Below are 57,671 nucleotides of genomic sequence, written 5' to 3' on the forward strand. Positions count from 1 at the left end.
GGCCCGAGTAGGCCAGCGGCGCAATCCCCGCCTTGCGCATGGCGTCGGCGGTGGCAAAGAACTCGTCCCAGGTGGTGGGCAATCTGGCTTTGACTTTTTTGAGGGCGTTCGCATTGACCCACAGCCAGTTTACGCGGTGCACGTTGAGCGGCGCCGCGACGTAGTGGCCGTTGAATTTCATGGTGTCGCTAGCGATCTGCGGGAGCAGGGCATCCCAATGTTCGGCGCGTGCCAACTGGTCAATATTGGCCAGCTTGCCTGCCTTGGCCCACTCCTGTATCGAAGCGCCCTTGATTTGCGCCGCGGTCGGCGGGTTGCCGGAAGCGACACGCGAACTCAGCAAGGTCAGGGCCAGGCCGCCGCCGCCATCGGCCACGGCAAAGTCCTTCCAGGTGTGCCCCTTGGCGCGGATCGTGGTTTTCAACTGGGCCAGCGCACCGGCTTCGCCGCCGCTGGTCCAGAAGTGCAGCACTTCCACCTCGCCGGCGTAACAAGGCAGGGCGAGCAGACAAAGCGCCGCGAGGGACGAGCGCCAGCCGCGTGCGGTTGTCATGTCGCGCCCCGCTGGGCCGCTTGTTCCGACATTAGCGGCAGGCTCATGACGACGCGCAGGCCGTGCGGCTCGATGCTTTCCAGTCGTACTGTTCCCTGGTGGCGCTCGACGATTTCCTTCACAATCGCGAGGCCAAGTCCGCAGCCGTTGCCGCTATATGTTGCGCGCACAAAACGCTCAAACACCTGAGCCTGCAGCTCGGCAGGAATGCCGGGGCCGTTGTCTTCGACGATCAGCAAGCCGGCACCGTCCTGTTGCTGCACCCGGACCGTGATTTCTGCTCGTACCCCCGCGTATTGAATCGCGTTGTCGATCATATTGCTGAGTGCTTCCCGCAACAGCATGGCATTCGCATTCACGGTCACAGCGCCTGCGCTTTCGTCCAGTCCCAGGTCTTGCCCGGCGCGCAGCGCGCGCGGCACGAGCTGCGCCACCAGATCGCGCGCCACCAAGCGCAAGTCGACCGGCTCGCGCGGCAATGTGGCATTGGCCTCGGGCTCGGCGTGCGCCAGCGAAAGCAGTTGCGATACCAGGTGGGCGCTGCGGGTTGCGCTCTGGTGCACCATTTCCAGTCGCTTGCGTTGCTCCTCGTCCGTTGTGGCGGCCAGTGCTAGCTTGGTCTGGCTTTGCAAGCCGGCGAGCGGGGTGCGTAGCTGATGCGCAGCGTCGCCGATGAAGCGCTTCTGGGCGCCGATCTGTCGTTGCACCGCCGCTAGCAGGTCGTTCAATGCCCTTGCCAGAGACCGCAGTTCGACCGGCGCCAGATCGAGTTTCAATGGCGTCAGGTCATCCGGTGCGCGGCTCTCGACTTCATCGCGCAGGCGCGCCAGCGGCGCCAGGCCGGCACGTATGCCATACCCCACGATCACGGTCATCAACAGCACCAGCACCGACAGTGGCAACAGGGTATCGGCCAGGATTGCACGGGCCAGCTCGTTGCGGTTAGCGCTGCTGCGCGCGACTTGCACCAGCATGGTTTGTTTGGCCGCGCTGCTGTCGCCAAAGGCCACGTACAAGGCGACGATGCGCATCGGCTTGGCCGGGCCACTGGCGCCGTCGGGCGGCGCCACCATGCTGTCATAGAAGTAGGGGGTATCGAGCAGCCGCTTGGCGACTGGCGATGGCGCCGGCAGGTTGTTGTTTCCAAGGATGAAGCTCCCCGGCGGCGTGCCGACGGTGTACATCAGTTTATCGTTCGGATCTGCTTCCAGGACGTCTTGAGCCGCGCGCGGGAAGTCGATCAGCAATCCCTGATCGATCGGCTTCAATTGGCGCAGCAGCGCGCGCGACGCCTGCACCAGGCTCGCATCGATTGCGCGGTTGGCATATTTCTCCGCCAGCCGATAAGTCGCCAGTCCTCCCGCCAGCCACAGCACTAACTGCGGCAGCACCAGCCACACCATCAGTTTGCGGGATAGCGAGACCATGCCGGCCTACGTGGCGGAAGACGATTCTTCGAGCAGGTAGCCCAGCCCGCGCACGGTGCGGATGTCGAGACCGGAACCGTCCAGGCGGCGGCGCAGGCGATGGATATACACCTCGATCGCATTGCCGGCGCCGATGCCACCGCCGTCGTTCGCCCACACCTGCGTAATCTGCTCCTTGGTGACCACGTTGTCGCGGTGGATCAGCAGCAGTTCCAGCAGCGAGTATTCGCGCGGACTCAGTTCCAGTGCCTGTCCATGCACGGCGGCGCGGCGGTTCTTGGCATCGAATACCAGATGAGCGCAGCTCAGTTCCGCGCTGGCGGTCGCTGCTTTGGCCCGGCGCAGCAACGCGCGCAGGCGCGCCTCCAGTTCAGGAAAGTCGAACGGCTTGGTGATGTAGTCATCCGCGCCGGCGTTCAGGCCCGCCACGCGGCTTTCCAGCGCATCCTGAGCCGTCAGCACCACCACCGGCATCTGCTGATTGCCCGAACGTAGTTCCCGTAACACCGACAAGCCGTCCACCATCGGCAAGCCGAGATCGAGGATGGCCAGGTCGAAGTGGTGGCGTTGTAACAGGTACTGGGCGACCGGGCCATTCGGGGCCAGTTCAACGGTGTAGCCGTGCTGGCGCAACTGCGCGCTCAGGGCGTCGGCCAGCAGGGTGTCGTCTTCGGCTAGGAGTATTTGCATGGCCAAAGTTTAACAATATATGAACCAGGAAACCACAAACTTCGATCAGAAATCTGATTGTATGCGCGCGCTATGGCACTAAAGATGTACACAACATTAATGCGATGCTATATTTTATTAACGATTGTTAATGTTTCGTTTCAGCAGGAGCAATCTGGAAAATAACGACGAAAAAATGGAGACCATGTTGAATAAAACGCCATACAAACAGAAGGCTTTGGTAGCGGCCATCAGCGCCATCCTGGCCGGCAGCGCCTACGCACAAGCACAGACCGACGCCGCCCCGGACGCCGTCGCCGAAGCGAAACCTGTACCGACCGATAACGTTGTCACCGTCACCGGCACCAGTATTCGCGGCATCGCGCCTGTGGGGGCGGGCCTGACCAAGATGAGCATTGCCGATATCGCCGCCACCGGCGCCACCACCGGCACCGAGATGCTGCGCGCGCTGCCGCAACTGAACAACTTCAACACCACCGGCAACAATACCGGCAGCAACCAGGCCAACTTTGTCGACCAGCCTGCGGTGCACGGCATTGGCGTCGGCAACGGCGGCGGCGGTTTGACCTTGTTGCTGCTGGACGGCCACCGCCTGCCGGGCGCCGGCATTAATCAAACCGCGCCGGACGCCGGCGGCATTCCGCTGTCGGCCTTGCAGCGGGTGGAAGTGATGGCCGACGGCGGCTCGTCGATCTACGGTTCCGACGCGATTGCGGGCGTGGTCAACTTCGTCACCCGCCGTAACTTCAACGGCGCCGAAACCGGCTTCAATACAGGCGCCAGCAGCGGCTACCGCACCACCAACTTCAGCCAGTTGTTCGGCAAGACCTGGGACAACGGCGGCTGGCTGCTGTCCTACGAGCATACGCATAATACTGCGCTGTCCGGTGCCAAGCGCGAGTACATCGTCAACGACCAGCGTCCATACGGCGGCGCGGATACCCGTTCGACCAACTGCTCGCCGGCCAACATCACGATGAATGGCACGGCCTACAAACTGAGCGCCGGCGGCGCCATCACCCCCGGCACCAACAGCTGCGAAGCCAATCGCGCCACCGATCTGTATCCGGCGCAGACCCGTGATTCGCTGTTCACCTCGGTGCGCCATCACACCAGCGAGGCAGTAGAGCTGTATGGCAGCGTGCTGGCTTCCGAGCGCGAGGTCAAAAGTGGTGTGGCCGGCGACGGCGTCACCAGCGGCGGTACCACTGTCAACGTGCCGTTCACCAGCCCGTTCTACCTGCCGATCAACGGCTCGACCGCGACGCAGTCGGTGACCTACAACCCGTCCGCCGATTTCGGCCCGGCCTTCACCAACAACATCAAAACCAAGACGCTGTCGGTGGTGGCAGGCGCCAACGTGGAGTTGTCCGGCGGTTGGAACGCCAAGGTCGAATTCAACTACGGCCTGGAACGCGACGACGTGCGCAACCACGGCATCGACCAGGCACTGGCCAGCACCAGCGCGGCGAACGGCAGCTTCAATCCATATGGCGTCGGCGCCAAGACCGATGCGGCACTGCTGGCACGCATCGGCAACTACGAAACCCGCTATTACGCCCGTCAGACGCTGAAGGAAGGGCAGGCCAAGCTGGATGGCGGCTTGTTCGCCATCCGTGGCGGCGAAGTGAAACTGGCGGTCGGCGTCGACGTTCGCCAGGAAGGGTTTGATGGTTTGGTGGTGACCGGCCAGCGCGACGCCGGTACGCCTTATACCACGGGCGGTACCCGCACCAGCCGCTCGGCCTTCGGCGAGTTGTTCTTCCCTCTGGTCGGCAGCGCCAACCGCCTGCCGGGCGTGCAAAAGCTGGACCTGTCGTTGGCCGCGCGTTACGACAACTACAGCGACGTCGGATCCACCACCAATCCCAAGGCAGGGATAACCTGGACCGTGGTCGACGGCGCGCAAATCCGCATGAGCTCCGGCCGTTCTTTCCACGCGCCTAGCCTGGCCGATGCCGGCACCGCCATCGACACCCGCGCCATCCGCTTCCCATGCGTGCCGGGCGCCTACATCGGCTGTAACAGCGCCGGTGCGTCCGACTACACGGTGGTGCTGGCCGGCGGCAATAGCAACCTGAAGCCGGAAAAAGCCAAGACCCTCAACGCCGGCTTTGACCTTAGCCCGTCGCTGTTGAACGGCGTGAAGCTGAGCATGTCGTACTTCCTGATTAACTACGACGACGTGATTACCTTCCCGACCTTCGGTCCGGTCGTGAATCCGCTGGCAGCCTACGACAAGTACCGCGTCACCCGCCCGGCCGGCACCACTGATGCGCAATGGCTGGCGATTGTCCAGCCGCTGCTGAACGGTTTCCGCCACGACGGCCAGGTGTACCCGGACGTGAGCAGCCTGCCGACGGCGGTGTATGACCTGCGTCGCCAGAACTTTGCCGACGAGCGTATTCATGGCATCGACTTCGATATCGGCTATGCCTTCCGTACCGACCTCGGCAAGTTTAACCTGAACCTGGCCGGCACCCGCCTGCTGAAGTTCGACCAGATCGTGCCGGGTGTGGCGGACAAGATCGACCTGCTGGGCACCAACTACGCGATCAAGACCAAGGCCCGCGCGCAACTGGGCTGGTCGAGCGGTAACGTGGCCGGCAGCGTGTTCCTGAATTACACCGGCGGCTACCGCAACGCGATCAGCACCGGCGTGCAGCAGGTGGCGTCGTTCAACACGGTCGACACCAACTGGGCGTGGACGCTGCCAAACAGCGATGGCTGGCTCAAGGGCCTGAAGCTGACCGTCAACGTCAGCAACATTTTCAACCGTAACCCGCCGGTGTTCTTCACCAGCGGCAGCAACGGCATCATCGGCTACGACGCCACCGCCGCCTCGGCGCTGGGCCGGGTGGTATCGGTCGGCCTGCATAAAGACTGGTAAGCAGCATCCACGGCGGGTGCCTGCTGCCCGCCGTGTTCCTTATTTTTGACTGATTGAGAGATAAAAACGTGATCCCATTTCCGAAGTGGAACGATGAAATTACCGCTGGCATGAGTGAGCCGGAGCTGCTGCTGTACCGCTCCAACTTGTTGGGCTCGGACCTGCGCATTACCAATTACGGCGGCGGCAATACGGCGGCCAAGGTGGAGCTGCCTGACCCGGTGACCAAGGAACTCACGCAAGTGCTGCTGGTGAAAGGTTCTGGCGGCGACCTGGGATCGATGAAAATGGATGGCTTCTCCACGCTGTATATGGATAAGCTGAATGGCCTCAAAAAATTGTACCGTGGCGCCGAGCATGAAGACGAGATGGTCGCTTATCTCCCGCATTGCACCTTCAACCTGAATCCACGCGCGGCCAGCATCGACACACCGCTGCACGCCTATCTGCCGTTCCGCCACACGGACCACATGCATCCAGACGCGCTGATCGCCGTCGCCGCCACCGTCAACAGCGAACAGCTGACGCGCGAGATCTTCGGCGGTGAACTGGGCTGGATGCCGTGGCGCCGTCCGGGCTATGAACTGGGCCTGCAGCTGGAAGCCTATTGCAAGGCCAATCCCGGCATCCGCGGTTTGATCCTGGCGGGCCACGGCCTGTTCACCTGGGGCGATACCGCCCGCAGCTGCTACGAAAACACTGTGGCCGTGATCGAAAAGGCGTCGGCATGGCTGGCGGCCAGGAGCGCGGGACGCTCGGCTTTCGGCGGCGAGAAGACGCGCAGCCTGAATGCGGAGGAAGCGGATGCCGTACTGGGGCGCCTGCTGCCCGTGCTGCGCGGCCTGGCTTCCGCCAACGGCGTCTACAAGCTGGCCCACGTGGACCGCAGCGCGGTGGTGCAGCAGTTCGTCAACTCGCAAGACCTGGAACCGCTGGCGGCGCTGGGCACCTCGTGCCCGGATCACTTCCTGCGCACCAAAATCCGTCCTGCTGTGGTGCCGCCATCGGTCTGGTCGCTGGATGAGGCGGAGTTGCGCCCGGCGCTGGAACAGTTGCTGGCCGACTATCGCGCCGACTACACCGCGTACTACGAACGCTGCAAGCGCGCCAACAGCCCGGTGGTGCGCGATGCCAACCCGGTGGTGTTCCTGCTGCCGCAAATTGGCATGGTCACCCTTGCCAAGGACAAGGCAACCGCGCGCATCGCCGGTGAATTCTATGTCAACGCCATCAATGTGATGCGTGATGCGAACCTGGCCGATAAATATGTCGGCCTGCCGGAGCAGGAAGCATTCGATATCGAATACTGGCTGCTGGAAGAGGCCAAGCTGCAGCGCATGCCTGCGCCGAAAGCACTGGCCGGCAAGATCGCGCTGGTGACCGGCGGTGCCGGCGGCATCGGCCGCGCCATCGCGGAGCGCTACCTGAAAGAGGGTGCTTGCGTGGCACTGGTCGATATCGACGCCAAGGCGTTGGAACAGACCCACGCCGAGCTGTCGAAAAAATACAGCAAGGACGTGGTGCACAGCGCCGTCTGCGACGTGACGCAGGAAGAATCGGTGCGCCTGGCGCTGCGCAGCACGGCGCTGGCCTTCGGCGGCGTCGACCTGCTGGTGTCGAACGCCGGCATCGCTTCCTCGGCGCCGATCGAGGACACCAGCCTGGAACTGTGGAACCGCAATCAGGCGATCCTGTCGACCGGTTACTTCCTGGTTGGCCGCGAAGCCTTCCGCACCATGAAGTCGCAGGGTGTGGGCGGTGCGATGGTCTTCATCGCCAGCAAAAACGGGCTGGTAGCCTCGAACCAGGCCGCCGCGTACTGCGCGGCCAAGGCGACCGAGATTCATTTGTCGCGCTGCTTTGCCCTGGAAGGTGCACCGCTGGGGATTCGCTCCAACGTGGTCAATCCGGATGCGGTGATACGTGGTTCGCGCATCTGGTCCGGTGACTGGAGCAAGGAGCGCGCGCAAGCGAACAAAATCGAAGAGGGCGACCTGGAAGATTTCTACCGTCAGCGCTCCATGTTGAAGCGCAGCGTGCTGCCGGAAGATATTGCTGAAGGTGCGTACTTCTTCGCAGCGGAACACCTGTCCGGCAAATCGACCGGCAACATCCTGAACGTGGATGGCGGCAACCTGATGGCATTCACCCGTTAAGGCAAGAGCATGACTTTAATTACGACTACCGCTGTAGAAGCCAGCAATGCAGCGCTGGCACAAGCCGTGCGTGAAGATTACGCGGCATTGGGCCAGCAACTGGCGCGACGCAACCTCGATATCGATGTGATCAAGGCGCAGGCGGGCACGTTTGCCGTCGCCTTGCCAAGTTGGGGCGTGGGCACGGGCGGCACGCGCTTCGCCCGCTTTGCCGGCATCGGCGAACCGCGCAATGTGTTCGACAAGATCGAGGACTGCGGTGTGGTGCACCAGTTGACACGCGCCACGCCAACTGTCTCGCCGCACCTGCCGTGGGACAAAGCCACCGACTACCGCCAGCTGCGCGAACATGCGGCCAGCTTCGGCCTGGGCTTCGACTGCGTCAATTCGAACACTTTCCAGGACCAGCCGGGCCAGCCGCTTTCCTATAAATTCGGCAGCTTGAGCCACGCCGACGCGGCCACGCGCCAGCAGGCCATCGAGCACAATATCGAATGCATCGAGATCGGCAAGCAGTTGGGCTCCAAGGCGCTGACGGTGTGGGTAGGCGACGGCTCCAACTTGCCGGGCCAGAGTAATTTCACGCGCAGCTTCGAGCGTTATCTGGAAAGCTGCCGCAAAATTTATGCGGCGCTACCGGACGACTGGAACGTCTTCCTCGAACATAAAATGTTCGAGCCGGCGTTCTATTCGACCGTGCTGCAGGACTGGGGTAGCAGCTACCTGGCCGCCACCACCTTGGGCGACAAGGCGCGCTGTCTGGTCGACCTTGGCCACCACGCACCTAACGTCAACATCGAGATGATCGTTGCGCGCCTGGTGCAGTTCGGGAAACTGGCCGGCTTCCACTTCAACGACAGCAAGTACGGTGATGACGATCTGGATAGCGGCTCGATCAACCCTTACCAGCTGTTCCTGATCTTTAACGAGCTGGTTGACGCGGCATCGCGCGGTGCTGCGAACTTTGAGCCCGCCTACATGCTGGACCAGTCGCACAACGTCACCGATCCTATCGAAAGCCTGATGAACAGCGCGATGGAAGTGCAGCGTGCCTACACGCAGGCGCTGTTGGTCGATCGCAAGTCCTTGCAGCAGTTCCAGGACGGGAACGACGCCTTGTCCGCCACGCGGACCCTGAAGCTGGCCTACACCACGGATGTGTCGCCGATCCTCGCCATGCTGCGGCTGGAGCGTGGCGGCGCTATCGATCCTGTCGCCGCCTATCGTGCCGACGGCTATCGCGCACGGGTAGGCGCCCAGCGCCCGGCGGTGAAAAGCTCCGGAGGCGGCATCGTTTGAACGATATGGTGGAAGTGTATATTGTTCTCGATATCGGCAAGACGAATGTCAAGCTGACTGCCCTTGATGGCGGCGCGCAAGTGCATGCGGAAGCGCGCCGGCCCAACTCGGCGGTCAGCCTGCTGCCGTACCGGCAGCACGACGTGGAGCGCATCTGGCACTGGATGCTGGATACGCTGCGCGAGTGGGCTGGGCGCTTTGATGTGCGGGCCATTGTGCCGGTCACGCATGGTGCAACGGCGGCCCTGGTCGATGACGATGGCCTGGTACTGCCGGTGCTGGATTACGAGGTGGAGCTGCTGCATGACGCGGGCTATGAAGCAGTGCGTCCGCCGTTCTCCGCCACCTGTTCGCCAGCGTTGCCGGCCGGCCTGAATCTGGGGCGACAGCTGCACTGGCTGCAGCAAACGCAAGGCGAAAAATTCCGCCGTGCGTGCCATATCCTGATGTATCCGCAGTATTGGGCGTGGCGCCTGAGCGGTGTCGCAGCCGGGGAGTTGACCTCGCTGGGCTGTCATACCGACCTGTGGGAGCCGCATGCACGCACCTATTCGTCGGTGGTGGCGGCCATGCAGTGGAAGCGGCTGATGCCGCCGCTGCAGCCAGCCGGCGCCGTACTGGGCTGCTTGTTGCCGGAGGTGGTACAGCGCACCGGTTTGCGCGCTGACTGCCGCGTGGTGTGCGGCATCCACGATAGCAATGCATCGCTGCTGCGTCATCTGGGTGGCAGCGGAAAGATCGTCCTGTCGACCGGTACCTGGGTTATCGCTGCCGCCGTCAACGCCGCAGTGCAGTCACTGGACGAACGGCTCGACATGCTGGCAAACGTCAGCGCAAACGGTTCGCCGGTGTCCTGCATGCGTTTCATGGGTGGCCGTGAATTCGGCGTGCTGGCTGGCTTTGAAACGCAGGTGTGCAGTGAAGCTGACCTGGCGCGTGTGATCGACGGCGGCACGCTGGCTGCACCGAGCTTCGCTGCCATCGGCGGCCCATTCCCGGGACGGCTGGGGCGCATCAGCGGCCCCGAACCGCGCAACACCGCCGAGCGTTATGCGCTGGCGACCGTGTATTGCGCCCTCATGACGGACTATTGCCTCGAACACCTCGATCCCGCTGCACCGGTAGTGGTGGAGGGCAGCTTCACCGCCAATCCGTACTTCGCGCGTCTGCTGGCGGCATTGCGGCCGGGGCGCGTGGTTTCCGTCTCCGACGACGCCAGCGGCACCACCTCCGGCGGCTGGATGCTCGCTACCGGCAAGGCGCTGCCATCTGGACCGGCCGCACAAGCGGTAAGTGCATTGCAATTACCAGGGTTGGCTGCCTATGCCAAACAATGGCGCGCCATTTGCGTCGCGCCGAAGGACACCTTGTAAGGAAACCCACATGACTGTCATCACCTGCGTCGAAGACCTGCGCCTGCTGGCGCAGCGTCGCGTACCACGTATGTTCTACGATTATGCCGATTCGGGCTCATGGACTGAGTCGACCTACCGTGCCAACAGCGAAGACTTCGCGGCCATCAAGCTGCGCCAGCGCGTGGCCGTCAATCTTGAAAACCGCTCGCTGGAGTCGACAATGGTTGGACAGACCGTCAGCATGCCGGTCGCGCTGGCGCCTACCGGCCTGACCGGGATGCAGTATGCAGATGGAGAGATTCTTGCCGCACGTGCTGCAGAAAAAGCCGGCGTGCCGTTCACCTTGTCCACCTTGTCGATTTGCTCAGTCGAAGATGTGGCGGCCCATACCAGCACGCCTTTCTGGATGCAGCTCTACGTCATGAAAGACCGTGATTTCATCCATCGCCTGATCGACCGCGCCAAGGCCGCCAAGTGTGGAGCGCTGGTGCTGACACTGGACCTGCAAATCCTCGGCCAGCGCCACAAGGATATCCGTAATGGCCTGTCCGCGCCGCCCAAACTGACGCTGCCGAATATCCTCAACCTGATGACCAAGCCGCGCTGGTGCGCCGGCATGCTGGGCACCCGGCGGCGCGGTTTCGGCAATGTGGTCGGCCACGCCAAAGGCGTATCGGACATGTCGTCGCTGTCGGCGTGGACGTCGCAGCAGTTCGATCTCGCGCTGTCGTGGGACGACGTCCAATGGATCAAGGAGCGCTGGGGCGGTAAGCTGATTATCAAGGGCATCATGGACGAAGAGGATGCCCGGCAAGCGGTGGATAGCGGCGCCGATGCGCTGATCGTCTCCAACCACGGCGGCCGGCAACTGGATGGTGCTCCGTCCAGCATCACCGCCTTGCCCGGTATCGTGGATGCAGTGGGCAAGCAGATCGAGGTGCATATGGACGGCGGCGTGCGCTCCGGGCAGGACGTCATCAAGGCGCTGGCGCTCGGTGCGCGGGGCGTGTATATCGGTCGGGCCTTCCTGTATGGACTGGGTGCCGGTGGCGAACAGGGCGTCAGTACCTGCCTGGACTTGATCCGTAAGGAGCTGGACCTGACGATGGCATTCTGCGGCCTGCGCGACGTGCGCAAGGTAGACCGTTCGATCCTGCGGGGCTGACATGCTCGTCGTCGGCAACTGGAAGATGAATGGCAGCCTGACTGCCAACGCACGCCTGCTCGATGCCTTGGCGGCGGCGGGCGACAACACTTGCTCGCTGGTGGTTTGCGCACCGCACGTCTACCTGCGCGACTGTGCTGCGTTACTGGAAGGGAGCGCTGTAGCACTGGGCGCGCAGGATCTGTCACAGCATGATGCCGGTGCATACACCGGCGAAGTATCCGCCGCAATGCTGGCCGACGTGGGCTGCGGCTACGTCATCGTCGGCCACTCGGAACGCCGCACCAGCCACCACGAAAGCGATGGGCTGATTGGTGCGAAACTGCGACGCGCATGGCAGGCGAGGCTGATTCCTATCTTGTGCATCGGCGAGACGCTGGCTGAATACCAGGCCGGCGCAACCCAGGCCGTGCTGCGCACCCAGTTGCGCGGCGCGCTGGCTGCCGCAATGGCGCACGGCGCGACAGGTGAGCTGGTGGTGGCTTACGAACCGGTATGGGCCATTGGGTCCGGGCTGTCCGCCGCGCCTGAGTTGGTGCGTGAAGTGCATCAATTCCTGCGCTACGAACTGGGGCAACAGTTCCCCCGGCACGTGCCGCTGCTTTACGGCGGCAGCATCAAACCCGCCAGCGCAGCCGCGCTGCTGGCCCTGCCCAACGTCGATGGTGGCCTCGTGGGTGGCGCTGCGCTTGAAGCCCATGACTTCCTCGCCATCGCGCGGGCAGCGAAACGATCAGCCGCATGATTCTTTTGCATTAATATGTTTACGTAACATTAATGCGGAGGTATATTGCATTAACAAATATTAATAATGACCAATGCACGGAGGAGACAGCAATGGATCATCAAGAACGGCATAAGCGGGTGCTGAAACTGATCAGCGAGCGCGGTTCGGCCACCGTGCCGCAGCTGGTGGACTGGCTGGGCGTATCGATCGCCACGGTAAGGCGCGACTTGCGCCTGCTGGATGCTGCCCAGCATCTGCGCCGCACACGCGGCGGCGCGCACCGGCTGGAATCGAAAGGTGCGCCGCGCCTGAAAAGCATGTCCTTCCGTGCCAACCTGCATCTCAACGTTGAGCGCAAGCGCGGCATCGCACGACGTGCGGTTGAGATGTGCCTGGACGGCGACACGGTGCTGATCGGCGGCGGCACGACCACCTTCCACATGGTCGACTTCATGGCCTATCGCCGCATTCGCGTGATGACCAACTCGTTCGAGCTGGCGCGGCATGCATTGGCCAGCGGCGATCATGAGGTGATTCTTGCTGGTGGAAAAATCTATCCGGAGCAGGGCGTCATCCTTAGTCCGTTCGAGGGCGAGGATATGCGCTACTGCTACGCCAATCACTTGTTCATGGGCGTGCACTGCCTGTCCTCGCTGGGCATGATGGAAGCGGACCCCTTGCTGATACAGGCCGGTCATCGCCTCATGCCGCAAGCGCAGCAAGTAACTGTGCTGGCCGATTCCTCCAAGTTTGCCAACAGGGGCGGGATGTTCCTGTGCGCGCTGGAGAAGATCGCCTGTGTCATCACCGACACCTCGGCCCCGGACGCCGGCGTGCAAATGCTGGAACGCGCGGGTGTGCAGGTCCTGGTGGTGGAGCCGGAACCAACGCCACGCGCGCCGCACATTAATTAAAAGAAGTAGGGGAGTACATGAAACCAAGTCCAGAAGAAATCGCGCGTGCCAATGCATTGGAAGAGGCGAAGCGGATCAATCTGCCGGCCGGCGCACCAGTGCCGGCTTTCCTCAGCAAGGCGCAGCAGCTTATACCAGTACTACAAGAACGGCGGCTTGCCGTGCACGCGCTGGTGCAGGCAGACCCGCGCCCGGATCTGCCATTGCGCTTTGCCATGCGTAAACTGGCCGACGGTATCGAACTCGGGCAGCGCGATTGGAAAGAGGGTGACGCCTTCATCGTCGATTTTGGCGAACACATTGCCGGTTACCTGTCGTTCCGCGTGCTGCCGACCGGCAGCGTGGCCGATAGTCCGATCCGCCTTCGCCTGACGCTGGGCGAAGTGCCGACCGACGTTGCCGAACCGCTGTATCCTTATCGCGGCTGGGTCAGCGCCGCCTGGCTACCGGACGAAATAGTGACGATCGACGACCTGCCGTCTGACTTCCGCCTGCCGCGTCGACACGCCTTCCGTTACGTCAAAGTGGAGGTGCTGGCTGCGTCGCGCCGTTTCGGCCTGCGCTTTGAAGACATGACCGCGCACGCCGTCACCTCGGCCACCATGACGCCGGCGCCGCTGCCGGGAAACTATGCCGACTGGATGCGCCGGGTCGATGAAGTATCTCAGCACACCCTGCGCGACTGCCTGCAAACCTGTTTCGAGGACGGCCCGCGCCGCGACCGCCGCCTGTGGGTGGGCGACTTGCGGCTGCAGGCGCTGGCCAATTACGAAACCTTCCGCGCCAATGATGTGGTCAAGCGCTGCCTGTACTTGTTCGCGGGCTTCCCGCGTTCGGACGGTCTGGTGAACGGCTGTGTCTACGAGCGCCCGGTTCCCACCTACGCCGATACGACCACGCTGGATTACGCCGCGCTCTACTGTGTCACCTTGCAGGAATACGTCGACGCCACCGGTGACACCGAATGCGGACGTGACCTGTGGCCGGTCGCACGCAAGCAGATCGACTGCCTGCTGGTCCGACTGGACGACACCCTGATGTTCCACGACAGCGGCGAAACGTGGTGCTTCATCGACTGGGCTTTTGGTCTGGACAAGAGCGCGGCCACACACGCGGTCATTGTGTTCGCACTGCGCCGCATGGTGCAGTTGGCCGGCGCATTGGGCATGGGCGGCGAGATTGTTCACTACCAGCCTTTGATCGAAAAAATGTCCGCCGCAGCGCGCGAGCAGCTGTTTGATGCTGGCCGTGGTATCTACACCAGTGGCCCGGATCACCAGGTCTCGTGTGCTACGCAGGCATGGATGGTGATGGCCGGAATACCTGAATCCACCGAGATTGCGCAAGCCGCGCTGCGCAACGCTTTGGCCGATCCTGCGGCAATCCGTCCCATTACCCCGTACGCCTACCACTACATCGCTGAGGCCATGCTGGCCTGCGAAATGCGAAGCGAGGCCCTGGAACTGGTGCATTCGTATTGGGGCGCGATGCTCGATGCGGGGGCAGATACCTTCTGGGAAGCGTTCGACCCACAAGATCCGTTGACCTCGCCGTATGGGGACATTCATGCGAACAGCTACTGCCATGCTTGGAGCTGTTCGCCGACCTGGCTATTTCGTGCCTGCGGCCTGGGCGCGCCGGTCGATCATCAACAGGAGTTTGCATGAAAGACGTAACTATCGCGGCGACGCGGCTCAGTGATTTGCCGCGCGCCGCGTGGCGTGTCGCGATCCTGGCAGGCATGGCCTCTTACCTGGACGCCGGCGCCATCATCACCAGCGGCGGCGCGCTGGTGCTGTATAGGGAACACTTCGGCCTGACGCTGGCGCAGATCGGCCAATTGTCTGCGGTGTTGACAGGCTTGTTCGCCATCGGCGCACTGGTTGGAGGCCGTCTTGGCGACCGCTATGGACGGCGTAAGGTATTCACCGTCACCATGATCGGGCTGGCGCTGGGTACGGCCATGCTGACGTTTGCGCCAAGCGTAGCGATACTTTACGCCGGCACGGCGGTCGTCGGCTTTTGCATCGGCGCCGACCTGCCGGTATCCATGGCGATGATCGCAGAGGAAGCACCGCCCGGCTACAAGGGCCGGCTGATCGCCTTTTCGCACGTGCTGTGGATGGCGGCGATTTGCGCCGCGTTCGTAATGCAGGTACTGGTCGGTGATATGGGCGTGACCGGCGGCCGGTTCATGTGGGCGCATATATTGGTGGTGACATTGGCGGTTCTGGCGTTGCGTTCGACCTTGCCGGAGTCCGAAGAGTGGACCCGCGCCCGCGCGCAACGCGACGATATGGAACCCAGCGAAGGACTACGCCAGTTGTTCAGCCGCCGCTACATCGGCCCCTTCATTTCGCTGGCCCTGTTTTATGGCGTCTTCAACCTGGCCGCCAACACCGGCGGTCAGTTCGGCACCTTGCTGTACACCGAGCTGGCGCAAACCTCGGTGTCCGTGGCGGGCATGATCAACACCGTGCAGTTTGGCGTTTCGTTCATGTGCGCGGTGCTGTTCATGCGCACCGTGGACCTGCCTTCGCGCATGACTTGGTTCCTGCTGGGCGGCATCCTGGTCATCGCCGGGCAGGCCATGCCCGTTCTCTTTGGCGTGAACGTGGTGTCGCTGGCCGCATGGCAGATCCTGCAAGGCGTGGGCGGAGCGTTCGCTGGCGAGTCGATGTGGAAGGTGTGGAGCCAGGAGCTGTTTCCGACCCTGCTGCGTTCGACCGCGCAGGGAGCTGCCACCTTCTTCACCCGCATGCTGGCCGCAGTATCCGCGCTGGGCACACCTTACCTGATACAGAGCGGCCCATCCACGCTCTTTATCACATTGACTTTGGCGGTGACATTCACCACCGCCTTGGGTTGGCTGTATATCCGCAGGCTACCTGCGGTACATTAATCATACTAACAAGGAGCGAGACAATGAAGATCAAGCAAAGCTTGCTGCGTGGCGCTGTACTGGCGCTGTGCACGGCCGGGATGGCGCATGCGGCGGATGACGCGAGCCAGCCTTGGCGCGACGCCACCCAGCCGCCGGAAGTGCGTGCGGCCCAGCTATTGAGAGCCATGAGCATCGAGCAGAAAGTGGCGCTGGTCAGCGCCAACGATCCGGCGGAATACGCGCCGCTGGCGCCGCTCGGCATCCAGCCACTGAAACGTGTCGATGCGTCGTCCGGCCTGCGCGGCGATCGCGGCGTGACAGCGTTCCCGGTGCCGCTGCAGCTGGGCGCCAGCTTTGACACCGAACTGGCGCGCGAATACGGCAAGGCCATCGCACTGGAGGCGCGCGGCAAGGGCTGGAATGTAATTCTTGGTCCGACGGTGGACGTGGCGCGTGACGGCTTGACCGGCCGCCTGACGGAATCGTTTGGCGAAGACGCGCTGGTCAACGCGGAAATGGGCACCGCGGTTGCCGCCGCCATGCAAGGCGAGGGCGTGATCGCGATGGCCAAGCACTACACCAGCTACCACACCGAGCGCGACCGCCTGACGATGGGCGTCGAAGTATCGCAGCGCGCGCTGCATGAGGTGTACAACCTGCCGTTCTACTATCTGGTCGACAAGGCGAAAATCGGTTCGCTGATGGGCTCTTATCCGAAGGTGAACGGTAAATTCATGCTGGAGAATGCGGAACTGATTTCGCACATCAAGCAGTATGGTTTCAAGGGCTACATGGCGACCGACTTCATGGGCGGCAGCGATGGCGTGGCGCAGTTCAACGCCGGCATCGACTCGTGGTCGCTGCAGCCTTTCCTGCGCCAGCCTGCGGCGCTGCGCGACGGCCGCATCGCACCGGCGCGGCTGGATGACGCGGTACGCCGCACCTTGTGGACGCTGTTCTCGACCGGTGCATTCGATCGTCCGGTGACCGACACCCCGGAGGCGGTAGTCACCACGCCGGAACACCAGGCACTGGCGCTGAAGGTGGCGCAAGCCGGCACCGTGCTGCTGAAGAACGAGGGCGGCGTGCTGCCACTCAAGCGTAGCGGTCAGATCGCCGTCATTGGTACGGCCGGCAGGGAAACCGTCACCGGCGTGATGTGGTCCAGCTATGTCGATCCTGGCCAATTCACGCTGCCGGTCGATGCCATCGCCGCCGCAGCGCGCGGCGGCGCCAAGGTGCTGTATGCACAGGGCACGCTGGGGGATGCCGTGCTACCGTCGCTTGCTGCCGGCGGCGGCATGTTTGCAACGCCGGTGAACCTGCTCACGCCAGACGGCAAGCCGGGTTGGCAAGCGCAGTATTACAGCACCGATGATTTCAGCGGCGCCCCGGTGAAGCAGGAAATCGTGCGCGAGATCGATGTCAAAGTGGCGCCTGATCCGGCGCTGCCGGCGAAATGGTCAGCCAAGTGGAGCGCGGACCTGACGCCGATCAGCGATGGGTTGGTACGCTTGTCGACGCTGGTGAGCGGTGTGGTGAAGGTCACGGTGGACGGTAAGACGGTCATTGATGGCATGCGTTCCACCGCCGAGGGCTTCCCAGGTTCGGGGCCGTCCAACTATCCGCTGCACGGCACAGTGCAACTGGCAGCCGGCAAGAAGGTGCGGATCGAGGTTGAATACTCGGCGCGTGGCGCCTTCACCGGCAACCGCATCCAGCTTGGCTGGCAGCCTTCATCGTTGATTGCGGAAGCTGTGGCGCTGGCGCGCAAGTCGGACGTGGCAGTGGTGTTCGTGAACCAGGTCACCGGCGAAGAGATGGACCGCGACAATTACGCGCTGCCGGGCGATCAGGATGCGCTGGTTGAAGCGGTTGCTGCCGTCAATCCGAATACGGTGGTGGTGCTGAACACCGGCGGCGCGGTGAAGATGCCGTGGCTGCCGCGCGTTAAAGGCGTGGTGCAGATGTGGTATCCGGGTTCAGCAGCCGGCACCGGCATCGCCAGCGTGCTGTTTGGCGACGCTGAACCAGGCGGGCGCCTGCCGGTATCGTTTGTCGCCGACGAAAGCCAGGGCGTGCGTCCCTATCGCGGCGGCGGCACGGTGCGCTACGACGAAGGCGTGATGGTCGGCTACCGATACTTGCAGCAGCATGGTCAGGCACCGTTGTTCCCGTTCGGTTATGGCTTGTCTTACACCACCTTCAGCTATAGCGATATCGCGGTGCGCGCCGCACCGCGCGGCGATGACGCGGCACTGGTTTCGGTCCGCGTAAAGAACACCGGCGCGCGCGCCGGCTCCACCGTGGTACAGGTCTACAACGCGCAATCACCGGCAGTCAAACTGCTCGGGTATGCCCGCGTCCAGCTGGCGCAAGGCGAAGAGCGCGTGGTGACTGTGCCGGTTCAGCGCCGCCTTGTTTCGACATGGGACGAGAAGACCTCGCAGTGGATCGCGCCGAAAGGCAAAGTCACATTCAAGGTCGGCCCAAACAGTGCAGAGCTGCCGCTGACGCAAGCAGTGCTGTTCTAAAACCGGGATGCCACCGCGCCGCGCCCGTGCAGGTACTAGCCCAGCATGCCGAGATACAGCGGCGGCTGCGCCGTCAGGCCGGCATGGACGCTGCGGGTGACCTCGTCCGCAAGGAGCTCGGATTGTCCGGCTTCCAGCGCGGTGAGTGCCATTTGCGCCACCTTGCCAGGCGAGGCTTTTTCTCCTGGAACACCGCGTGCCATATCGGTGTCCATGAAGGCAACGTGCAGCGATAGCACGGCCGTGCCCTGGGCCTTCAACTCCTGCCGCATGGCGTTGCTCAACGCCCAGGCCGCGGATTTGGTCGCACTGTAGGTGCCGGTGACGCCCGGCAGTGTGGCCCAGCTGAGGGCCGAGATCACATTGATGACCGCGCTTTTAGTGCTGCGTGCCAGAGTGGGCGCGAATGCCTGCGCCATGCGCAGCGGTCCGACCGTATTCACTTCGAACTGCTGGCGCAGCGTATCGATGGAGTCGGTGCTCAGCACGGGGCCCGAGCCGCCGACCCCGGCATTGTTGATGAGCAGATTCACGTCGCCCAGTTCGCGGGCCAGCGCGTCAATCTGATCCGGGCGTGTGACGTCCAGGCGCACCGGCACGGCGCCGGCTTCTTTGATGTCCGCCGGGTTGCGTGCGGCGGCATATACCTTGGTCGCGCCGGCAGCCAGCAGGGCGCGCACGAACGCTGCGCCCAGCCCGCGGTTAGCGCCCGTAACGAGCGCGATGGAACCTTGAATTTTCATGGCGATGACTTTCTGATGAGGGTTAGGAGCGCGACGCCAGATGCAGCATCACGTAGTGTTCATAATGGCCGACGCCGTTTTTGACAATCGGGTCTTGCGCTGTGAGCGCAGCGATGTCCTCGTCATCGGCGATCTGGTAGAGCGAGACGCCGTAGCCGCCAGTCGCGTCGATGACCGGACCATGCGCGACGATCACGTTTTTAGCCAGCAGGTCGTTGAGAAAGTCGCCGTGTTGTTTCATCCACGCCAGTTCATCAGCCGACATCGTGCTGAGAAAATCCGTGCGTGGCGGGATGAATTTGCAGAGGTAGTATTTCATTTTTTAACCTTTTCATTGAGTTGTAACTGCCGGTTGCCTTCGCCGACGTAATAGCCCATATTGCCTTCGACCTTTTCAAGGCCGACGCTCTGGTACATCTTGCCGAAGACCGGCAAGCGTTGCTGCAGGCCTGGCCAGGACAGGGATTTGGTGAAGGCGCTGTACGAGGCCATGCGCTCGGCTTCATTGGGGAACGCTGTCTCGTTGATGCGCTGCTTGGTTGCCACCAGAGCGGTCTTGTCGAACGAGGCAAGGCGATGCGCCATCCGGTCTACAAAGCCGTCGAGTTCGGCGTCAGGCAGCGTACGCGTGACCCAGCCGTACTTTTCAGCCAGCTCGGCGCTGTAGTCGTCGCTGCTCAAAAATGCTTCCAGGGCGCGATCGCGGCCCGCCAGGCGCGTCAGCATATCGGTGCCGCCACCGCCGGGGAACAAGCCGATGCCCACTTCAGGCTGATCGAAGATGGCGCTCTCCCTGCTGGCGTAGCGCAGGTCGAACGCCAACGTCAGCTCGTTGCCGCCGCCCTGCGTCCTGCCGCGAATTGAGGCGATGGTGACAAACGGCGCGTTGGACAGGTTGGTGATCAATTCCACCCACAGTGGGCGGTGATCGGCGCCTTGCTGGCCTAGGAAGGCGGGAAACTGGCTGGTGTCGAAATGGTTGAAGAAATAGCCTTTCATGTCGCTCACAAAGATCACTACCTTGATCTGGTCATCCTTGCTTAACGCGGTCACGGCGTCATTCAAGGCAGCGATGGTTTCGGGAACGATGAAATTGATGGGCGCATTGAAAAAATGTACTTTGGCGATCGACGCCGACAGGCGCTCCACGCGGATCGTGCTGTGGGCCGGCGTCGGCGTGGCTGCCACCGCCACGTTCTTAGCCGGAAGGGCATCTTGTGCCCAGGCCGCGTTAAACGACAGCACGCCGGTAAAGATCGCCGTTGTGATCAGTTTTATCTGGTTCATAAACACTTTCGATGAATGTCGTGAATTTGTCTCGGTACCGATCATGGCGTCGGCGCTTGCCCGGCTGCGAGACGTTTGCCTGCCTCGGCCGCCAACAGCATCACTGTGCTGGCGGGCCGCATCATGACCATGAAATCGGTGATCTTGCCATCTTGATTGAACTCCACCAGGTCCACGCCGACCACGACGTCCGTTCCAACGCGGGCGCTAAACTCCAGCACATAGCCGGTCGCGCTGCCGAAATGCCGAAGGTAGGTAAAATCCTGCATCACGCCAAAGACGGCGCGCAGGATTGCGACCATCGTGTCCTTGCCATGGTAAGGTTCAATCGCCGCCGGGTTGCGGAACACAACGTCCTCGGTCAACAGGGCAGGAAGGCTGTCCCAATCGGACGCGGCAACAATGCGGTGCCACTCAGCCAGCCCACTCTGGGCCGCCGGATGGGGGATGCCGGTTTGGATGCTGATGGCGGACTGTGAATCAAGGTAACTCATTTTTAACTCTCCATTAAACTGACGGCTTATCGGCGGCACTGCTCAGCAACTACGCTGCCGTCTTGACGCTCTTGAGAATCGCACCCTCGAACATTTTTGGGGCATAGCTCTGCAAGAACAGAATCATTCCGGTCATCTTGCCCACCGGGTTGCTGAACTTGGGCTCTTTAGTCTCGATGATCTTGCTGATGGTGCTGATGACCGCATCGGGCGCTTCGGCCTCGTCGATGCCTTTCTGGGTTGCCGCACGCACCTGTTTGCGGTAGGCGTCGTAGTCGGCAATGTTGCCACCTGTCGACGAGACCGAGTTTTCCGCCAGGTTGGTCTTGAACCAGACCGGCTCCACCATGCTGACCATGATGTTGAAGTCGTTCAGCTCAAAACGCAGCGCCTTGAAATAGCCCTCCACCGCGTGCTTGGACGCCGAGTAATAGGACAGGTTTGGCGGGCCGATCAGGCCGACGATTGAACTGACCGTGATGATCTGGCCACTTTTCTGTTTGCGGAAGTGGGGCAGCAAGGCGTTGGTCATTTTCACCGTGCCCCAGAAGTTGGTTTCGAACTGCTGGCGCCCCACTTCAATCGGCGTTTCTTCGGCAATCCCGGTGACCATGTAGCCGGCATTGTTGATCAGGACGTCAAGGTGGCGGATATGCGTGAACAACTCGTGCGTGAACGACGCGATCGACGCGTCATCGTCAAGATCGAGACGCAGCAACTTGAACGGCATGCTTTTCGCATATTTCTCCGGCTGGCGCGACGTGCCGATCACCGTGTAGCCTTCGTGATGCAGTTTATTCGCAAGCAGCAAACCGAAGCCGGATGAGGCGCCGGTGATTAAGACTGTTTTTTTCATTGTGTTACCTCGCATTGGTTGATGAAGTGGCCGGCGATTGCGGTTGCCGATGGGCTGGAGGTGCTGCATTTTCGCCTGACCGTTACCGCCACTTTGCCTGCAATTCACGCCACCTTCACTAGCCGAACGCGCCAATTTAAACGCGAAACGCGCCAATCCAACTCCCGTCGAATTGGCGCGTTCTGCTGTTGTGCTGGCGTATTCTGCGAGCTAAAATCAACCCGTGAATACTAAAAACATCGTTACCTCCGCCGGGGCCCAGTCCCGGGCACTCGACTATGCAATCTGGCCAGGCTGGCGCCTCCTGATGCAGGACGCCGGGATAGCAGCCTCGCCCGTGTTGCGGCGCGCGCAGCTTCCGGGAGATTTATTCGCGCGCCAAAACGTGCGACTGGACCCGGTCAGTTTCTTTAAACTTTGGACGGCGATCGACGCTGAGGCCAGATCCATTGATTCTGCATTGCCCGCATCGCTACAGATCGCCAAGGTCATGTCGTCCGACTGGTTCGACCCCGAACTATTTGCCGCGCTGTGCAGCGCGAATCTGGCCGGCGCGCTCGAACGGATTGCCAAATACGTCAAGTTGATCGCGCCGATGATTATCAAGATCGATCGCAGCGCCGCTCATACCACCGTGACGGTCGATTTCATGGACCACACCGTGCCACCACCAGCGGTATTCCTCGCATTCAAACTGGTGTTTTTCGTTCAACTCGCAAGGCTGGCTACTCGCAGCCATGTGCAGCCTGCGCGCGTGAGCTTGCCGTGGGCCGAAGATGAGAGCCGTCATGCGCTGGCGTACCAGGACTATTTTGGCATTGCCGTTACCGACGCACCGCTGGCAACACTGGTGTTTTCGAATGACGATATGGAGCGGCCGTTCCTGACCGAAAATCATAAAATGTGGTTGTTTTTCGAACCCGCGTTACGCCAGCGCTTGGCGGACCTGGACAAGACGGCAAGCATGGTGGAGCGGGTGCGTGGTGCATTGCTGGAAGCCATACCTGCTGGTGAGGTATCGATGCAATCGGTGAGTCGAAAGCTTGCGGTCAGCGTCCGCACACTCCAGCGCCGGCTGCAAGATGAGGGTACCAGCTTCCAGCAGACTTTGGATACGCTACGACAGTCCCTTGCCCAGCACTATTTGCGCAATACAGAAATGTCGAGCGCTGAAATCTCTTTTCTGTTGGGCTTTGAAGACTCTAACTCGTTTGCAAGAGCATTCCAATCCTGGACAGGCAAGACTCCACAAACTGTACGGCTTCAAGGTCAAGGGTGAATGCCACGACCATTTTAGCCACTTCTGAGCCATAATTTAGGCAAATGAGAAATCAGGTGTTGATTTGCTGAGATGGGCCCGACACCACCGAATCGGATCAAACTAACGTTTCATCCAAGCATGGCCATGCACGCTAACCGCGCGGGACGGGTGCTGGCCATCGCGGTGGACGCCGCCGGTCAACTGCGTCTGTAAATCAATCAGTTTTTTCAGAAAACCAATTTCCTGTTGACTATTCACTAGAGATTACCTATGATTTCCCCAAAATGACAACGTTGGACATTTTGGTTTTACCAAGCATTCCAATTGAAATCGCAGTTGAGGAGACGGTGTGGCAACGATTCACGATGTGGCCGAGCAGGCCGGTGTGTCAATCAAGACGGTATCGCGCGTGCTGAATGGTGGCACCGAAGTATCGCAGAAGACCCGGGACAGGATTGAGCAGGCGATGCGGACGCTGGAATTCACGCCGTCGGCAGCGGCGCGCATGCTGCGCGGCCGCCCGACCGGACTGGTGGCCGTGATTGCCGAAAAACTGACCACCACGCCGGATTCTTCCGAAATCATCAAGGGCATCCAGCAAGTATGTGAGGAAATGGGCAAGGTCCTGCTGATCGGCGAGACCGGCGGCCATGCCGGCATTGCCGACCGCCTGGTGGCTGATATGCGGGAACGCCGCGTCGAGGCGATCCTGTTTGCGACACCGTTCCACCGCCAGGTGGTGCTCGACGCCCAGCTCGGCAGCACGCCCACCGCACTGGCCAATTGCTACGAGGCCGATGGCCGCTATATGCAAGTGGTGCCGGACGACGAGCGCGGCGGCTACGCGGCGGCGCAGATCGTGCTGCAAGCCGGACACCGCAAGATCGCCTTCCTGCAGCTGATCCCCGGCATGGTAGCAACCGGGCTGCGCCTGCGCGGTTTCGAGCAAGCCATGCGCGAACACGGCGTGACGCCGAATCCGGCCTGGCTGATCCATGGCGCTGAGGCTGGCGCCGCCGATGAATTCTCCCACTTGTCCGACGCGGTCGACCGCCTGTTTGCCAGCGCCGACCGGCCGACCGCCATCCTGTGCGGTAACGACAAGATGGCAATGCGCGTCATCTTCATCCTGCAACGGCGAGGCATGCGTGTGCCGTCCGACGTATCCATTGTTGGCTTCGATGATTTCCGGTTGATTTCCGAAGCACTTGATCCCGGCCTGACCACGGTCGCCTTGCCGTACCGCGAGATTGGCGAGATCAGCGGCCGCTACGTGCTCGGATCAGACGAGCAGCTGCCTGGCACGGTGCGCGTGCCTTGCGTGCCGGTGATGCGTGGCACGGTTGCCGCACCACCACCCAAGGCCGCGCCATGAAGCGCGCCATGATCGCCATGCTGGCCGCGCTGGCCGGCCCGGTGCTTGCCGCACCGGTGGAAATCAAGCTCTGGCGCCACGACACCGGTGACCTCGACATGGCCGCCGGCGGTGCTGCCGTTGACCGTTTCAACCGCGCGCAAACCCAATGGAAGGTGGTGGTTGAAGCGATTCCGCAGGGCTCCTACACCGAGTCGATCACCGCCGCTTCGATGGTTGGTCAACTGCCGTGCATCATCGCGCTGGACCAGCCGACCGTGCCGAACTTTGCCTGGGCCGGCCATATCCGCCCGCTGGAAAAACTGTTGCCGGCGCCAGCGCTGGCGCAGTTGCTGGAAGGCGGGCGCGGGATGTACAAGGGACAGATTTACAGCGTCGGCCAGCTCGACGTGGTGCTGGCATTGTTTGCGCGCCGCTCGCAACTGGCAGCGCTTGGCATCCGCGTGGCGACCATGGAGCAGCCCTACACGGCGGAAGAATTCCACGCGCTGCTGGCCGCCGCCAGGCAAAGCGGCCGCTATCGCTTTCCGCTGGACCTGAACGGCCGCTTCAAGGGCGAATGGTATAGCTACGCCTTCTCGCCGTGGCTGCAAAGCGCCGGCAGCGACCTGATAGACCGCGCCAACTACCTGCGTGTGGACGGCGTGTTGAATAACGACTCGGCGGTCGCCGTCGGCCGCTACTATGGCAAGCTGTTCAAGGAAAAACTGGCGGAGCGCCATCCTGCCGACGACAAGGCGTTCGAGCAGGGACGGGCGCTGCTGCATTACACCGGCTCGTGGAAAGCCCGCGATTACACCGAACTGTTCGGCGACGACCTGGTGGTAATGCCGCCGCCGGATTTCGGCCATGGTCCGAAAATCGGCGCCGCATCGTGGCAGTGGGGCATTACGCGCAGCTGTCGCCAGCCGGAGGGCGCGGCGGCTTTTCTCGCGCATTTGATTTCACCTTCAGAAATTGCCGCGGCATCGCGCCTGACCGGGCTGGTGCCGGTCAGCGTGGAGGGCGCGGCACGGACCGAGCATTACAGGCCCGGCGGCGACTGGCGTACTTACTTTGACTACGCCCAGCGCTACGCTGTTGCGCGGCCAGCGACACCGGCTTATCCAGCGCTGTCCTCGACCTTTGAAAAGGCGATGGCAGACATCCGCAGTGGCAAGGACGCGGCCGAGGCACTTGACGAAGCAGTCGAGGCGATCGAACACAATATCGCGCGCAACAACGGCTACGGCTACGGTGCGCGCCAGGCGGGAGGCGGTTTATGAACATCAAACTTGGACAAGATCATCCGTTTGCCGTCGCGCTGTTCGCTTCGCCGGCCATGCTGTTGTTTGCACTGTTTGTCGCGCTGCCGATGCTGCTGGCCGCCGGCGCGACCCTGACTAACCATCGCCTGATGTCGCCGGAGCCGACGCAGTTCATCGGCCTCGACAACTACCGTCGCTTGCTGGCCCTGGACGTGGCCGTGATCGAGCCGCTGCGCAACGCCAGCGGTCAGGTGGTACGGGACGAGGACGGCGTGCGCTACCCAACCTGGCGTCAGGTGCGCCGCCAGCATCCTGAACTGGGCAGCTACCGCGAAGCGTTTCATCTCGATCTCGGCGAGCGCCGCGTGGTACTGGCCGCCAGCGATCCGCTGTTTTACCGCTCGCTGATCAACACCTTCCTGTTTGCCTTGTTGGTGCTGCCGCTGCAGTGCGGCGTTGCGCTCGGACTGGCGCTGCTGGTGAATCAGAAAATCCGTGGCCGCATTTTTTTCCGCACGGTGTATTTCGCACCAGTGGTGACCTCGATGGTGGTGGCCTCCATCGTCTGGGCCTTCATGCTGAACACTGACCGTGGCATGCTCAATGAGCTGTTGCGCAACCTGTGGCACGATCCTAACGCCGGCCCGGACTGGCTGGGCGACAGCCACTATGCCTTGCCCGCCATCGCGCTGATGTCGGCATGGCAGGGAGCGGGCTTCCAGATGCTGGTGTTCCTGGCCGGCCTGCAATCGATCTCGCCCGAACTGTACGAGGCGGCCAAGCTGATGGGGGCGAATAGCTGGCAGCGCTTCATTCATGTCACGCTGCCGGGCTTGCGCAACACCATCGTGTTTGTGCTGGTGTCGACCACCTTGCTGGCCTTCGGCCTGTTCACGCAGGTCGATGTCATGACCTCGGGTGGCCCGCTCGATTCCACCTCCACCGTGGTGTACCACGCCGTCCGCAGCGGCTTCAAGGAGCAGGATGTCGGCTACGGATCGACCATCACGCTGGTGTTCTTTATGATCGTACTGGGCTTGTCGCTAGTGCAGCGCATGCTGGTGGCGAAAGGAGAAAAATAATGACGACGACCTTGCGCCAACGCCTGCGTGACCTCGCGCTGTTCATCGCCATGAGCGCCATCGGCATGGTGTTTATTGCGCCGCTGCTGTTCATGTTCATCTCATCGTTCAAAAGCGATGGGGCGATTTTTGCCAACCTGGACAGCTGGTCGGCTTACCTGCCATCGGCTGACTGGTCGATGCGCAACTACACGGCGGTGTTTGAGAAAAGCGACTTGCCGGCCTTCCTGCTGAACTCGACGCTGATCGCCACCCTGATCGTGATCGGCGGCGTGCTGGTCAACAGCATGCTGGCGTTCTCCATCGCCCGCATGCGCTGGCGCGGCCGCAACCTGCTACTGGCGCTGGTGGTGGCGCTGGTGATCGTGCCCTTTGAAGTGATCGCCATTCCACTACTGTCGCTGGTGGCGCGCCTGCCGTGGCCGGCCATTGAGCACGGCCAGCTGGTGCTGCACACCGGCTGGTTCAACAGCCTGCACGTGCAAGTGATTCCCTTCCTGGCCAATGCGTTTTGCGTATTCCTGTTCTACCAGTTCTTCCGCGATATCCCGCCCGAACTGGACGAGGCCGCGAAGATGGATGGCGCCGGGCCGTGGACGGTATACGCCCGCATCATCATGCCCAACAGCGGACCGGTGATCGCCACTGCCGCCATCGTGCTGTTCATCTCGGCATGGAATCAATATCTGTGGCCGATCATGGTGATCCAGGGAGAAGCATTCCGCCCGGTGCAGCCCGGCATCCAGCAATTTTTTGGACGCACCAACTCGTGGGGCCAGATCATGGCCTACGCCTCGGTGATTACTTTACCCGTGCTCGCGGTGTTCCTGGCTTTCCAGCGGCAGTTTGTCGCCTCGGTGGCGGGCGCCGGCGTCAAGGGCTAACTTTGGAAGCAACATGACACTTCACATCAGCGACAAATTCATCTGGGACTTCTGGCACTACGAGGAGGCCGGCCTGCATCATTTGTACTTCCTGCAGGCAGACCGTGCCATCGGTAATCCCGACCTGCGCCACTGGAATGTCTCGTTTGGCCACGCGGTCTCGACTGACTTGCGAGCGTGGACTCCGCTGGGCACTGTATTCCAGCCGTCGGCGGAACCGGCGTGGGACGATTACACCACCTGGACCGGCTCCATCATCAAGGCCGAGGGCAGCTACCACCTGTTCTACACCGGCACCAGCCGCGCTGAAAACGGTATGCGCCAGCGCATCGGCCATGCCGTATCGGATAGCCTGAACGGCCCATGGGCCCGCGTCGGCAGCGGCCTGGCGCTGGATCTGGACGAGCGTTTTTACGAAGAATTCGCGGAAGGGCGCTGGCACGACCGCGCACTGCGCGACCCGTGGGTGCTGCCGGAAAAAATCGACGGCATGTATCACATGTTTTACACCGCGCGCCGCAACGATGGGCCGAAATATGAGCGCGGCGTGATCGGCCATGCAGTGTCGGCCGATTTGGTGCACTGGGAAGCCACCGCGCCGGTATATGAGGGCGGCCACTACGGCCAGCTGGAAGTGCCGCAGATCTTCGAGCGTGATGGCCGCTGGTACTGCGTATTCTGCAACGTCGCAGCGCACTGGTCGGATGCGATGCGGGCTGCGCATGACGGCGGTGTGTCCGGCACCCACTATCTGGTGGCCGACAATCCACTCGGTCCGTGGCAGCCTGCACCCGGCTTCCTCGATGGCGATGCGCCGTGCCGCCGCTACGCCGGTAAAATCCTGCGCGATCCGCTGACCGGAAAAGACAGCCTGCTGGCATTTGAAGACAGCGGTGCGGATGGCCAGTTTGTCGGCCGCATCGGTGATCCGATTCCTCTGCGCCTGGAGGACGGCCTGTACCAGTTGGATGTATCGCCAGCTGTAAAATGACAACGATGGACAACATCGGATAAAAATATTCGAGGAGACGCGATGATTAACAAGTACCTGCTGGCCAGCCTGATGGCGGCGCTGCACGCGGCGGCCGCCAGCGCGCCGCTGCTCGCGCAGTGGCCACTGGATGACGGCGGCGGCAAGCACGCCGTGGAGATGGTGTCGGGCCGCCGTGATGCGGTTGACTATGTCTTCAACCGCGCGCGCTACAAACCGGACAGTGCGCCCCTGTGGCGGCCGGCCGCCACCTGCATCCGCGGCGGCTGCCTGCAATTCGACGGCTACTCCACCGATATCAAGGCGCAGGGCTTGACCTCGGCGCAACTGGCGCACGGTTTCACGCTGAGCGCATGGGTTGCGCCGCAGGCGTTTGAATGGGGCGATGGCGGCCATTATTCGGCGTTCCTGAGCCAGTTCGACGCCGAGGCCAAGCAGGGCTTTTCCTTTGGCGTGTACCGCTTCGGGACCTGGGGCCTCAAACTGGGCATGGGCAGCGCCATCGTTGATGTGCGCATCAAGGAACGCAAGCTGCCGCGCGACGCATGGTCGCACGTGGCGGCCAGCTACGATCCGGTCACGCGGCAAGTGGCGCTGTTCCTCAATGGCGAGCGGCTGGTGCATGTTGCGGCCCCGGTGGATGGCGTGTTCGGCATGCCATCGATGCCGTTGACCCTAGGCCGCTACTCGCAGCCGGAAACGGTCGGCGGCGTATTCAAGCTCAACACCTTCCTCGGCTTGATGGATGAGGTGCGCATCAGCGCGGGTCCATCCGATGCGGCTGGCGTGGCAGCCGGCATGCAGGCCGACCTGGCCGAGCGCCACGGCGTGGTGCCGGCCCTGTCGCCATCGGACTTGCGCATTGCGCCTGCAACCTTCGACGGCGACCAGCATCGCCCGCAATACCACCTGATACCGGATGCCGGCTGGATGAATGAGCCGCACGCGCCGTTCTATTACGGCGGCCAGTATCACCTGTTCTTCCAGAAAAATCCGTTTGGCCCATTCTGGCACCAGATCCACTGGGGCCACTGGGTCAGCCCGGACCTGATGCGCTGGCGCGAACTGCCGACCGCCCTGGCGCCGGAAGATGATGGCCTTGCCACCGACGGCATCTGGTCCGGCAGTGCGACTTATGACGCGGCCGGCGCGCCGGTGCTGTTCTTCACCGCCGGTAACGACAGCGCCAAGCCGAACCAGCGCACTGGCATGGCCACGCCGCACGACCTGCGCGACCCTGAGCTGAAGCGCTGGGACAAGTATCCAGCGCCAGTCACGCTGCAGCAGGAAGGCCAGGGCCGCTACGGCGAGTTCCGCGATCCGTTCGTGTTCCGCGACGGCACACAGCAGCGCTGGTTCCAGTTGGTCGGCTCGTCGCTGAGCGGCCGCAGCGGCACGGCACTGGTCTATGAATCGAGCGACCTGCGCCACTGGGCACCGCGCGGGCCGCTGTTCTCCATCGACGCCAAGCGCTACCCGGGCTTTGAGGCGACGTGGGAACTACCGGTGCTGCTGCCAGTCGGCAAAGGCAAGGATGGCCGCGAACGCCATGTGTTCCTCAACGACGTGCGCGGCCAGGCTTACTACTGGACCGGCGTGTTTGACGCCGCCACCGCACGCTTCACGCCGGACGTGGAAGCGCCACGCGTGTTCGACCTTGGCCAAGGCCACTTCTCCGGGCCCAGCGGTTTTGTCGATCCCAAGACCGGCCGCAGCATCGTGTTCTCGATCGCCCAGGGCGAGCGCACGCTGCAAGAAGAATACGACGCCGGCTGGGCCCACAACGGCGGCCTGCCGATCACGCTGTCGCTGGGGGCGGATGGCGAGTTGCGCCTTGCGCCGATCAGCGAAACCGACACGCTGCGCCGCCAGCAACTGCTCGACATGCACGACGTCAGCGTGGCGGCAGCACAGGCAGCGCTGGCCGCCATCCACGGCGGCGCACTGGAAATCGCACTGGAGCTGGCGCCGTCCAGCCAGCAAGGCAAGCGCGGACTGCGCGTGCGTAGCGCACCCGGCCTGGAGGAACTGACCGACTTGTACGTCGACACTGCCAGCCAACGGCTGGAGATCGACCGCCGCCGCAGCACCAGCGGGCGCAATGGCGGCGTGCAGGGTGGGGCGTTTGCCTTGCAGGCGGAAGCGCTGCGCCTGCGCTTGTTCCTTGACGGGTCCATGATCGAAGCCTACGTCAACGAACGCAACAGCCTGACCAGCCGCATCTACCCAAGCCGGCGCGACGCCGATGGTCTGGGGCTGCTGGCGCAAACCGGCGATCGCATCATTTCGCTCAAAGTGTGGGCGATGGGTAGCACAGAAAAGAGGAATTGAGATGGCAGCAATCGCATTGCAGGGCGTCGGCAAGACTTACCCTGGCAACGACGCGCACTATATTTTGCGCGATATCGACTTCACCATCGCCGATGGCGAGTTCGTCGTGCTGGTCGGCCCTTCCGGCTGCGGCAAGTCGACCTTGCTGCGCATGATCGCCGGACTGGAAGACGTCAGCGCCGGCGACATCAGCATTGATGGCGAACGCGTCAACGACACGCCGCCGGCCAAGCGCGGCTTGTCGATGGTGTTCCAGAGCTACGCCTTGTACGCTCACATGACGGTGTTTGAAAACATCGCCTTCGGTCTCAGGCTGGCGCGCGTGCCCAAGGCCGAGATCAGGACGGCAGTGCAGGAGGTGGCCAGGATGCTGCAAATGGAGCACTTGCTGCAACGCCGCCCGCCGCAGCTGTCGGGAGGCCAGCGCCAGCGCGTGGCAATCGGCCGCGCCATCGTGCGCAAGCCGCGCGCCTTCCTGTTCGACGAGCCGCTGTCCAATCTGGATGCCGCCTTGCGCGCCGACATGCGGGTGGAAATCGCCCGGCTGCACCAGCAGCTGGGCGCCACCATGGTGTACGTCACCCATGACCAGGTCGAGGCAATGACGCTGGCCGACCGTATCGTGGTACTGGGACCGTCCGGCGTGCAGCAGATCGGCGCACCGATGCACTTGTACGACCGTCCAGCCAATATTTTTGTCGCCGGCTTTATCGGCAGCCCGCGCATGAATATGCTGGCCGGCAGGATCGACGCCGCCGGGCAGCTGTGGGCCGGCGGCACGCGGTTGGAATGGCAGGCGCCGGCCGGTGTGGCGCCGACCGACGTCACGGTCGGCATTCGCCCCGAACATCTGGCGGCAGCCGCTGATGGCGCGATAGGCGGCAAGGTGCTGCTGGTCGAACGGCTGGGCGCCGAATCGTATGTGCACCTGCAAGTGGATGGGCTGGACAAACCGCTGATGGTGGTGGTGCAGGGCGAGCCGCCAGCCGGTGGCGTGCAATGGCGGGTTGGCCCGGCGGCAGGACGCATCCATGTATTCAACCAAGCCGGCCTGCGTATTGATGCGCGCGCGTCGGAGTTCAATGCAATGTCGGAGGTAGCATGATCGTGGTCTGTGGAGAAGCATTGTTTGATGTGTTCAGCGATGGCGAGACGCCGGGCGGCTATGCGCTGTCGGCCCGCATCGGCGGTTCGCCGTTCAATCTGGCGGTAGGGCTGGCGCGGCTGGGCGCGGCGCCGCTGTTCTTCGGCGGCCTGTCGAACGATATGTTTGGCCGCAAGCTGACTGCTGCGCTGCAAAGCGAAGGCGTCGACACCAGCGCCGCGCCACGGCCGGCGGCATCCACCGCGCTGGTCACGGTGGATGTGGACGCCAACGGTACGCCAACTTACACCTTGTACGGCAGTGCCACCGCAGAGCGTGAAGTCACGCCGGCCGATCTGGCACAACTGCCGCTGGACGCCGCCGCCATCCACGTCGGTTCCTACTGCATGACGGTGGAGCCGGTGGCCTCGACCCTGAAAGCGCTGGTCACGCGCCAGCAAGGCCGCAGCCTGATCGCCTTCGATCCCAACGTCCGCTTGACCATCCAGCCGGACCGCAGCGTCTGGACTGACGCCATCAGCTGGATGTTGCCGGTCACTGACCTGCTCAAGATCAGCGACGAAGACGTCGAACTGGTTTATCCCGGCCTGACGCCGCAAGCGTTCATCGACCTGGCGCTGGGCGCTGGGGTGGCGTTGGTGGTGGTCACGCGCGGCGGCGATGGCGTGCTGGCGGCTACCCGCGCTGTTGGTTCGCTGGCGCTGCCGGCGCAAAAAGTCACGGTGGTCGATACGGTCGGCGCCGGCGACACCTTCCAGGCTGCGCTGCTGTCCCACCTGTCGCGCCAGGGACTGCTCACGCGCAGCGGCCTTGAAACGGCAGACCGCCCGGCCTTGCTGGCGGCGCTGCATTTCGCTAGCCGGACAGCAGCCATCACCTGTTCCCGGCGCGGCGCCGATATGCCAACACTGGAGGAGGTGCCTGACCACGATTAACCCGCTGTACCTGGTATGACAACGTTGGACATAACAAAACCTACCCCGGCGGCGGCGTGCCGCTTGATAATCATAATAGGAGATGAGGCATGAAATATTCGATTACCCGTTACACCCGTTACATCAGCCGTTCGGCGGCACTGGCGATTTGCCTGGCGCCGGCACTGGTGTATGCGCAGCAGCAGGCAAGTGTTGCCAAGGATGCGCCAAAAGCTGCCGAGATTACCGATCCGGCAGCGGTGGTGATCGTCACCGGCGTGACCAAGACCACCACCAAGAAGAACGCGACGTTCTCGATCAACACCATGGGCAGCGAAGAAATCCAGCGCCTCGCGCCGATGAGTACCGCCGACTTGCTGGCTAACTTTCCCGGCCTGTACTCCGAGGGCAGCAGTGCCGGCGAGGCCAGCAACAACATCACGGTACGCGGCCTGCCAGTCACCGGCGGCTATCGCTTTGCGCCGCAGCTGATCGATGGCTTGCCGGCCTACGAGGAACCGGAAGCGCCGTTCATGAACAACGACGTGTTTATCCGCGACGATCTGATGACCGAGAGCGTGGAAGTAGTCAAGGGCGGCCCGGGCGGCATCCTGTATTCCAACGGCCTCGGCGCGACCGTCAACCACGTCACCCGTACCGGTGGCGATCGCCTGGCCGGCGGCTACAAGGTCGAGTACGCCGACTATGGTTTCCTGCGCCAGGATGCGTTCATCTCCGGCCCGCTGACGCCCAACCTGACCGGCGCCGTCGGCGGCTTCTACCGCCGCAGCGACGGCATCCGCGACACCGGCTACACCGCCGACCGCGGCGGCCAGATACGCGGCAATCTGGTTTACACCAGCAATGACCGCAAGACCACCGCCCGTGCCGATGCCGTGCTGCTCAACGACCGCACCGCGTTCTACCAGAACCTGCCGATCTCGGTGCCGCGCTTCAGCAATCCGGGCACGCCGTCCAACCCGACTGCCATCAGCCAGGACAGCATTCAGTCGCTGGGGATCGACTTCGCGCATGGCACTACGGCCTCGCCTTACAACCGCTACTTCAAGATGATCGGGGAATACGGCAGCCGCACCATCGACCAGGCAGATGGCATCCATCCCGATTTCAAGCTGCTCACGCTGAGCGGTTCGCACGAGCTGGAGGATGGCTGGAAACTGTCGGCCGGGCTGCGCTACACCACCGGCAGCAATGGCTTTAACGGCGTCTTCACCGGCAACGATACCGCCACCTCGACCAACTTCCTCAACGCCCGCTACCAGAACGATGTGATCTCGCCGGCGCATGGCGCGGCCCTGAACTGCAACCTTGGCAACGCCAAGCTGATAGGCTTCTTCAACGTCCCCGCCAGCAACGCCTGCGGCGCGTTTGCCAACATCAGCCGCGAGGATTTCATCAAGAAATATGCGAAGGCGACTGGTGTGGCTGGCCGCTACCAGAACGATGGCTCGCCGGTGCCGGCCTCGGCCAATCTGAATTTCATGATTCCCTTCATTGCCGATGTGGATGCGTCCAGCACCTCGCTGGATTTGAAAACCCAGAAATCGTTCATGCTGAAGGGCGCGCATGACCTGACCTTTGGCGTCTACAAGAGCCGCTACAAGTACGCACCGAACTTCCAGCAGGCGCTGCTGGTAAGCGATGTCTCCAACCAGTCGCGCCTGGTGGACCTGATCGCGGTCGACGCAGACGGCAAGCAAGTCGGTCCGAGCCTGACGCAGGGCGGTGCGATCTTGCCGGGCTGGGGCGGCTTCGTCAGCAACATTCAAGGCGATGGCAACGCCGCCTATCTGCTCGACCATTGGGAAACCATGGGTAACAAGCTCAAGATCGACGCCGGCGTGCGCTGGCAAAATCTGAAGGCCGATGTGGTGCGCCGCGATCGCAACGTCATCACCGACCTGACGCCGGCCGGCGTCGTGGTCGGCTCCACGCAAGACACGACCGCCGACAATGAAGTCAGTCTGCCGGGTGATGCGCATCGCCTGCAGCGCACTTACCACGGGTTCGGCTGGTCGCTGGGCGGCAACTACAGCTTCAGCAAAGCGTTCGCCGTGTACGGGCTGGCGTCGGATTCGTTCCGCTTGCCGAGCCTGCAGGACGTGAACGACTTCGCGACCGCCGGCGCCACGGTGGTCAATGGCAAGCCCGTGGAAGTGAGCGCGGTCGAGCATATCCGCCAGTATGAGTTCGGTCTGCGTTACCTGACGCGCGGCTTTGGCGCGTCGGTGGCCGCGTTCTACAACAACTTCTCGCCGCGCAGCGCGATCAACATCTACAAGGATATCCAGTCCTCGTCGTGCGCGGTGCAAGGCGGCGTTACGCAGATTAATTCCTGCCCGGATGTGGTTCAGCTGTACCAGCGCGGGGTGCAGAACATCGGTACCGAAATTGAGCTGAGCTGGCGTCCGGCCGCACTGGAAGGACTGGAATTGAAAGGCAATGTGGTGCTGCAGAATCCGAAAGTGAATGGCGCTAACTACACCATCACCCAGGAAGACAAGGACAGCAAAGGTGTGATCACAGGCTACCATTACGTGCAGATCAGCGAAGATGGCCGCCGTCCACGCCGCCTGCCGAAAGTGATGGTTAACCTGATGCCGTCGTATGACCTGAAGCCGCTGACCGATGTGCCAGTGAGCTTGTATGCGCAGTACCAGTACTACGGTGCGCGCTTCTCTGAGGCGACCGATAGCAATGTGACACTGTATCCGTCCTACCATATCATCAATGCCGGAGCGCAATATCAGATCAGCGAACGCTTGAGTGCGCACTTGCACGTGGCCAATCTGACCAATCAACTGTCGTTTACCGAGGGAGATCCGCTCTTCAACGATCTGCTGTCGCCAGACGGTAGCCGTAACCGCGGCGTGGCACGGCCGCTGTTTGGCCGTACCGTCCGCTTCAGCCTGACGTACATGTTCTAAGCAATGTCATTGAGATGGCCGCCCATGTGACGGCCATTCCTTCCCCCAATGACTGCCATCGCGCGGGGAAACAGCAGTCCAGCCTGATGCACGCAGTTCCCTCCCGATAAACTATTGATCAAGCCATGCATAACCAGCAGAACCGGGCCATCGCTGGCTGGCAAAATAAGCATCTGAGCAGTTGCTTTGGCCCGGATTCTAGTGATTTTATGGGATGTCGCGCCGGGTGAGTATCCTCAACGATGTAATGCCAAGGTCCGAGATGGGACGGAATCGGGCCTGGCCTAAGGAAGGCGGCGCGGGTAGTTGGTGGCCATTGTGAGGCAAATGTAGCCTTTTATTGCTGAGGCTTGACGGTGATCAAAACGTCCGAAAATGGCGGGCTGGTGCGGTAAAAAATGCGGTGTAACTGTAAGTCTTTGATTTTTATAGGTGGAATACGGCCTGCAAAGTCGTTTTGTTGGATAGCCTACCACTCCGCGACCACACCTCTTTTGTTGATGGTATTTTTGATGGTTGTGCAGCCTCGAGAGCTTTAGAAATCCTTGCAAGCCAACCAGATGAAGGGCTAATTGATTATCGAGTGGGAAGGGAGGCTTGTAACGTGGAGGCTGGCAGACCGCAGAGGACGTTGTGGGGTGCGTCAGCTTTACGCAAAATTTACGCATCCACGCGCTAACCCATTGAAAATATGGGGAGTTCGATTCCGGCTCGGAGCACCATTACCTCATCCGCAGACGTCCACGCACGTCACGGTTTTTCTCCTTGTCATAGGAGACATCGTGCGCATTCCCGCACCGCCACCATCTCACGCGCCGATCTGCCGCCGCGTGCATGTCGATGCGCCGCCCTAGTCCGCGGCGCTAGCAACCAAGCGCTATCAGGGCTCCGCCACGGATTTCGCAGTGCCGGTTCCTGCTCAACTTATGCCGTTGCGCTTCGCGGCAGGACGAGATAGATTTGCCGTGACAATTTGTGATTTTTTCATAGGGGCAAGCTGTTATGCTGCCCTCGTAGACCAAGTCCGGCCAGGAAAGGACGGTCAGATCCGACAGACACGGAAGCCTGACTAAAAAAGATTGGAGTGGTTCAATGGCAGCAGATATTGAGATGATGCTCTTCCCATCCCAGGGAGCGTTTGCGCATTGGCTTGCAGCCCATCACGAGGGCTCTGACGGGGTGTGGCTGCAGCACTCGAAAAAAGGGGCCCCGGTCCCTAGCGTAAGCTATCAAGAGGCATTGGAAGTTGCGTTGTGCTTCGGCTGGATTGACGGCCAGAAGCGTTCGCTCGACCTCCATCACTATTTGCAGCGCTGGACACCGCGTCGCCCACGCAGTCTATGGTCCAAGGTCAATCGCGAGAAGGTGCTTAGGTATATTGAGGAGGGCAAGATGCAGCCGAGCGGCCTGGCTGAAATCGAGCGAGCGAAAAAGGATGGACGATGGGATGCAGCATACGAATCGGCTAGCATGGCGAGCGTGCCGCCCGAACTGCATGCCGCATTCGCTGACCACCCCGGGGCAGCCGAATTTTTCGCCACTCTCAATTCGCAAAACCGCTATGCAGTGTTATTCCGGGTGCAGACAGCAATAAAGCCTGAGACCAAAGTACGCAAGGCACAGGAGTATGCAGCCATGCTGGCTCGGCATGAGACGCTTCAGCCGCTCATGGCGAAGAAGTTGAGGTGAGTAGAGCGTTGATGGCCATTTGCCACAGCGGTATTCTTAGTAACACATATTTCATTAATTAATTCACATGCAGATTGCAACGATTATTGGTTTGGCAGGTACGGTAACATGCGTAGGTCTCTTCATTAAACAAAAGAACTGGTTGCTCGCTACCGCTTTTGTTTTTTCTACGGCATATCTGATATTGGATAAGGTAATTCACATTTCGGTGGTGCCTTATTTTTTGGTTCCTTGGTTTGCATACTTGTTTTTTGCTCTTGTTGCGTATGAGATTTTTCGAACGGTTGTCCTCAAATAGTCTCGTGTCGGCTGTGGATTCTATCGGTCAACGCAACGCTCTAACCTAAAACCGCGAAAATTTAGTGCGCGCACTGGCCAACGCATTTCTCGCCACGCTTAACAAGGATAGAAGTGAATCTATACATGATTAGAAGTCTCTTGACGATCTCCGCAATTTTCGGTCTCAGCCTACCGCTTGCCGCACTTTGTGCCAATAAAAGTCCAGATAAAATAACGTTGGAGAAGATGGTATGCCCGGCCTCAAGCATAAAGAATGCTGTGTGCATAAAAGCCATCGTTCCTGAAAACTACGATTTACCTCATAGTCGCCAAATTAGTTTGGATGTGGCCATCCTCAAAGCCGCCATTCCGGCCAGTCCGTCGCGATCGCTTTTTGTGCTCCAGGGTGGCCCAGGTCAAAGAACTACTTCGACGATAGAGGACGAATCTGAGGTTTGGAAAAAACTGGGACGGACGCATGACCTTGTATTTATCGATCAGAGAGGCACAGGTATTTCACCAGACCTCCATTGCGCGAACCCGGATGAAGACAAAAGTGTCTTGCTGAGAGATCTCTGGCCAGCCGAAAATCTCGCCGCATGCGCTAGACGCTTGTCCGGCACTGTCGATCTGACCCGGTATACGACGACCGAAGCCGCACGCGACTTAAACAATATCCGGGCAGCTTTGTCTTACGATCAGATTGGTATAGTGGCCTATTCTTATGGAACCCGCTTGGCACAGGAATATCTTCGCCATTATGATAATTCGGTGCGCGCGACATTGCTAATGGGCCCAGTGGCGCCAGGGACATATGTACCCGCCGGCCTTGCCAGCGAGGCTGAAATCTCTTTAACCCAAATATTAAACCGATGCAAAGCCGACAAAAAATGTTCGACCGCGTTTCCAGATGTCTTTGGTGATCTGGAAAAATTGAAGGCTATTCTCAACGGACGAGGTCTTGTTCTGCACAAAGGATCGAAAGGCCAGGCCAACGACGTGCATATTTCTTCCGGTGTTGTGGCGTCATATTTACGCATGTATCTTTACGCAGTATCAAGCGCGGCATCCTTGCCGCGATTGATACACACGCTTGCCAACGAAGACAAGAATCAAGAACAGCTCGCGTTGATTGTACAATGGCGCGAACAATTCGAAGATGCGGCGCCTTGGGGGTTGTACATGGCTATCACATGCAATGAGGATTTGCCTTTCATCGATGAGAAGAAAGAACGTGCCCTTGCCGCAGGTACCCTAGTCGGATCATTCCGCATCGATCAGCAGTTTGCCGCTTGCCGGAACTGGCCGCGGCGTCAGGTAAGTCCGGAATTTCATACCCCCGTCGATTCCGGCAAGCCGATCTTGCTACTTGCTGGCCAATTTGATCCGTCTACTCCCTCAAGCAACAGCGAACAAATTATCTCCCATATGCCGAATGGAAAATTAATCATTGTCCCCAACAGGTCGCACGCCATGTTTGAAGATTGGAACGCGTGCCTTGAAAAGGTAACGACCAATTTCCTGGAAAATGCAAATGCAAGAACAGTCGACACTGCCTGCGTGAACCGCCTCAGATTGCCGAATTTCGACATCGCACCCCTGTAGATTTTGATGCTTTCGATCTGATAAAGAAAGCGTCGTAATCGCGAAATGAATCGCCACGGAAATTTAGGAGGCTGGTTAGTGTGAGTCAGGCCGATTACCTTGATCCGTACAGAGCCGCACAGCACTGGTGCAAAAAATGACATAGTGCACCGCGCCTGTTCGGCGAACGCTGGGATTGGAGCTTGCAAGATGGCATACAGTTTGCATATGGCATTGCAACTCGTTTAACAGGTGACTCAAACAATGCCATCTCCCGTCGCGCGCCATCTCCATCTACTTTTGCTTGGTTTAGTCTTGGGCATCGCCACCGGCCCGGCCAGCCCCGCCGCACACGGGCCGCGCCCGGTGAAGGTCATGTTGATCAGCATGTTCGCGCAGGAGGCGGCGGTCTGGACCGACAAGCTCGGGCTGGATCAGGCGATTCCGGTGCCGGGGTTGTCGCCGGTCTATCCGGCGGTGCGCTGCAACAACGACGACGTCTGCCAGATGACCACCGACATGGGCAAGGCCAACGCCTCGGCCTCGGTGTCGGCGCTGGCGCACAGCGGTCTGTTCGACCTCAGGCAAACCTATTTCATCATCGCCGGGATCGCCGGCGTCGATCCGGCCCAGGGCACGACGGGCACCGCGGCATGGTCGCGCTATCTGGTGGATTCGGACCTGGCGTGGGAGTTGGATGCCCGCGAGCGTCCGGCCGGCTGGTCGACCGGCTATCTCGGCATCAACACCAAGACGCCCGGCGTCAAGCCGCCGCTCGGTTATGACACCGAGGTGTACAAGCTCAACGACCGTTTGCTGGACAAGGCGCTGTCGTTGTCGCGCGGCGTGGCGCTGGCCGATTCCGCCGAGGCCAAGGCGTATCGCGCGCTTTACGCGGCCGCGCCCGGCAACCAGCCGCCGCAGGTCACGCAGTGCGATTCCATGACGGGCAATAACTGGTACCACGGCGATTTGCTCGGGCAGCGCGCGCGCGACTGGTTCAAGCTGCTCACCGACGGCCAGGGCACATATTGCATGAGCTCCCAGGAAGACAACGCAAGCTACACCGCGTTGAAGCGCGCCGCCGTCGCCGGTTTGCTGGACGACCAGCGCGTGGCGGTACTGCGCACAGCCTCCAACTTCGACCGTCCGCATCCGGGCCAGACGCCGCTGGCATCGTTGTCCGCCAAGTCAGGAGGCTTCACGATCGCGCTGCAGAACCTGTATCTGGCTGCCGCTCCGCTGGTGCGCGACATCGTCGAACATTGGCCGGACAGCAAACAGATCGACAGCGCTCCGGTTGCCGGGGTGACCGGCGGTGCGCCGTTGGCGCCGAAGGTAATGATCGTCAACATGTTCAGCGGCGAAGCCGCTCCCTTCATCAAGGCGCTGCGGCTGACGACGGGCTACAAGGTGCCGGGCTTGTCGCCGCGCTACCCCGAGGTGCTCTGCGACCGCGACAATATTTGCCAGGTCACCACCGACATGGGCTACAGCAACGCGGCCGCCACCATGAGCGCCTTGTTCTACGCCAGCGGTTTCGACCTGCGCAATACCTACTTCATCATTGCCGGCATCGCCGGCATCAATCCGAACCTGGGCACCGTCGGTTCGACCACCTGGGCCGACTACGCCATCGACTATTCGCTGGCGCACGAGATCGATGCCCGCGAAATGCCTGCGGGTTGGGCCTCGGGCTACTTCGGCATCGACACCGATTCGCCGTCCAGGAAGCCGGCGTTCCGCTATCGCACCGAGGTGTTCCAGCTCAACCATCAACTGGTGACGCGCGCCTTCGACCTGTCCAAAAATGTCGCGCTGGGCGACTCGGATGCCGCGCGGACCTATCGCGCCGGCTTTACCAGCGGCCCAGCCAACCAGCCGCCGACGGTGCTGCGCTGCGATACCGTGTCGACCGACACCTGGTTCGGCGGCAGCGCGCTGGCGAGCCGGGCGCAAGCCTGGTCGTCGCTGCTTACCGACGGCAAGGCCTCGTACTGCACCGCCCAGCAAGAGGACAATTCGACGCTCGAGGTGCTGAGGCGCGCCGACGCGGCCGGGAAGGCCGATTTCAAGAGGGTGCTGATCTTGCGCGCCGGCTCGGACGTGGACCGGCCGCATCGGGGGCAAACCAACAGCGATGTACTACTGAACTACACCCAGCAGGGCGGCTTCGAGCCTGCCGCAGCGAACCTGCTGCTGACCGCCCAGCCAGTCATCAAGGAGATTATCGATCAATGGGGAGACTGGAAGAAGGGCGTCCCCGGGCGTTAAACGCTTCTGTCTTGCCAAGTTGATAGTGCCATGCTCTGCCGGATCGCTTAAAATTGTCATCTGCCGCTATACTTGGACGGCAAGGGCAGGTCCACGTCGCAGAGCGAGGTATTGTGAGTAACAACTTGGGTGATGAAAATACGCGGGGCTGGATGTTGAGCGGTGCCGGCCATTTCGCCGGCCTCCTTGTGGCCGCGGCTTCATTGCTGATGCCGCCGGTAATGGCGGCCACCTCCGGCGCCAGCGCCAGCGTCATGTTGGAAGAGCTCACCAGCACTGAATTGCGCAGCCGCATCGAGCACGGCGCGACCACGATCCTGATCCCCATCGGCGGCGTAGAGCAGAGCGGCCCCTACATTGCGCTCGGCAAGCACAACGTCCGCGCCGGCATCATCGCGGCCATGATTGCCCAGAAACTCGGCAATACGATGGTCGCGCCGGTGGTATCCTACGTGCCGGAAGGCGCGGTCAATCCACCGGCCGGTCACATGCGGTTTAGCGGCACCATTTCGATCCCGACCTCAGCTTTCGAGGCGCTGCTCGAGGGCGCGGCGGCGAGTTTTCGTCAGCACGGCTTTCGCGACATCATCTTCATCGGTGACCACGGCGGCTATCAGCAAAACGAAGTGAACGTGGCGCAAAAGCTGAACCGCGCCTGGGGCAAGGATGATCCCGCCCGCGCTCACGCGCTGCTCGAATATTACGATATCACCCAGACCGCGTTTGTCGACGATTTGAAAAAGCAAGGCTACAGCAGCGCCGAAATCGGCCTGCACGCTGGACTGAACGATGCTTCCCTGATGCTTGCCACCGCACCGTCGATGGTACGCGTCGAGGCGATGTCCCACGGTCCGAAGCCCGGGGTGGCCGATGGCGTGCGCGGCGACGCCACGCGCGCCACCGCTGAACTGGGACGGCTGGGCGTTCAACGCCAGGTCGACGCATCGGTCAACGCGATCAGAACGATCCTTAACGAACGCCACCACTAAGCGACCTGCCGCGCGGGCGCTGCATCGAATATAGGGACTGCATCATATGAAAGCTACCAAACATACTACCAATCCAGCCCGCACCGGGCGCCGCACCCAGCGCCTGGCCATCGCCGGCATGGGCATACTCGCGTTGTCGGTTGTGGGCCTGTGCAGCCAGTACGCCGGCGCCAAGGGGGCGGCCGCGGCCAGCGCACCGGCCCCGATGGGCGCCTATTCCCCCTTGCCCGGCATGCCGCCGTTGAGCGATCCGGGGAACGTCTACGGCGATACCGGGCCTGATCGCATGAGCGCGGTCGTCAAGGATCACCTGGCGCGCATCTATGTGCCCAACCTGCGGTCGAACGATGTTTATGTCATCGATCCGGAGACGCTCAAGGTGGTCGACAAGTTCAAGGTGGGCATCGGCCCGCAGCACGTCGTACCCGCCTACGACCTGCGGACGCTTTGGGTGGCGAACAATGCAGAGCGTACCAAACTGGGTAGCCTGACGCCGATAGACCCGCTCAGCGGCAAGCCGGGAGCGTCGGTGCCGGTGGAAGATCCATATAATATGTACTTCACGCCGGACGGCAAATCAGCCATCGTGGTGGCCGAGGCGGTGCGTCGCCTGGACTTCCGCGATCCCAAGACCATGGCGCTGCAGTATTCGATCGAAACGCCGTCTTGCGGCGGTATCAACCACGCCGATTTTTCCAACGACGGCCGCTACGCCGTGTTCACCTGCGAGTTCGACGGCACCATCGCCAAGATCAACCTGGAGGCGCGCAAGGTGGCCGGCTACCTGAAGCTCAAGATGCCGTCCTCGCGGTATTCCGAGGCGGCGTCCGCGGGGGCGCTTGCGTCTGAAATCTGCACCAGCAAAAAAGGTATGCCACAAGACATACGCATCTCGCCCGATGGTACCAAGTTCTACATAGCCGACATGGAAGCCGATGGCCTGCACGTTGTCGATGGCGCCTCGTTCAAGGAAGTCGGCTTCATTCCGACGGGCGTGGGCACGCACGGCATCTACCCCAGCCGGGATGGCAAGCGCCTGTATGTGGCTAACCGCGGCACCCACCGTATCCACGGCAAACGCAAGGGCAAGGGCAGCGTCAGCGTCGTCGATTTCGCTACCGACAAAGTGGTCGCCAACTGGTCCGTCCCTGGTGGCGGCAGTCCCGACATGGGTAACGTAAGTGTCGACGGCAAATATCTCTGGCTGTCTGGCCGTTTCGATGATGTGGTGTACCGCTTCGACACCGCCAGCGGCGACGTGCGGCAGGTCAAGGTCGGCCAGGAACCGCATGGCCTGACCGTATGGCCACAACCTGGCAGGTACTCACTGGGCCACACCGGCAACTTGCGTTGAGCGGGGGATCACGCAAAAAACCGATGTGAGAATTAACGCATTTTTGTGGGCTAACAGGATGTTATGCTTCATTGGCGCCGCCCGGCCGTCACTACCCCTGATTCCCCATGCCTGCTTCGCTTCCCCGTATCGCCTCGGAGGACACGTCCTCCGCGTCGCTGTCTGGCTTGCCTTGCGGTGCGTTGGCCGACCTGGTCGATCGGCGCCGCTACCTCATCCTCACCCAGTGCTGGGTGGCGGCGGTGGCGCTGCTGTTGTGGCTGGCGGTCCTGTCCGGGATGACGTCGCCTGCGTTGCTGCTGGGGCTGACGTTCGCCAACGGCATCGGCCTGGCCATGCGCTGGCCGGTGTTTGCCGCCATCGTGCCGGATCTGGTGCCGCGCGCGCAATTGCCGGCGGCGCTCGCGCTCAACGGCGTATCCATGAACGCTTCGCGCATCATCGGTCCGCTGCTGGCCGGCGCGCTGATCGCGAGTGCCGGCACGGCCTGGGTCTTTGCGCTTAACGCCGTCCTGTCGACGATGGCCGCGCTGCTCATCATGCGCTGGCGCCATGCCCCTGTTCCGAGTCCGGCGCGCGCCGAGCGCCTGTCCGTTGCCATCCTGGCCGGCGTGCGCTTCGCCGTGCAGTCGGCGCCGCTGAAGGCGCTGCTCCTGCCCCGCTGGCGCGAGGCCATGTCACGCGAGACGCTGGTGCTGCGCGGCGCCATCGTGCAGTCGGCCGCGATGTGCGGCGTGGCGTTTTCCACGCACGTCCTGGTTGCCGCCCCCATCATGTTCGTGGCAGGCATGGCCTGGATCGCGACCGCCAACGCGCTGATCGTCTCGGTGCAACTGAGCTTGCCCGACTGGGTGCGGGCGCGCGGCATGGCGATGTATCAGATGGCCATCATGGGCGCGAGCGCGGCCGGCGCCGCCTTGTGGGGCCAGGTCGCCGCGCTCGGCGGCCTGCGCACCAGTCTCTTATGCGCGGCCGCCTCGGGCGCGGTGGCCATGCAGTTGGCACACCGCTTCCGCACACCTCGATAACACATCTACGAAAGTCACCTCATGAGCAATAGCACTTACCCGCCAACCGCGGCGACCCTGTCACGCGGCCAGCGCGCCATGTGGTTTTTGTGGAATTTGAATCCCGACGGCGCGGAGTACGGCCTGCCCATGGCGTGGACCATCCGCAGCCCGCTCGACGTCGCCGCGCTCGAAGCGTCGTTGCACGACCTGGTCCAGCGCCATCCGGTCCTGCGCACCAGCTACGCCGCGCCGCACGGCGAACTGGTGCAGCTGATCCACCCGCAGGGGCGGGCGGGCTTTCAGCGGATGGACGCCACGGGATGGGATGCGCAGCGGCTGCACGCGCGGCTGACCGAGGCGGCGCACCTGCCTTTCGACCTGAAGAGCGGCCCGGTGTTCCGCTGCCACCTGTTTTCCCGCGGCGACGACGAGCATGTACTGCTGCTCAACAGCCATCACATCGCGACGGACACCTGGTCTCTGATCATCATGATGGAGGAGCTGGGCGTGCTCTATCGCGCGCGGGTAGCGGGGCAGGCGGCCGAGCTGGCGCCGGACGGGCTGTCGTACACCGACTATGTCGCCTGGCAGGATGAGCTGCTGGCGTCGCCGCGCGGCGAGGAACACTGGAGCTACTGGCAATCGCAACTGGCCGCCCCGGCCCATCTGGACCTGCCGACCGACCGTCCCCGTCCGCCGGTCCAGCGCCACGCCGGCGCCGGCCACGCGTTCCAGCTGAGCGAGGAGCTGACCCGGCAGGTACGCGCCCTGGCCAGGCAGGAGGACGTGACGTTCTACACGGTGCTGCTGGCGGCGTTCTACGCGGTGCTGTACCGCTACACCGGGCAGGACGACCTGGCCGTCGGCTCGCCGCGCTTCGGCCGCCCGCCGCAGGGCTACGAGCGCACCGTCGGCTATTTCGCCAGCCCGTGCGCGCTGCGCGTCCAGGTGGCCGGGGCGACCCCGTTCGCCCAGTTCCTGCATCAGGTGCGGGAGGTGCTGGTCGGTGCCAAGGATCACCAGGATTTCCCTTTCCCCTTGCTGGTGGAGCGCCTGGGGTTGGCGCGCGATCTGAGCCGCAGCCCGGTGTTCCAGGTCGCCTTCACCTACCAGAAGTCGCAGCTGTCCCACATGCAGGGCGTGGCGGCGGCGCGGATGGGCCTGGCCGGCGCCAGCCTGGACTTGTCGGGCCTGCGGCTCGACTCCTATCCGCTGGAACTGCGCAGCGTCAAGTTCGACCTCGACTTCGTGGTGGAGGAGGTGGACGGTTCGCTGCGCGGCGTGTGCTGGTACAACACCGATCTGTGGGACCCGGACAGCGTCGCGTATCTGGTCGAGCACTTCCAGACCCTGCTGCTCGGCGCCACCCACGCGCCCGACGTCGCGCTGGACCGGTTGCCGATGCTGACGCCGCGCGAGCAGCACATCCGCGCCGAACACAACGCCACCGACGCCCCGTTCCCGCAAGCCTGTGCCCATCGCCGGTTCGAGCAGTGGGCGGCGCGCGCGCCGTCGGCGCCGGCGCTGCGTTATGGCAGTGGCAGTGGCAGCGAAACGATGTCCTATGAAGAGCTCAACCGGCGCGCCAATCGCCTGGCGCATCACTTGCGCGGGCTGGGCCTGCAGTGGGGGCAACTGGTTGGCCTGAGCATGGAGCGCGGCCAGCCCGAACTGGTGATCGGCGTGCTGGCCATCCTGAAAGCCGGCGGCGCCTACCTGCCGCTGGATCCGGAGTATCCGCAAGACCGGCTGGCTTACATGCTGGACGACGCCGGCGTTGCCCTGCTGCTGACGCAGGCATCGCTGAGCGCGCGCTTGCCTGCGGGCGCCGCGCGGCTGGTGTGCGTCGACACCGACCTGGCCGGCATTGCGGATGCGCCGGACCACAATCCCCAGTCCAGCCCGGCACCGACCGACTTGGCCTATGTGATTTACACGTCGGGCTCCACCGGACGTCCGAAAGGGGTCATGCTGGAGCATCAAGGCCTGTCGAATCTGGCGCACGCCATGATAGACGGCTTCCAGGTGGCGCCGGACAGCCGGGTGCTGCAATTCGCCTCGTTCAGCTTCGACGCCTCGGTCAGCGAGATATTCATGACGCTGTGCGCCGGCGCCAGCCTGTGCCTGGCGTCCAAAATGGACTTGATTCCGGGGCCCACACTGGTTCATACCATCAATCATCATGGCGTCTCGGTGGTCACGCTGCCGCCGTCGGTGCTGGCGCTGCTGCAGCCGGCCGACCTGCCGACGCTGAAGACGGTGATCACGGCGGGCGAGGCCTGCAGCCTGGAACTGGTCAAGCGCTGGAGCGCCGGCTGCCGCTTCATCAATGCCTATGGCCCGACCGAGGCGACGGTGTGCGCGACGATGGCCGTGATGCAGCCGCAGGCGACGTGCGTGAGCATCGGCCAGCCGCTGGCCAACACCCGGCTGTATGTGCTGGACCCGCTGCTGCAGCCGGTGCCGCGCGGTGTCGCCGGCGAGTTGTATATCGCCGGCATCGGCCTGGCGCGCGGCTATCTCGGCCGCCCCGATCTCACCGCCGAGCGGTTTGTCGCCAATCCATTCGGCGCCCCCGGCGAACGCATGTACAAGACCGGCGACCTGGCCCGGTATCTGCAGGACGGCGGCCTGGAGTTCCTGGGCCGCCTCGACCATCAGGTCAAGATACGCGGCTTCCGCATCGAACTGGGCGAACTCGAAGCCGTCATCGGCGAGCATCCCGGCGTGCGCGACACGCTGGTGATGGCGCGGCGGGAAGCGAACAACGACCAGCGGCTGGTGGCCTACGTCATTGCCCGCGATGGCGCGGTCGTCACCGGCGCCGACCTGCGCGCCCACATGCAGGGCAAGCTGCCGGACTTCATGGTGCCGGCCGCGTTCCAGTTCCTCGATGCCTGGCCGATGACGCCCAACGGCAAGATCGACCGGCGCGCGCTGCCGGCGCCCGCCCGCCGGCTCGCCGACGCCGGCATGGCGGCGCCACGCGACCAGCTGGAGCAGCAGATCGCGGCCATCTGGCAACAGGTGCTGAACCTGGCCGCCCTGGGCATCGACGACAGCTTCTTCGACGTCGGCGGGCATTCGATGAGCATCGTGGAAGTCGAGGTGCTGCTGGAGGAGAACCTGGGCCTGACCGTGCCGACCATGGACCTGTTCCGCTTCCCGACCATCCGCGCGCTGGCCAATCACCTGCGCACCTCGCTGAGCCACGGACAGGATATGGATGCGCAGTCACGCGAGCACCGCCCCACCGTGCCGCCAACCGCGTTCATCGCGCCGGCCGGCACCGAGATCGCCATTGTCGGCATGGCCGGCAAGTTTCCCGGCGCCGTCAACGTGGAGGAATTCTGGCGCAATCTGCGCGCCGGCACCGAGTCCATCACGGAACTGACGGAGCAGCAATTGCTCGAGGCTGGCGTGGACCCGCAGCTGTTGCGCGAGCCGCGCTATGTCCGGCGCAAGGGCATCCTGGACGACGTGGCCTGTTTCGACGCGCCTTTCTTCGGCTATCCGCCGCGCGAGGCGCAGCTGATGGATCCGCAGCAGCGCCTGTTCCTGGAACTGGGCTGGCAGGCATTGGAGCATGCCGGCTACGGCGGCGCGGCTGACTGCGGCCGCGTCGGCGTGGTCGGCGGTGTCGGACGGGCAGGGTATCTGCAGCATTTCCTCGACATCCGCCCCGAATCCGCCGCCGAACTGTTCCAGACCACCATCCTGAACGAGAAGGATTTCCTGTCCACCCGCCTGGCCCACAAGCTGAACCTGCGCGGCCCCGCGCTGACGGTGCAGACGGCGTGTTCGACCTCGCTGGTGGCGGTGCACCTCGCCTGCCAGCAACTGCTGCAGGGCGACAGCGACATGGTGCTGGCCGGCGGCGTCTCGATCGAGGTGCCGCACGCGACCGGGTATCTCTACCAGGAAGGCCACATCCTCTCGCCGGACGGCCGCTGCCGGGCGTTCGACGCCGGCGCCGGCGGGACGGTGCGCGGCAGCGGCGGGGCGCTGGTTGTGCTCAAACGCTTGAGCGACGCGCAGCGCGACGGCGATACCGTCTGGGCCGTGATCAAGGGCTCGGCCATCAACAACGACGGCAACGGCAAGGTCGGTTTCACGGCGCCCAGCGTGGATGGGCAGGCCGACGTGATCGGGCAGGCGCTGCGCCGGGCCGGCGTCGATCCGCGCAGCATCGGCCTGGTCGAGGCGCATGGCACGGCCACGCCGCTGGGCGATCCGATCGAGGTCGCCGCGCTGACCCAGGCCTATCGCCTCTACACGGCCGACCGGGAATATTGTCTGCTGGGTTCGGCCAAGGCCCATATCGGCCACCTCGACACGGCGGCCGGCGTCACCGGCTTGATCAAGGCGGTGCTGGCGCTGCACCACGGCGAAGTGCCGGCCATGCCCCATTTCCAGTCGCCCAACCCCAAGCTCGGGCTGGAGCGCAGTCCCTTCCGCATCAACACCGCGCTGGCGCCATGGCCGGTGTCGGCCGCGCCGCGCCGCGCGGCGGTAAGCTCGTTCGGCATCGGCGGCACCAACGCCCACGTCATCCTGGAGCAGGCGCCGCCGGCCCCGCCCACGGCGGGCGGGCTGCCGCATCAGCTGCTGACGCTGTCGGCGAAGTCCGCGACGGCGCTGGACGCGATGAGCCGCAACCTGGCGGACTATTTGCGCGAGCACCCCGGGGCCAACCTGGCCGATATCGCCTATACGCTGCAAGCCGGACGCGCGCCGCTGCCGCACCGGCGCGCCGTGGCGTGCGCCGATGCGGCCGGCGCGGCGGATGCGCTGGCGGCCACGCCCGCGCATCCCGGCTTGACGGCGATGCCGGACGGCGCCGCGCGGGTGGTGTTCCTGTTCCCCGGCCAGGGACTGCAACAAGTAAACATGGGGCGCGGCTTGTATGCGTCCCTGCCCGAATTCCGCGCCGAGGTGGATGCCTGCGCCGAGCTGCTGCAGCCGGTGCTGGGCCTCGATCTGCGCGCCGTGCTGTATCCCGCGCCGGAGGCCGGGGAAGACGCGGCGCGGCAGCTGGCGCAGACGGCGATCACGCAGCCGGCCATGTTCGTGGTGGAGTATGCGCTGGCCCGCCAGCTCATGCACTGGGGCGTGCAGCCGCATGCCATGATGGGGCACAGCCTGGGCGAATACGTGGCAGCCTGCCTGGCCGGCGTCATGTCGCTGTCCGACGCGCTGAAGCTGGTCGCCGCGCGCGGCCAGCTGGTGCAGCGCCTGCCCGCCGGCGCGATGCTGGCGGTCGAGGCCACTCCCGCGCAGGTGCAGGCCTTCCTCGGCGCCGGGGTGGACCTGGCGGTGGTCAATGGCCCGCGCGCCTGCGTGCTGGCCGGGACCATGGAAGCGATCGCCGCATTGTCGGCCCCGCTGACGGAGGCCGGCCTGCGCAGCAAGCGCGTGCCGACCTCGCACGCTTTCCATTCCTCCATGCTCGACCCCATCCTGGACCAGTTCAGGGCACGGCTGGGCGAAGTGGCGCTGCACGCGCCGCGGATTCCTTACATCACCAACGTGACGGGATCGTGGGTGACGGCGGAGCAGGCCACCGATCCCGACCATTGGGTACGGCATATGCGCCAGACCGTGTGCTTTGCCCAAGGGCTGGAGCTGTTGCTGGAGACGCCGGACGGCATCTACCTGGAAACCGGTCCGGGGCAGACCTTCAGCGCCATTATCCAGCGCCATCCCAACAAGCAGAATGTGCGCTTCGCCGGCCAGGCGCTGGCCGGCGCCACGGAGCCATCCGACTGCGCCGCTTTGCTGGCCGCCCTGGGGAGGCTCTGGTGCAACGGTGTCGCGCCAGATTGGCGGCGCCTGCACGACCACGGGGCGCGTCGCCGTATCGCCTTGCCGGCGTATCCGTTCGACCGCTATCGCTACTGGCCCGAGGCGCGACAGGCGACGACAGCGTCGGCCACGCGCTTCGAGGCCGTAACGCGCGCCGCGCCGGCATCCGCACCGGCGCCGCAATCTTCGTCCCTGCGCCAGCTCGCGCCGCGCGACGCGTTCGAACTGGAAGTGGGCAAGGTGTTCGCGGAGATATTGGGCGTGGACGGCCTCGCGCTTGATGATAATTTCTTCGAGCTCAGTGGCAGCTCCCTGTCTTCTCTGAGCGTCATTCTGCGCCTGGAGCAGGCCTTCGATTGTAGCCTGTCCAGCGCGGTCCTGCTGGAACATCCTACGGTCGAAAGCCTGGCCCAGGCGCTGCGTTCCGGCCGCGCGTCGGGCGGTTCACGTCTGGTCGGCATGCGCACCGGCGGCAGCCGCGCGCCTCTGTTCTGCATCCATCCGTATGGCGGCCACACCATGGGCTACGTCGAGCTGACGCGTTGCCTTGGCGCCGATCAGCCGGTGTACGGAGTCCAGGCCCTTGGCTTGCAGGGAGAGGCGGCGCCGTTGGAGCGGATCGAGGACATGGCGGCAGACTATATTGCCTTGATCAAGTCGCGCCAACCGGCGGGACCCTACCATCTGGCCGGACATTCGATGGGCGGATGCATCGCGTACGAGATGGCGCGGCAGCTGCGGCTGGCCGGAGAAGAGGTCGCGCTGCTGGCGCTGATCGACTCGCGCGCGCAAAATGCCAGCGCGCAGCCGCTCTATCGCAACGGTGCGTATGGCCAGCTGGCCGGCATGGACTGGCTCGATGACGACGCTGTGCTGCTTGGTATTCTGCTGCCGCGACTGTCCATGGATTGGGACAGCCTGCGCGACGTCGCGGCAGATGAGCAGTGGCTGCATGTGCTGGAGACGGCCACGCGGCAAGGACTGCTGCCTCCGGGGGCGGGCGTGGGGCAGGTGCGGCAGATGCTTGCCGTGACCAGGGCCAACGACACAGCACTGCGCGCTTACCAGCCGCCGTCCGGCGACACGCCAGTGCTGCTGTTCTGCGGCACCGAGGGTTTCGCCCAACAATTTGGCGAGCCGGAATTGGGGTGGCGCGAGCTGGTCCCGGACACGCTGGAGGTGGTGAACCTGCCGGGCACTCACCACACCATCATGTCGGGACCGGGCGTGGCGGCGATCGCGGAACGCCTGGCGGGAGCTCTGACGCGCGGCTGACAGCCACTCGCTGTTTTTTGTCTGGTATGACGACGCACAGAGCATCACCGCCAAGGCCGCGCTGATGAACACCCATGCGCTCGGCGGCACCGGCGTCTGGGCTATGAGGATGGCACTTTCTGGATGGCGGTAGCCGCTGGAGTGGGCAATGGTGGCGGCGGTACAACAGACGGCAACATCGCCACAACGGGCACCGGCTGCGTGTGGACTGCTAATACCACTTCGACCGCAAACACCAATAAAGCGGCAGCGACGGCTGTCAATGACGGCAATACCAGCACCAGCCTGACCCTCAACGGCGCGGGGGGAAGGCGGAACCCAGGAATGGGAGGCCGCAGGCGTCACCTTCGCGGCGGCTAAGACCATTTCGTCGGCCAAGTTCATCAGCGGCGCGATCGACACCTACGGCAACGAATATTTCGAGTCCGGTTTGAGTTTGCAGTACACAACGAACGGCTCGACTTGGGTAGACTCTGGGTGGGCGGTCAGCCCGGTCTATCCGAACAGCGCGTCGGCTGCCACTGATTTTTCTGTCGAGGAGTACTGCATGCGTTTGATGATTGCGTTTCTGCTGTCGGCGGGATTGTGCCGGACCGCGCCTGCCATGGCGGAGGATTTGTTTGTGGCTACGCCGCTGACAGCGGAACGCAGTTTCACCGCCGGCATAGAAGGGCCGGCGGTGGACGCGGCAGGGAATATCTATGCGGTCAATTTCGGCCGCCAGCAGACCATTGGCATCGTCAGCCCGCAAGGCGTGGCGCGCGAGTTCGCCGTGCTGCCCGGCGCCTCGGTGCCCAATGGCCTGCGCTTCGATCGCCAGGGCGCGCTGTATGTGGCCGACTATGTCGGCCACAACGTTTTCCGCATCGCGCCGGGCACCGCCACGCCGCGGCTGTACGCGCACGAGGCGAAGATGGTCCAGCCGAACGACCTGGCCATCACGATAGATGGCGTGCTGTACGCCAGCGATCCTGACTGGGCCCACAATACCGGCCGCGTGTGGCGCATCGACCGTGACGGCAAGGTCACCCTGGCGGCGGATGGAATGGGTACCGCCAACGGGATCGAGGTGAGCCCGGACGGCCGCACCTTGTATGTGAATGAAAGCGTGCAGCGTAATATCTGGGCCTTCGCAATCGGCGCCGATGGAGCGCTGTCGGACAAGCGGTTGCTGCATCGCTTTGAAGATTTCGGCATGGACGGCATGCGCGTCGATGTCGACGGCAATTTGTACGTAAGCCGTTTTGGCAAGGGCACGGTGGTCAAGCTGGCGCCGGATGGCAAGCTGCTGCAGGAAATCCGCCTGCCGGGCGAGCGCCCCAGCAATCTATGCTTTGGTGGGCCGGACGGCCGCACCGTTTATGTGACCGAAGTCGAGCACCAGCAACTGCTTCAGTTCCGTGTTGACCGTCCGGGCCTGGAGTGGCAGCGGATACAGGGGCGCCAGTGACCAGGCCCGCGCGCGGCATGAGGAATAACCGGCCCTGTGTTTTCATTTTACGTTTGAGGTGAGTATGCGTTTACAAGTTCTTGTGTCATGTTGCTTGGGATTGATGGGGGCTGTACAGGCCCAGGAGATCGTGCCGCTGCCCGCGCACCTGCAGCGCAATGCCGGCGAGTTTGCGCTGACGTCCGCCACCCGCATCGTCGCCGACGGCATGGCGCAGGCCGAAGCGCAAATGCTGCGCGATTACCTGCGCCCGGCCACCGGCTTTGAACTGCCCGTGGTCACGCGCGACGGCGCCAATGCCATCCGCCTCAAACTGGACAAGAAACCAGGCTCGCCGGGCAAGGAGGGCTACCGCCTGGTCAGCGATGCGCGGGGCGTGACCATCACCGCCGCCGATCCGGCAGGGCTGTTCTACGGCGTGCAGACGCTGCGCCAGATGCTGCCTGCCGATATCTACCGCAAAGCGGAAGTGCGCCGCCGCTGGCAACTGCCTGCCGTCAGCATCGAAGACCAGCCGCGCTTCGGCTGGCGCGGCAGCCATCTGGATACGGCGCGCCACTTCATGCCGAAGAGCTTTGTGCTCAAGCACATCGAGCTGCTGGCGCAGAACAAGATGAACGTGTTCCACTGGCACCTGACCGACGACCAGGGCTGGCGCATCGAGATCAAGCGCTTCCCGCTGCTGACGCAAGTGGGCGCATGGCGCAGCGAGACCCAGCTGACGCCGCGTCCCGGCGATCCCCCGGGCCTGCGCTACGACGGCCAGCCGCACGGCGGCTACTATACGCAGGAAGACATCCGCGAAGTGGTGGCGTATGCCGCCGCGCGCCACATCACGGTGGTGCCGGAGATCGAAATGCCGGGCCATGCTCTGGCCGCGATCGCCGCATATCCTGAACTGGGCAATCAGCCCGGCACGAAGCTGTCTGTCGGCCGCGAATGGGGCGTGATCACGCAGGTGTTCAGTCCAGAGGAAAACACGGTGCGCTTCCTGCAGCAGGTGATGGATGAAGTGCTGACGCTGTTCCCGGGCCAGTACATCCACGTTGGCGGCGACGAGTGCCCGAAAACCGAATGGGCGCATTCGCCGGCAGCGCTGGCACGCATGAAGACGCTGAAGCTGGTGTCTGCGTCCACCACGCTGGAAGACATCCAGCACTACAAGGACGCACAAGGCAAGCCGGCCGAGCATCCAGCCCTGCATCAGCTGCAAAGCTGGTTCATTGGGCAGATGGACGTCTACCTGGCGCAGCACGGCCGCCGCCTGATCGGCTGGGACGAAATCCTGGAAGGCGGTCTGGCGCAGGGCGCCACGGTGATGAGCTGGCGCGGCGAGGAGGGCGGCCTGAACGCCGCCAACGCCGGCCATGACGTGGTGATGACGCCGGAGCGCGACACCTATCTCGATTACGCCCAGATCCCGGCCGACACGCCAGGCTACCGCGAACCGCCGGGCGCGCGCGCGGTCAACACGCTGGACCACGTCTACGCCTACGAGCCGCTGCCTGCCTCCATGCCGACTGAATTGGCCAAACATGTGCTGGGCAGCCAGGCGCAGTTGTGGACCGAATACATGAAGGGGCCGCGCGAGGTTGAATACATGGCTTGGCCGCGTCTGCTGGCCATGGCTGAAGTACTATGGACGCCGAAGTCGCTCAAGGACTACGCCAAGTTCCAACAGCGCCTGCCATCCTCGTTGCAGCGCCTGGATGTGCAGGACGTGAATTACCGCACCGCTGACGGCCCACGCTGGCCACGTTGAAAGAGACCCATGTCTTCACAAAAAAACTATCAGATGTTTCTGGCCGTGGTCAGCGGCCTTGCCGGGCTGCTGTACGGGATTGATATCGGCATCATCGATCCGGCGCTACCTTACCTGAACCGCTCCACCAGCCTGTCGGAAGGCCAGCTGTCGATGGTGGTGGCGGCGGTGCTGGCCGGTTCGATTCTGGGATCGGTGGTGGCGGGCGCGTTGGCCGACTGGCTGGGGCGCAAGCCGATGATGGTGGTCAGCGCGCTGATGTTTGTCGGCAGCGTGGCGGTGATCTATCTGTCGCAGTCCTTCGTGCCGCTGATGTTGGGCCGTCTGCTGCAGGGCATGAGCGGCGGCGTCATCGCGGTGGTGGTGCCGCTGTATCTGGCCGAGTGCCTGCCCGCCGCCCAACGCGGGCGCGGAGTGGCGGTGTTCCAGTTCATGCTGACGGTCGGTATTGTGCTGGCGGCCTTTGTCGGCAACCACTATCTGGGCAACGCGGAACTGGAGATACAGGCCGCCGGTTCGGATCAACAGCGCATCGTGGCCGCGGCCGATCACGCCTGGCGCAGCATGTTCCTGACCGTGATGTATCCGGGCGCGCTGTTCTTCCTGGGCTGCTGCCTGGTGTCGGAATCGCCGCGCTGGCTGATACGCAATGGGCGGCCGGAGAAGGCGCGCGCCGCGTTGGCGCGCCTGTTGCCGCCGGCGGTGGCCGAGACGGAGTTTGACGAGATCGGCAACGCGCTGGCGGTGGAACGGGCGCGGCCGAAAACGTCGCCCGTGGCTGCGGCGATGGAGATGTTGACCGAACGCCGCTATGTGCTGCCGTTTATCCTGGCCTGCATCATCCTCGGCTGCAACCAGGCGACGGGGATCAACTCGGTGTTGCAGTTCATGACCACCATTTTGCAGAAGGCCGGCCTGGATCCGGTGGCGGCGGCCGGCTACGGCACGGTGATCAAGATCCTCAATTCGGTGATGACGGTGGTGGCGATCGTGCTGGTCGAACGCAAGGGCAGGGTGTTCCTGCTGAAGCTGGGCACGGGCGGCATCATGGTGTCCCTATGCCTGCTGGCTTTGCTGTTCCACCGCTTCGAGTCGCAGCGCGTCGATGTGCGCGCGGAAGTGGCTACGCTGGTCAAGGACAACCGTCTCGACTTCAACCTGGCGGATGCCCGCTGGGCCGGACAAGGGGCGGTGCAGCTCAGCATACTGTATCAGTACGGCGACCATCAGCAGGTGGCCGAGGCCTACACGCCGACCGAAGCATCGCAGGCGGTGTTGAAGCGCGCGGCCGACGTGGTGCAGGCGTTGCCGGCCGGGCAGCGCGCGCTGCTCGAACAGGCGCAGCTGGCATGGAGCGGACGCGGTGCGGCGGCCGCGGCGGAACCGGCGCAGCAGCTGATTGCGACGCTGCCGCCGGCGTCGCGTGAGGCGCTGAATGCGGCACTGCGTGTGCATACGGCCCAGCATGTGCAGGTGCAGGCGGCCGGCGCGGCTGCCGGGCAGGCGCCGCTGCGGATTCTGCGCGCCAGCATCGGACCGACCCCAAGCCGCGCGACCGGCCTGCTGGCGGTCCTGTGCATTGCCGGCTTTATCGCCTTTTTCTCGATCGGACCGGGGGTGTGCGTCTGGCTGGCGCTGTCGGAGCTCATGCCCACGCGGATACGTTCGGTGGGCATGGGCGTGGCGCTGCTGATCAACCAGGGCACCGGCACGCTGATCGCAGGCGCTTTCCTGCCTATCGTCGGGAATTACGGCTTCCACGTGATGTTCCTGTTCTGGACCGCCTGCACGGTGGTGTACTTCGTGACCGCCGCATTCTTCCTTCCCGAGACCAAGGGCAAGTCGCTGGAAGAAATCGAGCGGTTGTTTGCGCGCCCCTGACCAGGGGACATGGCACGCTGGATGCGGCGATTGACGGACATCAAAGAGAGGCAGGAAACGCTGCGAATTCAGCTGCGGATCAAGGTGTATAACTTCCTTTTTTGTTCGCTAAAGGGTGATCATGACTACCGAAAATCTACCCGATAGAAATATCGCTATCGTCTGCCAGGGCGGCGGCAGCCATGCCGCCTACGCCGCCGGCGCGCT

General features: G+C 62.9%; 38 protein-coding genes and 2 pseudogenes (2 of these 40 cut by a window edge). 32 read left to right on the plus strand and 8 right to left on the minus strand.

Features of this window, described 5'->3' with window-relative positions; genetic code table 11:
• The 3 genes in view from ABWW33_RS00265 to ABWW33_RS00275 are tightly spaced (at most 6 nt apart) and all read right to left on the minus strand, a layout consistent with a single transcriptional unit that may run on beyond the window.
• On the minus strand, positions 1-553 hold the beginning of the coding sequence (locus ABWW33_RS00265; protein ID WP_353397550.1) for an ABC transporter substrate-binding protein. Its footprint begins 701 nt before the window's first position; the window shows 553 of its 1,254 coding nt (coding positions 1-553); its start codon is at positions 551-553; its stop codon lies beyond the left edge, outside the window.
• Positions 550-1,980, minus strand: coding sequence for a sensor histidine kinase (locus tag ABWW33_RS00270; protein WP_353397552.1), 1,431 nt, complete (start codon positions 1,978-1,980; stop codon positions 550-552). The genes ABWW33_RS00265 and ABWW33_RS00270 overlap by 4 nt, the downstream gene beginning before the upstream one ends.
• Positions 1,981-1,986: 6 nt before the next feature.
• A complete protein-coding gene (locus ABWW33_RS00275) occupies positions 1,987-2,670 on the minus strand; it encodes a response regulator transcription factor (RefSeq protein WP_353397554.1) in 684 nt (227 codons plus the stop codon).
• Positions 2,671-2,854: 184 nt separating this feature from the next.
• Here ABWW33_RS00275 and ABWW33_RS00280 point away from each other — a divergent pair, with 184 nt between their 5' ends.
• The 10 genes from ABWW33_RS00280 (at position 2,855) to ABWW33_RS00325 (ending at position 18,594) form a co-directional block, all read left to right on the plus strand.
• Complete coding sequence (locus tag ABWW33_RS00280) at positions 2,855-5,560, plus strand: TonB-dependent receptor plug domain-containing protein (RefSeq protein WP_353397556.1); 2,706 nt, start codon at positions 2,855-2,857, stop codon at positions 5,558-5,560.
• A gap of 68 nt (positions 5,561-5,628) precedes the next feature.
• Positions 5,629-7,716 (plus strand): bifunctional rhamnulose-1-phosphate aldolase/short-chain dehydrogenase, encoded by a 2,088-nt coding sequence (locus tag ABWW33_RS00285; protein WP_444550972.1) that lies wholly within the window; start codon positions 5,629-5,631, stop codon positions 7,714-7,716.
• A 9-nt stretch (positions 7,717-7,725) separates the two neighbouring features.
• Complete coding sequence (gene rhaI, locus ABWW33_RS00290; RefSeq protein ID WP_353397559.1) at positions 7,726-9,015, plus strand: L-rhamnose catabolism isomerase; 1,290 nt, start codon at positions 7,726-7,728, stop codon at positions 9,013-9,015.
• Between the two features lie 5 nt (positions 9,016-9,020).
• Positions 9,021-10,388, plus strand: a complete 1,368-nt coding sequence (locus ABWW33_RS00295) for an FGGY-family carbohydrate kinase (protein ID WP_353399186.1) — start codon at positions 9,021-9,023, stop codon at positions 10,386-10,388.
• A gap of 10 nt (positions 10,389-10,398) precedes the next feature.
• On the plus strand, positions 10,399-11,535 hold the full coding sequence (locus ABWW33_RS00300; protein ID WP_353397562.1) for an alpha-hydroxy acid oxidase: 1,137 nt from the start codon (positions 10,399-10,401) through the stop codon (positions 11,533-11,535).
• 1 nt (position 11,536) lies between these two features.
• On the plus strand, positions 11,537-12,280 hold the full coding sequence (gene tpiA, locus ABWW33_RS00305; RefSeq protein ID WP_353397565.1) for a triose-phosphate isomerase: 744 nt from the start codon (positions 11,537-11,539) through the stop codon (positions 12,278-12,280).
• Positions 12,281-12,372: 92 nt separating this feature from the next.
• The gene (locus tag ABWW33_RS00310) at positions 12,373-13,176 is read left to right on the plus strand and encodes a DeoR/GlpR family DNA-binding transcription regulator (RefSeq protein WP_353397568.1); all 804 of its coding nucleotides are present in this window, start codon (positions 12,373-12,375) and stop codon (positions 13,174-13,176) included.
• Positions 13,177-13,193: 17 nt separating this feature from the next.
• Entirely contained in the window at positions 13,194-14,843 is a 1,650-nt protein-coding gene (locus tag ABWW33_RS00315) for an alpha-L-rhamnosidase-related protein (RefSeq protein WP_353397570.1), read from the plus strand.
• Positions 14,840-16,078 carry an MFS transporter gene (locus ABWW33_RS00320; protein WP_353397573.1) on the plus strand — a complete coding sequence of 413 codons (1,239 nt, stop codon included), beginning with the start codon at positions 14,840-14,842 and terminating at the stop codon, positions 16,076-16,078. The genes ABWW33_RS00315 and ABWW33_RS00320 overlap by 4 nt, the downstream gene beginning before the upstream one ends.
• Positions 16,079-16,101: 23 nt before the next feature.
• A complete protein-coding gene (locus ABWW33_RS00325; protein ID WP_353397576.1) occupies positions 16,102-18,594 on the plus strand; it encodes a beta-glucosidase in 2,493 nt (830 codons plus the stop codon).
• 35 nt (positions 18,595-18,629) lie between these two features.
• Here ABWW33_RS00325 and ABWW33_RS00330 read toward each other — a convergent pair whose 3' ends face one another.
• The 5 genes from ABWW33_RS00330 to ABWW33_RS00350 are packed head-to-tail and all read right to left on the minus strand — an operon-like array spanning position 18,630 to position 21,974.
• Positions 18,630-19,337 (minus strand): SDR family oxidoreductase, encoded by a 708-nt coding sequence (locus ABWW33_RS00330; protein WP_353397579.1) that lies wholly within the window; start codon positions 19,335-19,337, stop codon positions 18,630-18,632.
• Positions 19,338-19,359: 22 nt separating this feature from the next.
• Positions 19,360-19,656 carry a YciI family protein gene (locus tag ABWW33_RS00335; protein ID WP_353397582.1) on the minus strand — a complete coding sequence of 99 codons (297 nt, stop codon included), beginning with the start codon at positions 19,654-19,656 and terminating at the stop codon, positions 19,360-19,362.
• Positions 19,653-20,669, minus strand: a complete 1,017-nt coding sequence (locus ABWW33_RS00340; protein WP_353397585.1) for an enoyl-CoA hydratase/isomerase family protein — start codon at positions 20,667-20,669, stop codon at positions 19,653-19,655. Before ABWW33_RS00340 ends, ABWW33_RS00335 begins: the two co-directional genes overlap by 4 nt.
• On the minus strand, positions 20,666-21,118 hold the full coding sequence (locus ABWW33_RS00345) for a nuclear transport factor 2 family protein (protein WP_353397588.1): 453 nt from the start codon (positions 21,116-21,118) through the stop codon (positions 20,666-20,668). The genes ABWW33_RS00340 and ABWW33_RS00345 overlap by 4 nt, the downstream gene beginning before the upstream one ends.
• 49 nt (positions 21,119-21,167) lie before the next feature.
• Positions 21,168-21,974, minus strand: coding sequence for an SDR family NAD(P)-dependent oxidoreductase (locus ABWW33_RS00350; RefSeq protein ID WP_353397591.1), 807 nt, complete (start codon positions 21,972-21,974; stop codon positions 21,168-21,170).
• 223 nt (positions 21,975-22,197) lie between these two features.
• On the opposite strand from ABWW33_RS00350, the gene ABWW33_RS00355 reads away from it, so the two are divergent.
• The 22 genes and pseudogenes from ABWW33_RS00355 to ABWW33_RS00460 all read left to right on the plus strand — a co-directional run.
• On the plus strand, positions 22,198-23,253 hold the full coding sequence (locus ABWW33_RS00355) for an AraC family transcriptional regulator (RefSeq protein ID WP_353397594.1): 1,056 nt from the start codon (positions 22,198-22,200) through the stop codon (positions 23,251-23,253).
• Between the two features lie 331 nt (positions 23,254-23,584).
• Entirely contained in the window at positions 23,585-24,610 is a 1,026-nt protein-coding gene (locus ABWW33_RS00360) for a LacI family DNA-binding transcriptional regulator (protein ID WP_161050954.1), read from the plus strand.
• Positions 24,607-25,875, plus strand: a complete 1,269-nt coding sequence (locus ABWW33_RS00365) for a sugar ABC transporter substrate-binding protein (protein ID WP_353397598.1) — start codon at positions 24,607-24,609, stop codon at positions 25,873-25,875. Before ABWW33_RS00360 ends, ABWW33_RS00365 begins: the two co-directional genes overlap by 4 nt.
• A complete protein-coding gene (locus ABWW33_RS00370; RefSeq protein WP_353397601.1) occupies positions 25,872-26,939 on the plus strand; it encodes a carbohydrate ABC transporter permease in 1,068 nt (355 codons plus the stop codon). The genes ABWW33_RS00365 and ABWW33_RS00370 overlap by 4 nt, the downstream gene beginning before the upstream one ends.
• Positions 26,939-27,823, plus strand: coding sequence for a carbohydrate ABC transporter permease (locus ABWW33_RS00375; RefSeq protein ID WP_353397604.1), 885 nt, complete (start codon positions 26,939-26,941; stop codon positions 27,821-27,823). The genes ABWW33_RS00370 and ABWW33_RS00375 overlap by 1 nt, the downstream gene beginning before the upstream one ends.
• A 13-nt stretch (positions 27,824-27,836) precedes the next feature.
• Positions 27,837-28,814 (plus strand): family 43 glycosylhydrolase, encoded by a 978-nt coding sequence (locus ABWW33_RS00380; RefSeq protein WP_353397607.1) that lies wholly within the window; start codon positions 27,837-27,839, stop codon positions 28,812-28,814.
• Positions 28,815-28,856: 42 nt separating this feature from the next.
• Positions 28,857-31,145, plus strand: coding sequence for a GH32 C-terminal domain-containing protein (locus ABWW33_RS00385; RefSeq protein ID WP_353397610.1), 2,289 nt, complete (start codon positions 28,857-28,859; stop codon positions 31,143-31,145).
• 1 nt (position 31,146) lies between these two features.
• Entirely contained in the window at positions 31,147-32,250 is a 1,104-nt protein-coding gene (locus ABWW33_RS00390; RefSeq protein WP_353397613.1) for an ABC transporter ATP-binding protein, read from the plus strand.
• Positions 32,247-33,185 carry a carbohydrate kinase family protein gene (locus ABWW33_RS00395; protein ID WP_353397616.1) on the plus strand — a complete coding sequence of 313 codons (939 nt, stop codon included), beginning with the start codon at positions 32,247-32,249 and terminating at the stop codon, positions 33,183-33,185. The genes ABWW33_RS00390 and ABWW33_RS00395 overlap by 4 nt, the downstream gene beginning before the upstream one ends.
• 89 nt (positions 33,186-33,274) lie before the next feature.
• The gene (locus ABWW33_RS00400) at positions 33,275-36,112 is read left to right on the plus strand and encodes a TonB-dependent receptor (RefSeq protein ID WP_353397619.1); all 2,838 of its coding nucleotides are present in this window, start codon (positions 33,275-33,277) and stop codon (positions 36,110-36,112) included.
• A gap of 1,092 nt (positions 36,113-37,204) precedes the next feature.
• Positions 37,205-37,801 (plus strand): YdeI/OmpD-associated family protein, encoded by a 597-nt coding sequence (locus ABWW33_RS00405; protein ID WP_353397621.1) that lies wholly within the window; start codon positions 37,205-37,207, stop codon positions 37,799-37,801.
• Between the two features lie 438 nt (positions 37,802-38,239).
• Positions 38,240-39,685 (plus strand): alpha/beta fold hydrolase, encoded by a 1,446-nt coding sequence (locus ABWW33_RS00410; protein ID WP_353397623.1) that lies wholly within the window; start codon positions 38,240-38,242, stop codon positions 39,683-39,685.
• A gap of 243 nt (positions 39,686-39,928) precedes the next feature.
• Positions 39,929-40,933: pseudogene (locus tag ABWW33_RS00415) on the plus strand (purine-nucleoside phosphorylase); the annotation flags it as partial.
• Positions 40,934-41,005: 72 nt separating this feature from the next.
• Positions 41,006-41,938 (plus strand): annotated as a pseudogene (locus ABWW33_RS00420) (purine-nucleoside phosphorylase); the annotation flags it as partial.
• A gap of 152 nt (positions 41,939-42,090) precedes the next feature.
• A complete protein-coding gene (locus tag ABWW33_RS00425; protein WP_444550977.1) occupies positions 42,091-42,927 on the plus strand; it encodes a creatininase family protein in 837 nt (278 codons plus the stop codon).
• 46 nt (positions 42,928-42,973) lie between these two features.
• Positions 42,974-44,281, plus strand: coding sequence for a YncE family protein (locus ABWW33_RS00430; RefSeq protein WP_353397629.1), 1,308 nt, complete (start codon positions 42,974-42,976; stop codon positions 44,279-44,281).
• Between the two features lie 107 nt (positions 44,282-44,388).
• Positions 44,389-45,309: an MFS transporter gene (locus ABWW33_RS00435; RefSeq protein ID WP_444550973.1), complete on the plus strand. Its 921-nt coding sequence runs from the start codon at positions 44,389-44,391 to the stop codon at positions 45,307-45,309.
• Between the two features lie 21 nt (positions 45,310-45,330).
• A complete protein-coding gene (locus ABWW33_RS00440) occupies positions 45,331-52,371 on the plus strand; it encodes a hybrid non-ribosomal peptide synthetase/type I polyketide synthase (RefSeq protein WP_353397632.1) in 7,041 nt (2,346 codons plus the stop codon).
• 547 nt (positions 52,372-52,918) lie between these two features.
• Positions 52,919-53,821 (plus strand): SMP-30/gluconolactonase/LRE family protein, encoded by a 903-nt coding sequence (locus ABWW33_RS00445; protein ID WP_353397635.1) that lies wholly within the window; start codon positions 52,919-52,921, stop codon positions 53,819-53,821.
• A gap of 103 nt (positions 53,822-53,924) precedes the next feature.
• Positions 53,925-55,583 (plus strand): beta-N-acetylhexosaminidase, encoded by a 1,659-nt coding sequence (locus ABWW33_RS00450; protein ID WP_353397637.1) that lies wholly within the window; start codon positions 53,925-53,927, stop codon positions 55,581-55,583.
• Between the two features lie 9 nt (positions 55,584-55,592).
• Complete coding sequence (locus ABWW33_RS00455) at positions 55,593-57,464, plus strand: MFS transporter (protein WP_353397640.1); 1,872 nt, start codon at positions 55,593-55,595, stop codon at positions 57,462-57,464.
• 121 nt (positions 57,465-57,585) lie between these two features.
• A protein-coding gene (locus tag ABWW33_RS00460; RefSeq protein WP_176650232.1) for a patatin-like phospholipase family protein crosses the window boundary here: on the plus strand, positions 57,586-57,671 show its 5' portion. The gene runs 1,768 nt beyond the window's last position; only the first 86 of its 1,854 coding nucleotides appear in the window; its start codon is at positions 57,586-57,588; the stop codon falls past the right edge of the window.

This window comes from Duganella hordei (assembly GCF_040369125.1).
In the GTDB taxonomy this organism is placed as follows: Bacteria; Pseudomonadota; Gammaproteobacteria; order Burkholderiales; family Burkholderiaceae_D; genus Rugamonas; species Rugamonas hordei.

Bases quoted from the DNA above. Each gene is read 5' to 3' on its own strand.
- ABWW33_RS00270 (WP_353397552.1), bottom strand. From the start codon at position 1,980: ATGGTCTCGCTATCCCGCAAACTGATGGTGTGGCTGGTGCTGCCGCAG.
- ABWW33_RS00275 (WP_353397554.1), bottom strand. From the start codon at position 2,670: ATGCAAATACTCCTAGCCGAAGACGACACCCTGCTGGCCGACGCCCTG.
- ABWW33_RS00280 (WP_353397556.1), top strand. From the start codon at position 2,855: ATGTTGAATAAAACGCCATACAAACAGAAGGCTTTGGTAGCGGCCATC.
- rhaI (WP_353397559.1), top strand. From the start codon at position 7,726: ATGACTTTAATTACGACTACCGCTGTAGAAGCCAGCAATGCAGCGCTG.
- ABWW33_RS00295 (WP_353399186.1), top strand. From the start codon at position 9,021: ATGGTGGAAGTGTATATTGTTCTCGATATCGGCAAGACGAATGTCAAG.
- ABWW33_RS00300 (WP_353397562.1), top strand. From the start codon at position 10,399: ATGACTGTCATCACCTGCGTCGAAGACCTGCGCCTGCTGGCGCAGCGT.
- tpiA (WP_353397565.1), top strand. From the start codon at position 11,537: ATGCTCGTCGTCGGCAACTGGAAGATGAATGGCAGCCTGACTGCCAAC.
- ABWW33_RS00310 (WP_353397568.1), top strand. From the start codon at position 12,373: ATGGATCATCAAGAACGGCATAAGCGGGTGCTGAAACTGATCAGCGAG.
- ABWW33_RS00315 (WP_353397570.1), top strand. From the start codon at position 13,194: ATGAAACCAAGTCCAGAAGAAATCGCGCGTGCCAATGCATTGGAAGAG.
- ABWW33_RS00320 (WP_353397573.1), top strand. From the start codon at position 14,840: ATGAAAGACGTAACTATCGCGGCGACGCGGCTCAGTGATTTGCCGCGC.
- ABWW33_RS00325 (WP_353397576.1), top strand. From the start codon at position 16,102: ATGAAGATCAAGCAAAGCTTGCTGCGTGGCGCTGTACTGGCGCTGTGC.
- ABWW33_RS00330 (WP_353397579.1), bottom strand. From the start codon at position 19,337: ATGAAAATTCAAGGTTCCATCGCGCTCGTTACGGGCGCTAACCGCGGG.
- ABWW33_RS00335 (WP_353397582.1), bottom strand. From the start codon at position 19,656: ATGAAATACTACCTCTGCAAATTCATCCCGCCACGCACGGATTTTCTC.
- ABWW33_RS00340 (WP_353397585.1), bottom strand. From the start codon at position 20,669: ATGATCGGTACCGAGACAAATTCACGACATTCATCGAAAGTGTTTATG.
- ABWW33_RS00345 (WP_353397588.1), bottom strand. From the start codon at position 21,118: ATGAGTTACCTTGATTCACAGTCCGCCATCAGCATCCAAACCGGCATC.
- ABWW33_RS00350 (WP_353397591.1), bottom strand. From the start codon at position 21,974: ATGAAAAAAACAGTCTTAATCACCGGCGCCTCATCCGGCTTCGGTTTG.
- ABWW33_RS00365 (WP_353397598.1), top strand. From the start codon at position 24,607: ATGAAGCGCGCCATGATCGCCATGCTGGCCGCGCTGGCCGGCCCGGTG.
- ABWW33_RS00370 (WP_353397601.1), top strand. From the start codon at position 25,872: ATGAACATCAAACTTGGACAAGATCATCCGTTTGCCGTCGCGCTGTTC.
- ABWW33_RS00375 (WP_353397604.1), top strand. From the start codon at position 26,939: ATGACGACGACCTTGCGCCAACGCCTGCGTGACCTCGCGCTGTTCATC.
- ABWW33_RS00380 (WP_353397607.1), top strand. From the start codon at position 27,837: ATGACACTTCACATCAGCGACAAATTCATCTGGGACTTCTGGCACTAC.
- ABWW33_RS00385 (WP_353397610.1), top strand. From the start codon at position 28,857: ATGATTAACAAGTACCTGCTGGCCAGCCTGATGGCGGCGCTGCACGCG.
- ABWW33_RS00390 (WP_353397613.1), top strand. From the start codon at position 31,147: ATGGCAGCAATCGCATTGCAGGGCGTCGGCAAGACTTACCCTGGCAAC.
- ABWW33_RS00395 (WP_353397616.1), top strand. From the start codon at position 32,247: ATGATCGTGGTCTGTGGAGAAGCATTGTTTGATGTGTTCAGCGATGGC.
- ABWW33_RS00400 (WP_353397619.1), top strand. From the start codon at position 33,275: ATGAAATATTCGATTACCCGTTACACCCGTTACATCAGCCGTTCGGCG.
- ABWW33_RS00405 (WP_353397621.1), top strand. From the start codon at position 37,205: ATGGCAGCAGATATTGAGATGATGCTCTTCCCATCCCAGGGAGCGTTT.
- ABWW33_RS00425 (WP_444550977.1), top strand. From the start codon at position 42,091: ATGTTGAGCGGTGCCGGCCATTTCGCCGGCCTCCTTGTGGCCGCGGCT.
- ABWW33_RS00430 (WP_353397629.1), top strand. From the start codon at position 42,974: ATGAAAGCTACCAAACATACTACCAATCCAGCCCGCACCGGGCGCCGC.
- ABWW33_RS00435 (WP_444550973.1), top strand. From the start codon at position 44,389: ATGCCTGCTTCGCTTCCCCGTATCGCCTCGGAGGACACGTCCTCCGCG.
- ABWW33_RS00440 (WP_353397632.1), top strand. From the start codon at position 45,331: ATGAGCAATAGCACTTACCCGCCAACCGCGGCGACCCTGTCACGCGGC.
- ABWW33_RS00445 (WP_353397635.1), top strand. From the start codon at position 52,919: ATGCGTTTGATGATTGCGTTTCTGCTGTCGGCGGGATTGTGCCGGACC.
- ABWW33_RS00450 (WP_353397637.1), top strand. From the start codon at position 53,925: ATGGGGGCTGTACAGGCCCAGGAGATCGTGCCGCTGCCCGCGCACCTG.
- ABWW33_RS00455 (WP_353397640.1), top strand. From the start codon at position 55,593: ATGTCTTCACAAAAAAACTATCAGATGTTTCTGGCCGTGGTCAGCGGC.